Raw genomic sequence first — 55,062 nt, forward strand, 5'->3', positions numbered from 1 at the left:
CAGCTCGTAGGGCATGGTCGGCTTGTCATTGCCGAGCCCATCGACCGCCTGCTGCAGTTCGCCGCGCGCACTGCCGGCATAGTCCGACAACGCCTTGGCCAGGCCCGGGTAGCGGGCGATATCGGCCGGATAGCTGATCCCGACCACGGCCTGCGGCGAGTTCTCGATCACGTCGCGCAACTCCACCGGTGCCGCTTCGGTGGCCGGTGCTTCGACGTTGTCCGGCAACGTCGCGGTGGCGCCGTCGGTACCCGCCGCTGCGGGTGTATCCGCATCGCGCTTGCAACCGGCCAGCACTACCAGGCCCACGGCCAACGCCAACGCGCTGGCGCGCAGCGCGCGACGATTTACTGCGATGTTCATTGCAATCCCCTTGTTGAATCCCAGCATGTTGATCCTTCGTCCCTGAAGCAGGACCGGCTGCGGTTCAGCCCGCCAGCAGGTCGTCGTACTCGGTATGTCGTTGCATGAAGGCCTCGGCGTAGGCACACGCCGGGACCACTTTGAGTTTCTGTTCGCGCGCGTAGCGCAGCGCGACCTTGGTCAGCTCCCCGGCAATGCCGCGGCCCCCGATCGGCTCGGGCACTTCGGTATGGGTGATGACCATGCGCGTGCGTCGCTTCAGGGGCTCGATCCGGTAATCCAGCAGCGCCAGATACCCTTGAACCCGGGCCTGGAAGCGCTGGTTGGCCAGATCGTGCTCCACCTCATATGCCAATCCCGGCGGCGTGACCGAAGCCATGAGCGGTGTCTCCTGCGGCGACTGACGCGATAGTGCTTAGCGTAGCGCCATGATCGCGTGAAGCCTGAACAGGGGCAAGCACCGACGTATTGCGTCACTTCCGGCCCTAAAGGTCAGCCGGTTCAAGCCGATATCGGTTACGGACAGGGCGTGAAAGCTGGCACGAGTTTTGCGACACCTGGCTGCCCTATCCGTGCTCCAAGGAGGTCCTCATGGACATCGCACCCACCTCCCCCGCTCCTGGCGATGCCGACAGCTCGTTGCTGGAAGGCCTGTTCCAGCTGGCCGTGAACGGCCAGACCCAAGGCTGGGAATTCGACCAGATCGACAATGAAGTCTATGCCCGCCTGCTGAGCACGTACGGCGTGGACGGCAAAAGGGCGGCCTGAGCCGCCCTGCATGCGTCACGACCAACGGTCGTGACCTACCGTCGGCTGCCGGCGACCCCGGTCGCGATAGGTAACGACCGTTGGCCGCCGGGGCCGCGCCCCCGGCTCAACCCAAGGGGCGGAAGCTCGGGTTGCCCAGCTCGCGCAGGAAGTGGTTGAAGATGCCCGGGCGCATCGCCAGCATGAAGATCACCCCGAACGCGGCACCGGCCAGGTGCGCGCTGTGGTTGATGCGGTCCCCGCCGCGCCGGTCCATCCAGATGCTGTAGCCCACGTAGAACACCGCGTAGAGAATCGCCGGTGCCGGGATGAAGAACACGAAGATCACGCTCCACGGGCTGAGCAGGATGAAGGCGAACAGCACCGCCGACACCGCGCCCGAGGCCCCCAGGCTCAGATAGTTCGGGTTCTTCTGGTTCTTCAGGTAGCTGGGCAGGATCGAGACCACCAGCGCGCCGAGATAGAACGCTGGATAGGTCAGGTAGCTGCCGGTCAGGTTGAGCATCACCGCTTCAATCTGGCCACCGAAGAAGAACAGCGTGATCATGTTGAAGGCCAGATGGGCCAGGTCCGCATGGATGAATCCATACGTGACCAGCCGGTCGTACTGGCGATGGCGGTCCACTGCCGGCGGCCACAGGATCAGGCGGTCGCCGAGTTTGCGGTTCTTGAAGGCCATCCACGACACGATGACGGTGATGGCGATCAGCAGCAGGTTGACGGGGGTCATGTCAGGGCTCAGGCGGTACGGTAGTTGTCGACCATACGATAGCGCCTGGCATACCAACCGAAGGCCAACGCCGCCAGGAACGCGAAGCCGGCGAAGAAGAACATCAGGAATGCCGCCTCGCTCAGCCCGGTACTGGCGATCTTGTGGGTCACCGTTTCATTGCGCACGGCCGCGTTGGACAGCAGCACCCACAGGTTGCCGATGGTGGTGGTGAGGTTCCAGAAGCTCATCACCACGCCCTTCATGGCCTGCGGGGCCTGGCTGTAGGCGAACTCCAGGCCGGTTGCCGAGACCAGCACTTCACCGAAGGTGAGCAGCGCGTACGGCAGCATCTGCCAGAAGATGGACATGACGTTGCCGCCGTCCATCATCACCTGGATGCCACCGACCACAATCCAGGCCAGGCCGCTGAAGGCGATACCGGCGGTCATCCGGCGCAGCGCGGTGGGCTCGAAGCCGAAACGACGCAACGCCGGGTACAGCACCAGGTTGTTGAACGGAATCAGGATCATCACCAGCAGCGGGTTCAGCGCCTGCATCTGCGAGGCGGTGAACCACGACGGCATGGCCATCTGCTGGCCCTGCAGCACCCAGGTCGAGGCCTTCTGGTCGAACAGCGAGAAGAACGGGGTGGTCAGGGCGAAGATCACCAGCACGCGCAGCACCGAACGCACACCCTCCACGGCCTCGGCCGGGTGCGACGCGCGCGCGCGGTCAAGCTGGATCCAGGTGCCGCCACCGACACCGGCCAACACCAGCACCAGCGCGATGCACAGGCAGATCACGATACCCAGGCTGCCCACCAGGCCCATCGAGGCCACGGCCAGCACCGCGCCCAGAATGGCCAGGGTACGGCCCGGACGGCCCTTGCCCGGCACCTGCGCCGACAGCGCGGTACGCACCACGTTGCCGAACGAATGCGGGTCTTTCGGCGGCAGCGGCACCAGCACGTAGCGCTTGCGGCCCATCCAGAACACGAAGGTGGCCACGAACATCAGGATGCCCGGGATGCCGAACGCCCACTGCGGGCCGAGGTTTTTCAGCGCCAGCGGGATCAGCAGCGAGGCGAACAGCGAACCGAAGTTGATGATCCAGTAGAACGCGTCGAACACGACCTTGGCCAGATGCTTGTTGCTCTGGTCGAACTGGTCACCCATGAACGAGGCCACCAGCGGCTTGATGCCACCGGCGCCCAGCGCGATCAGGCCCAGGCCGACGAAGAAGCCCTGGCGGCTGTCCTCGAACACCGCCAGGCAGGCATGCCCGGCGCAGTAGATCAGGCTGAACCACAGGATGGTGTGGTACTTGCCGAAGAATTTGTCGGCCAGCCAGCCACCGAGCAGCGGGAAGAAATACACGCCGATCATGAAGCTGTGCATGATGTCCTTGGCCTCGCCCGCACGGCCTTCGGCGGTGATCTCCTGCAGCAGCAGCGAGGTGATCAGGAACTGCACCAGGATGTTGCGCATCCCGTAGAAACTGAACCGTTCGCAGGCCTCATTGCCAATGATGTACGGAATCTGGCGCGGCATTTTTCCTTTGCCGGCGCTGGCGGCTGCGATGGTGCTCATCCTATGGGGCTGTCCTGCGAATACGAAAGGCGCAAGATTACCGGAAGCCCCTACCCCAGCGCACGCTGCACAGCTGCGTGACAGCGGGCCGTCGGCATGGCAGGCACCTTTCTGGAACGCTCTGGCGCGCGCGGGAAGTCACGAAGCGTCGACGGACAAAGCGTAAACTTATCGTTATGTGCCCCCCCTCGACTGCTGTCATGCGACGTTGGCCAGGCTGGCTGTTCCTGCTGTTGCTGGCCGCACCGCCGGTGCTGGCGCATGCCCACCAGGCCGAGGACAGCACCCGGCTGCTCAAGATCGCCACGCTTGAGCTGCCGACCCAGGACGAAGACCAGTGGCAGCAGCGCCGCGACCAGGTCCTGCAGATGCTCGACGCCCTGCAGCCGGACGTGATCGCGGTGCAGCGCGTACTGCAGACCCAGGGCCGCAACCCGGCCTGCTGGCTGGCCTCGCGATTGCGCTACAGCTGCGATTTCGTCACTGCCGACCCGCCCAGCCAGCCGGTGCGCCACGGCAGCGCGATGCTGACCCGGCTGCCGGTCACCGAGGACGGGGTCACCCTGCTGCACCCGCCCAGCCAGTACAGCGCCGCCGGGATGCTGCGGGTCAAGCTGCAGGAAGAGCTGGTCAACATCTATGTGGCGCGGCTGCGCCCGGACCCGGACGAGCCGCTGGTGCGCCAGCACCAGACCAGCGACCTGATGACCTGGATCGGCGCCACCGCCGAGGGCCTGCCCTCGCTGATCGCCGGCGACTTCTCCGCCGAGACCGCCGAACTGGTGCGCAGCTCGCCCGGCTTCCAGCCGGCGCGCAAGAACCCCGGCGAACGCGTCGACCCGCCTTCGGCTGCCGGCGCAGCCCGTGGTCATGGGCTGGACGTGCTGTTCCAGGTCAAGCATTTCGGCGGCATCCGCCAGCAGGCGCTGAAGCTGCCGGCCAATGAAGGCGGCGACGGCAGTGGCCTGCGCTTGGGGGTGATGGCCACCCTGCGCCTGCAGTCCCCGGCGCCCGCGCGCGCGCCATAGCCACCCACAACGAAAAACGGCCAGGCATCGCTGCCTGGCCGTTTCGTCATTCCCGAAGGGGAACGATCAGGCAATCGCGGCCTGGTAACGACGCTCGACTTCGTTCCAGTCGACCACGTTGAAGAACGCGCCGATGTATTCCGGGCGACGGTTCTGGTACTTCAGGTAGTACGCGTGTTCCCACACGTCCAGCGCCAGGATCGGGGTGTTGCCGTCCATCAGCGGGCTGTCCTGGTTGGCACTGCTCTCCACCACGATCTTCTTGTCCGGGGTGACGCTCAGCCACGCCCAGCCGCTGCCGAAACGGGTCAGCGCGGCCTTGGTGAAGGCTTCCTTGAACTTTTCCAGGCCGCCGAGCTGGGCGTCGATCGCCTGCGCGACGTCGCCGACCGGAGCACCGCCACCGTTGGGCGACATCACGGTCCAGAACAGCGAATGGTTGGCGTGGCCGCCGCCGTTGTTGCGCACCGGGCCCTGCAGGTTTTCCGGCAGCGACTTGGTCTTCTTCACCAGTTCCTCAACCGGCAGGTCGGCGTATTCGGTGCCTTCCAGTGCTGCGTTGACGTTGTTGATGTAAGTCTGGTGATGCTTGGTGTGGTGGATTTCCATCGTGGCCGCGTCGATATGCGGCTCGAGCGCGTCGTAGGCGTAGGACAGCTTGGGGAGGGAATAGGCCATGTGGTTCTCCTGGTAGCTCAAGTCACCCGGCGAAGACCGGGCGTTGCGCTGTCGATGATGGGGATGGCCGGGCAGCATACCAAGGGCTGCGTAAAGGAATCTTCGTTGCACGGCATACGCCGCGCGCAGGGCCTGTTACGAAACGGTGACGGAACCGCGCGGTGCCACCGGGCTGTTCGGCTGCGCCTCATCGCCCGGTACGCCGATCGCAGTAGAGTAGTGCCACTTCTTCCAGGCCCTGTCCGCCCATGCGCAAGCCCTTGCTGTTGTTGGTCGCCATCGTGTTGCTGGTCGGCGGCCTGGCCGCGATCAAACTGTCCCAGCGCCCGCCGCCGCCGCAGTTCGCGCCGTCGCTGAGCCAGGCCGATGCACCGCCGGCCACGGCGGGAGCAGACACGCCGTCCCCCAGCCGCACGACCGTGCGCGATGCCCTGCCCGCCTTCCTGCCGGCCGAGGCGCGCCAGACCATTGCCCTGATCCAGCGTGGCGGACCGTTCCCGCACCGCCAGGACGGCAGTGTCTTCAGCAACCGCGAGCAGCGGCTGCCGCAGCGCGCGCGTGGTTACTACCACGAGTACACGGTGGACACCCCGGGCGCCGGCAACCGCGGCGCGCGCCGCATCGTCACCGGTGGCAACCCGCCGACCGGCTGGTTCTATACCGATGACCACTATGAAACCTTCCGCAGTTTCGATGTCCCACCGGCCGGGAGCCCGCCATGACCCATGATGGATTCGAGTTGGGCCTGCATGACATCAACAATGCCGGCGTGTATGCGATCGGCAATGACGATGTCGGCCCGCTGTCGGCGGCGATGCGTGATGCCGGCCTGCGCATCGTGCAGATCGACCTGGACGGCTGCAGCAACAAGCGCACCTTGTTGATGCGACTGGCCGCACGGCTGGATTTCCCGACCGGCTTTGGCGGCAACTGGGACGCGCTGTCGGACAACCTGCGCGACCTGCAGTGGTTGCCGGCCAACGGCTATGCGCTGTTCTTCAGCGATGCCGACGCGCTGCGCGCCGAGGCTGCCGCTGATTTCGACACCCTGCTGGATGTGCTCGACGAGGCCAGCGGCTACTGGAGCGACAGCAACGTGCCGTTCTGGGCGTTCGTGGCCGTGCGCGACGGCGCCGTGGAGCCATCGAACGATTGACGGGGTAGTGCCACGCCATGCGTGGCAACACCGCCCCCTCAGCGGCTGCCGTTGTCTTCCTGCAGCTCTTTCTTGAACGGGATATCCGGCGGCGGTCGCGCCACCGCCGGCTGATCATTCATGTTCGGGTCGGTGAGGCCGCAGCCGCCGCCGAACTGCAGCATCGAGACCACGCAGGAAATCTTGCTGCTGGTGCCCGGGATCGGGATCTCCACCGCCTTGATGCCCTTGCGGACCCACTCGGCCAGCAACGATTCGTTGGGCGCCCAGTACTTGTCGAACGAGGTGGGGGTGTAGTCGTACGGCGGGCGCTTGAGCCAGGTACCCGACTGCGCAATGCGATCCTTGGTCCAGCCATCCTTGTCGCCGCCCGGTGCGCCGCGCTCGCTCTTGCCCGTTCCTGTCAGGTCGGGCACACGGACACCGCCCTGCGCATTGAACAGACTGTCGCCATGACGCCCGGTACTGCTCACCGCGCGGCCGTCGAGATCGCGATCCTGCGGATGGTTGGCCGCACCCCAGTCATCACCACGCCTGGCGGTGGCCCAGTTGCCGGGATCCGGCGCCGGCCGCGCGGCGCTGGGCGCACTGTTGGCAGACGTGGGCGCGGTGCTGCTGCGCGTGGCCGCGCTCGCGGAGGCGGCCGGCGCAGCTGCAGTGGTGGCCGGCGCCGGCGTTGCAGTCGACGCGGTCTCTGCCGGGCGCGGCGCGGCATTGGGAACGGCCCGCTCGCGCACCGCCAGTTCCTGCGAGCGGCGGGGTACCGCGACGTCGCGCTGCGGCACGCGGGCCACGGCGACCGGCGCCGAGGGTGATGGCTGCACCTGCCGCTCGCGCACCTGCAGTTCGCGCTGCGGCACGCTGATCTCCACGCGCGGCCCCGTCACAGTGACCGTCGGCGCAGGCGCCTGGACCACGGTAACTTCGCGCTCGCGCACGCTCACTTCGGGTTGTCGCACCTGTGGTTCGGCGGGGCGCAGCGTCGGCAGCGCGGCGCGCGGCGCGGGCGCCTGCACCGTGCTGACCTCGCGTTCGCGCACCGGCACGTCCTGCACCTCACGCGGTACCACGCGCACTTCGGTGCGCGGCACGCTGGTCGGCGGCACCACGAAATCGGTGGTGGCCTGGGCTACGGCCGTGGCCTGCAGCGGCTGCTCCACGGCCGGGGTGGCAGGGGCCGGTGGCGTCGGCACCGGCTCGCTCGGCAGCGGCGGCGCGGGTGTGGGCTGCGTCACGGCACTGGCCGCACTGCTGGCGGCGTCGGTGGCGGTGGCCGCCGCTTCCGACGGCGTCGGCGCTGCAGCCGCAGGGGGCGCATCGGGCGCACCGCCGCCGTCATCCTGCGGGGTACCACGGCCGACGAATTCAACCTGCACGCGGCTGCCTTCGCCGCCCTCCTCCGGCACCACCGGCGGACGGATCAAGGCGACCCACAACAGCAGCAGCGCGAAGACGACATGCAGGACCAGGCTGATCGCCGCCGAACTCCAGCGCATCCAGCGCTGGTCGCGCGGGGCCGGGTCCCAGCCTTGCCAGAGCAGGCGGCGCACCGCCTGCACGAACCCCAGCGCCGGCAGGCGGCCGCCGGACACCGGCAGTGGCCGCTGGATCAGCTCGGCCACCACCTCACTGGAACGGAAGGGTCGCGGCAGGGGTGACAGCTTGCGCAGCCACAGGCCCCAGCCATACGGCAGGCCGGTGGTTTTTTCGAGGATGAGCTTTTCCGGCTGGCGTGCCAGCAGCCAATCGAGGATGTCGTCAGCCCGGCGCAGTGGCACGCAGCGCGATCAGGCGGCCGTGCCGCGCGGGATATACGGCGCGTTGCCACTGTCGTGGTCGGTCGCGTCGCGTACCGCGGTAATGCCGGGGACCCGCCCCATCAGGGTCTTCTCGATGCCCTGCTTGAGCGTGACATCGGCCATGCCGCAGCCCTGGCAGCCGCCGCCGAAGCGCAGCAGCACCACGCCATCGGCGGACACTTCCTGCACCGCGACCTTGCCGCCATGCGAGGCCAGTTGCGGATTGACTTCGTTTTCCACCACCCAGCGCACGCGTTCCACCAGCGAAGTGCCTTCGGCCGGCGCATCGCCCTTGATCTTCGGTGCCTTGATGGTCAGCTGCTGGCTGCCGGTGGCGTTGCTGACGAAATCGATCTCGGCCCCATCCAGCCAGCCGACGCTGTCGGTGGCCACGTACAGGGTGAAGCCATCGCAGTCGACCGCCCACTCGTCGCCGAGCAGGTCGGCCGGTTCGGCGAACTCCAGCCGGGCGTCGGCGCGCGGGGTGCCGGGGTCGACGGCGCTCAGGCGCACGCCCATCCCGGGCACGGCCTCGCGCTCGATCAACTTGCGGAAATAGGTCTGGGCAGTGTCGGAGATCTGGATCATCGGGCTATTCTAGCGGCTTACTTGTTATGCGCTCATTCGGTTTATACACCGGCCGGCGCATTGTTCAGACATATCTGTATGTGGAGGATTGCATGGCCGACCTGATTCCCCTGGCAATGGCGCATTGCGTACCGCGCAAGGGCAGCGACCACAAGCTGGGCCCGGCCCGCGTGGCCGAACTGCTGGCCCAGGTGCCCGGCTGGGAGTTGGCCGAGAACGGCCAGGCGCTGACCCGCACCTTCCGGTTCGACAACTACCACGGCACCATGGCGTTCGTGAACGCGCTGGCCTGGGTGGCCCACCGCGAAGACCACCACCCCGACCTGGGCGTTCACTACGACCGTGCCGTGGTGCGTTTCTCCACCCACGACGTGGGTGGCCTGAGCGAAAACGACTTCATCTGTGCAGCCAAGGCTGCGGCCCTGACGGAGTGAACCCATGAAACTGCAGTCCCTCGTCCTGTCCAGCATCGCGGTGGCCGCCCTGGCCGGGTGCAACCAGCCGTCCACGCCGGCCGCGCCGGTGGCCGCACCGACCGAGGTGGCCGCGGTGAAGACGCCGCCACCGGAGTACCCGATCGAACTGGCCTGCCAGGGCATCGGTGGCACCAGCACCTTCAAGGTGGTGATCGCCGCCGACGGCAAGCCTGGCGAAGTGGCCGTGGTCACCAGCAGCGGCAATGCCCAGCTCGACGAGCAGGCCAAGAAGGCGGTGGAAGGTTGGCAGTTCAAGGCCGCCACCCGCGCCGGCCAGGCGGTCTCGACCACGATCCAGGTGCCGGTCAGCTTCAACCCGCCGCAACCCAAGCCCGACCAGTGCTTTGCGGTGGAAGAACGGCTGCGTCGCGGCGGCTGATCCCCCATCCACAGTGAGGCCAGCCAGCGCCAACCTCTCCTTATCGCGCCCCGGCAGCATCACGCGGGGCGCGCTGCACATCTACAGGGACGCGTTGACGCATGCTTGAAATCTCCACTGAAAATGTCTGGATCGCACTTGCGGTGACCCTCGCGGCCGGCCTGGCCACCGGGCTGGGCAGCCTGATGGTGCTGTTCTCGCGCCGCCCCAACCCGCGCCTGCTCGCCTTCGGGCTGGCCTTCGCCGGCGGTGCGATGGTGTTCGTGTCGCTGACCGAGATCCTCAACAAGGCGATTGATTCGTTCACCCTCGCCTACGATGCCCGCCTGGGCTTCGCCTACGGCACCGCCGCGTTCCTGGCCGGGGTGCTGTTGATCGTGCTGATCGACCACCTGGTGCCCAACCCGCACGAGAGCCTGGACAAGCAGGACCCGTTGTTCCGCGACAACAACAAGGCCTACATCAAACGGGTGGGCCTGCTGACGGCCATCGCGATCACCGCGCACAACTTCCCGGAAGGCCTGGCCACGTTCTTTGCGATGCTGGAAAGCCCGTCGGTGGGCATGCCGCTGGCCTTCGCCATCGCCATCCACAACATTCCCGAAGGCATCGCGATCGCGGTGCCGGTGTACTTCGCCACCCAGAGCAAGGCCTATGCTTTCGGTGCGAGCCTGCTGTCCGGGTTGGCCGAGCCGGTGGGCGCGGCCATCGGCTATTTCGCGCTGTCGGGGATGCTCAACCACGCCACCTTCGGCTGGGTGTTCGGGATCATCTCCGGGGTGATGGTGTTCCTGGCCCTGGACGAGCTGCTGCCCGCGGCAAAACGCTACGCCAAGGGCCACGAAACCGTGTACGGCCTGGTGGCCGGCATGGGCAGCCTGGCGATCAGCCTCGTCCTGTTCAAATGGTGAACCCAGAGCAATAGCCCGGTAGTGCCGGCCGCTGGCCGGCTCCTCCATGTATAGATCGACACGGTGCAGAGCCGGCCAGCGGCCGGCACTACCGATGCAGGCATGTGCGGTGGTTGCCCGTGCCCAGCCGGGCGACCGGCGGGTTATTTCAACCGGTTCAAGACCTCGGCCAGCTCGTCGGCCAGCGGTGCATTGAGCAGGTACGGGGTCTTGCCGGCGTCCAGCGCGAACTCCAGCGAGGCGGCGTGCAGGAACAGGCGTTTGAGCCCGATCTGCTCGCGAAGCCGCTTGTTGACGTCCGGATCGCCGTACTTGTCGTCACCGGCGACCGGGTGACCCAGGTGCTGGGCGTGCACGCGGATCTGGTGGGTGCGCCCGGTTTCGATGCGTACCTCGCAGTACGAATGCCCGCCCTTGCGCTCCAATACCTTGAAGTGGCTGATCGACTCCTTGCCGATCGGATTGACCTGAACATGGCGCTCCCCGCCCTGGCGCAGGCCCACGTGCAGCGGGGCATCCACGGTCATGGTGCCGTCGGGCATGCGCCCGACCAGCAGGGTCAGGTAGTGCTTGCGGATGCCCGACCCATGGTCTTCACGCAGCAGTGCCTGCAGTTCGCTCAGCGCCGAGCGCTTCTTGGCCACGATCAGCAGGCCGGAGGTGTCGCGGTCCAGCCGGTGCACCAGTTCCAGGGTCTTGCCCGGGCGCAGCGCGCGCAGGGTTTCAATCGCACCGAAGCTGATCCCGCTGCCGCCATGACTGGCCACACCGGACGGCTTGTTCAGCGCCAGCAGCCGATCGTCTTCGAACACGATGGCATCTTCCAGCCGCTTCATGAACGCGGCGGGTGGGCCGGCCTTGTCGCCTTCTTCGGCGACCCGGACCGGCGGCACCCGGACTTCATCGCCCGGCTCGAGCTTGCGCTCGGCCTTGGCGCGGCCGCCATTGACCCGGACCTGGCCGCTGCGCACCAGCTTGTAGATCAGGCTGCGCGGTGCACCCTTGAGCTGACCGAGCAGGAAGTTGTCCAGGCGTTGCCCGGCGCGATCGGCCGGGACAGTGATCATACGTACGCTGGTCATGGCTTCAGCGGCTTTGGGGGTGGGTTCGGTGTCGGTCATTGGCCTTTTATTCTGTTACACTCGGCGGGCGAGATAAGGGATTGATTTCGTTGGAAGTTGTTCTGGGCCAGAAGCCCGACTTCCCGCGATTCCGGCACAGTGCGCAGCCACCGCCCCCGGGGCGGCCATGTTAGCGGCTCACCGGCGGTCCCGGCCATCGCCGGATGCCTGACAAGCATCTGCGCTGAAAAAATGTCCCTGTGGCGCTCCAGCCTGCTGACAGCTGCCTCCGGCCCAGAACCACCCAAACCAAAACAAATGAAGCGCTCCCGCGGCCTGCCGTGGTGTTGTAGCGCTGGAAACCCAAGCCGCCCTCCCCGCGCATGCGCGATGGGCGTCGAAGCGTGACCAGAAGCGAAACCCCATGGCGTTCCGCGCGGTAGCAGCGCGCGAGGAACGCAAAATGAAGCGAATGCTGATCAATGCCACGCAGGCTGAAGAGCTGCGGGTAGCCATCGTGGATGGCCAGACGCTGTACGACATCGACATCGAACAGCCGTCCAAGGAACAGAAGAAGTCGAACATCTACAAGGGCCGCATCACGCGCCTTGAACCTTCGCTGGAAGCGGCCTTCGTCGAGTACGGTGGCGAGCGCCATGGCTTCCTGCCGCTGAAGGAAATCTCCCGCGATTACTTCGCCGCTGGCGTCGACCACAACAAGGCCGGCATCCGCGAGCTGCTGCGTGAGGGCCAGGAAGTGGTGGTCCAGGTCGACAAGGAAGAGCGTGGCAACAAGGGCGCCGCCCTGACCACGTTCATCTCCCTGGCCGGCCGCTACATGGTGCTGATGCCGAACTCGCCCACCGCCGGTGGCGTGTCGCGCCGGATCGAGGGTGAAGACCGCGCCGCGCTGAAGGAAGCGCTGGACAAGCTGGACATCCCCGACGACATGGGCGTGATCATCCGCACCGCCGGCGTCGGCCGCGATGCCGAAGAGCTGCAGTGGGATCTGGACTACCTGCTGCAGGTCTGGAAGGCCATCGCCGAAGCGGCGCTGACCAAGCCGGCCTCGTTCCTGATCTACCAGGAATCGCGCCTGATCGTGCGCGCCCTGCGCGACTACCTGCGCGCCGATGTCGGTGAGATCCTGGTCGATACCGAAGAACTGTATGAAACCGCCCGCGAGTTCATGCAGCAGGTCATGCCGCAGACCCTGCGCAAGCTCAAGCATTACAAGGACGATATCCCGCTGTTCAACCGCTTCCAGATCGAATCGCAGATCGAAGGCGCGTATGAACGCAATGTGCGTCTGCCGTCGGGTGGCTCGATCGTGGTCGACCAGACCGAAGCGCTGACCGCCATCGACGTCAACTCCTCGCGCGCCACCAAGGGCAGCGACATCGAGGACACCGCGTTCCAGACCAACCTGGAAGCGGCCGAAGAAGTGGCCCGCCAGCTGCGCCTGCGCGACCTGGGCGGCCTGGTGGTCATCGACTTCATCGACATGGCCTCCAACAAGCACCAGCGCGAAGTCGAAAACCGCCTGCAGAACGCGCTCAAGTACGACCGTGCGCGCGTGCAGCTGGGCCGCATCTCGCGCTTCGGCCTGATGGAAATGAGCCGCCAGCGCCTGCGTCCGAGCCTGGGTGAGTCCAGCCAGATCGTCTGCCCGCGTTGCGATGGCCACGGCCGCATGCGCAGCGTTGAGTCGATGTCGCTGTCGATCATCCGCGTGGCCGAAGAGCATGCGATGAAGGAGAACACCGGGCAGGTGCTGGTCCAGGCCCCGGTCGAGATCGCCAACTACCTGCTCAACGAGAAGCGTGGTGCCCTGCGCGAAATCGAACTGCGTCATGACGCGCCGATCGTGATCGTCGCCGATGAGCAGCTGCACACCCCGCACTACGAAGTGACCCGCCTGCGTGAAAACGAGCTGGGCGAAGAGAGCGGCAAGCCGAGCTACCAGCGCGGCACCCCGCGCAAGCTGCCGGTGCACGCCCTGACCAAGGCCCAGCTGAACATCCCGGTCGCCCCGGTGGTGACCCAGGTCAAGCACAGCCAGCCGGCCCCGGTGCGTGACGCCCCGGAACCGGAAGCCGCACCGGCCCCGGTTGCCCCCGTCGCCGTTGCTGCCCCGGCCGCTACCGGCGTGGTGGGTTGGCTCAAGCGCATCTTCGGTGGTGAACCGGCTCCGGCCGCCGCACCGCAGGCGGGCAACCGCCCGGCCCAGGATGGCAACCGCAACAACCGCAACAAGGACCGCAACGGCAAGGACCGCAACGGTCGCCGCGATGAGCGTGGCGAGCGCGGTGGCAATGGCGGCGCGCAGGCGCAGGGCCAGAACCGTGGCAAGGACCGTGGTGAGCGCGGCGAGCGCGGTGGCAAGAACGAGCGTCGCGATGAGCGCCGCCAGGACGTTGCCGCCGCCCCGGGCAACGGCAATGCCGCCCAGGTCCAGGCACCGGGCCAGACCCAGCCGAAGCAGCGCAACGAGCAGCAGCCGGCGAAGCCGCGCAATGAACAGCAGCAGCAGCCGAAGCTGAAGCAGAAGCAGAACCCGCCGCGCCAGCAGAACGAAGCGGACAAGGCCGTTGCCGGTGACAAGCCGGCACGCCAGCCGCAGGCCGATGCACCGAAGCCGGCCAACACCGCCGCACCGGTCGCTGCCGATGCCGCCGTGATCGCCGCCGCGGCGCTGACCGTGACCGATGCGGGCACCACCGCGCCGGTCCAGGCACAGACCACGCCTGCGCCGAGCACCGACACCGAAGACGGTCAGCTGATCGTCGGCGAAGCCGGTGAACAGAACGATGCCGGCAATGCCGACGACGCCAATGGCGAAGGCGCCTCGCGCCGCCGTCGTGGCCGTCGTGGTGGCCGTCGTCGTCGTCGTGGCAATGGCGAGCAGGCCGCAGGCAGCGATGGCCTGAACGGTGATGACGCCGGCCTGGACGATGACGGTGATGACCAGGACGGCGATCAGGCCGACCAGGACGCCACCCAGAGCGCCCATGCCGAGCGCCAGGCCGCCAACAGCGGCCAGCCGCAGCCGGAGTTCGAGTTCGACGATGAAGCCGGTGCTGCGCCTGCCGCCGCCCCGGTCCCGGCCGCCGTCCAGGCCCCGCGCCCGGCCCCGGTAGCCGCCGTGGCCGCCGCTGCCCCGGCCGCCGTGGTCAGCAGCCCGGTGGTGACCGCCGGTCACAGCGAACCGGCCCCGGTGGTCGAGGCTGAGACGCGGACGCCGTCGTACACCGATCGCGTGCCGTTCGTGGAATCGCCGATGCCGGTGGAAGCGGCCAAGCCGGCCGCGGTTGCCGAGGCGCCGAAGCCGGTGACGGTGGAGCGCCCGGTGCAGCCGGTCAGCGCACCGCTGGAAACCGCGCCCGTAGCCCCGGTGGCTGAAGTGCGCCCGGCGGTGGTCGACGTGGCCCCGGTGGCCGTTGTGGCGGCACCCGTGGCACCTGCCGCGCCGGCCCCGGTCGTGGCGGAAGCCGCGCCGGTCATCGCCGCGCCGGTCGCTGCGCCTGTGGTTGCTGCGCCGGTCGCCGACGTGCCCAAGCCGGTCGCGGCAATTGTCGAAGCACCGATGCCGGTGGAAGCACCGAAGCCGCAGGCGCCGGTCGAGGCCGCTGTCGCCCCGGCGGCCGTGGTTGAAGCCGCGCCGGTGGTGGAAGCCAAGGCCCCGGTCGAAGCCCCGGTGCAGACCAGCATGCTGGATGCCGCCGTGGCCGCCCCGGTCGCTGCCGCCCCGGTCGCTGCTGCGCCGGTGGCCAAGCCCGAGCCGGTAGAGCCCGCGCCGGTCGTGCATAACGGCCAGCTGTTCGGCAGCGCTGCCAGCGAGGTCCCGGCCAGCACGGATGCCGCTGCACAGGCGGCACACGCCGAAGCCCGCGAGGACATCCCCACCGATGTCGCGCAGGTCGAAGACGCGCCGAAGCAGGATGAGGAAAAGAACGACAAGGCCTGATTCCGGCCGAGTCGTGGCAACACCCAGACAGCGGCCTTCGGGCCGCTGTCTGCGTTTGGGTCCCGCGCCAGGCTGTGCCATGCTCGCGGCATGACAACCTCCCGCTTCTGGCCATGTACTGCGTTGCTGGTGTGCGGGCTGTCCGCCTGCAGTCGCAGCCCGCCGTCCCTGCCGCCACTGCCCCTGAGCAAGGCCGCGATCGCGGTGCGGGATGCGCCGCCGGAGCGGCATTTCCGCGGCACGCTGGCCGGCCAGCAGATCGAGTTGATCGCACACGACTGCAAGGTATTCCGGGTCGAGCACGGCGCGCCACAGGTCATCACCCTGCACCAACTGGTGGCGCCGGAGCCCTACCCGTTTTTCACCGTCTGCGACCGGCAGTCATTGCGCTACGAAGACGGTGCCGTGGTGGCCGTGTTGGGGCGCATGGCGTTCGGCGCCGGGGGCTGCTGTGCCAGCGGCGGTACCTGGCGATCCGAAGATGGGCAGACCTGGAAAGAGCAGTAGCGAACGCGACGGACCGTGCGTTCGGCCGCGCCTAGGGCGCGGCGGTGCTGTCGGCGCCGTCGGGCGCGAACTGCAGGCGCGTCCACACGCCGTAGTGGTCCGACGCCCAGCGGCCTTCCGCGTAGGGTTGGTCGAACAGCAGCTTCGCTTCACGTGCCAGCAGGCGGTCCTGCTGGAAGAAGATGTGGTCGATGCGCGAAGGCGCCTCGTAGTAGTGCCGGTTGAGCGTGCTGACCTGGGCCAGTTCGTTGTTGACGTGCACGCTGCCGAAGCTGTCGCCGTAGCGCTGGCGCAGCGCGCTGAGGTCGCCGGCATCGACCAGCGCATTGAAATCCCCGGCGATCACCACCGGTGCATCGGCGGCGGTGGCGGCGATGAAGGCGAGCAGATCGGCAACCTGTTCGGCGCGGATGCGGCTGCCGCTGTCGTCGGAGCGTTCGTTGAGATGGGTGGCGTAGACATTCACCGGCCGGCCATCGACATCGATGCGCAGGTGGGCCACGGTGCGGTAATCACCCAGCGGGGCCAGCAGGTGTTCGTTGCGGGCCAGTACCGGGCGCCGGGTCAGCAGTGCGTTGCCGTAGCGCTTGAAGCGCCCGGGCGGATCGGTGGAGACGAACTGGTAGTCATAGCCGAGTTTGCGCGCCAGCCACGCGGCCTGGTTGCGGACGTGCGGCTTCTGGATCACTTCCTGCAACGCGATCGCATCCGGGCGCAGCGCCTGCAGTTCGCGCAGGATCACCTTGCGTCGTGCGGGCCAGTCCTCACGGTCGTGGTGCAGGTTGAAGGTCACCATGCTCATGCCCGGCGCGGTGGCCACCTCGGCGGTTGCCGTGACCGCACGCGGTGGCGTTGCGGGTGCGGCCAGTGCCGCCGCGCTGGCCAGCAGGCTCGCGCCGATCACGCCCAGCACTGCGGCACGCCGCAACCACGCCCCACGCGATGCCCTCGCCATCACGGCGCCTTGCGCTCGGCGCGACGCACCGCGGCGGGAACTTCGATCTCGACCTTGGCCGGGACCTGAGTGATGCGCAGCTCACCGTTCAACCACTGCGCCGGCTCACCGTTGATGGTGGTATCGCCCGGCTCGCCGCTGTACGGCCACGGCAGGATCACGCCGCCGTTGGGCGGCACCAGCCCGGCCGACAGCTCCAGGGTCAGCTGTTTGTCGCTGCGGCTGAGCGCGTAGTTGAGCAGGCCATTGGGGGTGCGCAGGCCCTTGATCGCCACGCCCTTGCCTTCCAGCCACCGCGACGGTACGCCGGCCGCGAGCACCAGGCTGTCGTCGACATCACGGCTGTAGGCGAACATGTCCAGCGCCGAGCGCACGAAGTCCGATGCCACCCACGCATGCGGCAGGTCACCGACGAAGAACGGTTTGCGCGGGGTGTGCGAGACCACTTCGGCCCACTGGTTCCAGGCCTGCGGTGCACGGTCCTTGAAGAAGAACTCGGTGGCCTGCCAGGCGCGGTCGCGCCAGCCCAGGCGCACGAACGCGGCCACGTTGCGCCACTCGTACGGGGTGTAGTCCTTCCACTCGCGCTTGCCGTCGCGACGCTGCTCGAACTGCGTCCAGTAGCGCTCGAAGGTGTTGTTCAACTGCGGCTGCGGCAGGCGGCCCTGTTCGCCGGCCGGGGCCAGGGCGATGGTGGTGGAGGTGGCATCGAAATCGCCCAGCTCGGCCGCGCCGGGCAGGTAGTCGATCTTGTGCTGCGCCATCGCCGATTGCAGCGAGGCCTGCAGGTCGTCACGGAACTGGTCGCGCGATTCGCTGATGTGCATCGCCTCGGCCTTGCCCAGGGTGCTGGCGATGATCGCCGCATCCTTGTAACCGCGCAGCGCCCAGAAGTTGTCCCAGTACGAGTGCATCGGCTTGGCCGAATAGCCTTCGTGACTGATCGACACCGGCATCATGCCGTAGAAGGCCGGATTGCGAGCGCGGTTCTCTTCGGTGCGCTCGCTCAGGCGCAGCTGCTCCATGTAGCTGTAGGCGCCCTGCACGTGCGGCCACATCAGTTCCAGGAAGGTGCTGTCGCCGGTGTAGCGCCAGTACTCGGCGATATTGAAGATCAGCTCGCCATGGCTGTCGTTCTCCGGCACCGGGTCGCTGCCGCGTGCATCCACGCAGCACGGCACTTTGCCGTTGTCGAACTGATAGGGCGCGTACCAGGTGACGTACTCGCGCACCGCATCGCTGCGGCCCATCCGCAGCAGGCCTTCGGAAATCATCGCGCCATCGCGGATCCAGCTGCGCGAGTACGAGCGCGTGCCCGGCTGCAGGCTCGGCCCAATCCGCGAAATCAGCATGTGCGCCAGCGCGGTGCGCAGCGTGTCGGCGAGCGGCTTGCCGGCCGCGGGAACCTGCAGGCTGACCTGGTCCAGCTTGGTGCGCCACATCGAGGCGACCTGCTGTTGCGCCTTGGCCGCATCGAAGTCCTTGGGCGTGGTCCAGTTGCCGGTCTGCGGCAGCACGATGGCGATCTCGCGGCTCTGCCCGGGTTCGAGCTTCCAGCGGTACAGCAGCGCCCCGCTGGCCAGCCCGGTGGCGTCCTTGACCTCGGTGGCGGACGGCAGCGTGCCGCTGGCCAGATGCATCACCTCCAGCTTGCTGTCGAAGGCCGATGCAAAGGCGGCGTCGGGTGCCTGCAGCGGGTACAGCCGCGGCTTGCCGTTGACATCCACATGAGTGGGATCGACGGCGAGGTTGTCGATCCGGCTGAAGCCGCCGACAGTGTTGAGGAACTGGGTCGGCGGGTTGACCTGCCACGGGCGCACGGCCAGCGCCAGGGTGTATTCGTGGGCCACCTTGTCCGGGTTGCGCAGGGTATAGCGACCGATCAACTGGGCATTGTCCGGGGTGCCCTGGACGAAACCGGTGACCTGCAGCGCGGCTTTGGGATGGGCCCAGTCGACACTGGCGATGGGCAGGTAATCATCCTGCAGCGATTGGCTGGCCGTGACGTCGGCCCAGCTCAGCACCTTCTTGTCGACCACCACGAACGGCTCGACGCTGAAGCTGGACTTGGCCACTTCCAGCGCGCCATCTTCACCGATCAACGCCTGCTCGCGGCCACCGTCCAGACCCAGCAGGGTCCAGTACGGCTGCTCGCCACTGAAGCCGCGCGGCACCGAGCCACGCGGCAGATCGGCCCCCACCGACTGGATGAAATCATTCGGGGTGTCGGCAAAATCCAGCGGTTTGAGGGTGATGTCACGGATGCCGTAGCGCCAGCTCGGGCCCGCCTTCAGATCAAAGCGCAGGTAGCGCGCCTCGGTATCCGGCAGCGCCAGCCAATCGCGGCCACCGCCGCCGGCGGTGACTTCGCGCAGGGTCTTCCAGCTGCGGCCGTCGGCGGAGGATCGCACCACGTAGCGCGTCGCCTCCAGGCCCGGCACCCACTGGATCACCGCGCCGCCGAACTCACGCACTTTGTACAGGTCCAGGCTGATGGTCTGCTCGGCGACGCCACCGCTGATCCACACCGTGTCCGGCTTGCCATCCACGATGCGGTTCTGCAGCGCGGTGGCGGTGTCGGCGATCACCGCAGGATTCAACGCCGAGGTGTCCTGCGGCGGCAGCGCCTGCAGGGTGAGCCGGTCGAAGCAGACCGTGCCCTTGCCACCGACCTTGCTGTACAGCGTGAACTCGATCGCCTTGCTCTGGGTCAGGGTCTTGTCCGCCCCCGGGCCCCAGGCCTTGTCGATCTGGCGCTTGCGGTACTGCACGCTGCTCCAGTTCTTCGGGAAGCTGTAGCCGGGCCGGTTGACCCACCACACGTTGTCGCCGCTGGCGTCGATCAACTTGAACTGCAGGTCGTTGGCAGGCGAGTCGCCGCGCAGCTGGAAACCGAACTGGTAGTTGTCCGGGTAATCGATGGACAACTCGCGGCGCAGCCCAACGTAGCCGGACACCTCATGGAAGTCGTAGTCCACGCACAGCGCGCGCCCGCCGCCGTTGCCGGCGACGCTGCGCAGCGAGCCGCTGACCTGGTCGGACACGACCAGCTTCCAGGGGCTCATGTCATCGAAGCTGTCCAGCACCTTGGGGGCCGGCAACGGCGCCGGCGGTGCAGCCGAGGCTGCCAGTGACCAGACCAGACCCAGACCCACCGCGACGACGGCATGCTTCACCCTTTGACACTCCCCAGCAACAGACCTTGGATGTAGTAACGCTGCAATGCCAGGAACAGCAGCAGCACCGGAACCACCGTGACCACCGCGCCGGCCATCATCATTTCGACATCCATGATGTGTTCACGCGACAACGTGGCCAGGGCAACCGGCAAAGTGTAGTGCTCCTGGTCGGTCAACACGATCAACGGCCACATGAAATCGTTCCAGGCGCCCATGAAGGTGAAGATCGACAGGGTCACCAGCACCGGCTTGAGCATCGGCAGCACGATCTGGAAGAAGATCCGCAGCTCCCCTGCCCCGTCGATGCGCGCCGCTTCGAGCAGCTCATCGGGAATCGAGCGTGCGTACTGGCGCACCAGGAAGATGCCGAACACCGAGGCCAGCGCCGGCACGATCACGCCACCGAAACTGTTGACCAGGCCCAGCTGCTTCATCAGCAGGAACAACGGCAGCATCGCCACCTGCGCCGGGATCACCAACGCGGCCAGCAGCAGCTGGAAGATCCGCTCGCGGCCGGCGAAGCGCAGCTTGGCGAAGGCGTAGCCGGCCATGGTGTTGAGCAGCAGCGAACCCAGCGTGATCGCCAACGACACGCCCAGGCTGTTGACGAAGTTGTTGCCCATGCCGGTACGCGCGAACAACTCGTGGTAGTTCGCGGTGGTCAGCGAGGACGGCAGCAGCGGCGGCGGGAAATGCGCCGCCTCGCCGGTTGGCATGAACGACACCGACAGCATCCACAGCAACGGCGCCAGGCTGACCGCGGCCAGCACCAGCAACCCACCATTGACCCACCATGCATGCCAGCGCGACTGGCCGATTTCACGACTCATACCAACTGCCTCTTGCGGCCGAAACGCAGCATCACGCTGGTGACGGCCAGGATGATCAGGAACAGCAGGAACGCCACCGCGGAGGCACGTCCCAGGTTCCACCACTTGAAGCCTTCCTCGAACATGAAGTACAGCACGCTGACGGTGCTCTGCAGTGGGTCGCCACGGGTCATCACGTAGGGTTCGGCGAACAGCTGGAAGTAACCGGACACGGTGATCACCCCGACCACCAGCAGCACCGGGCCGAGCATCGGCAGGGTGATGTGCAGGAACTGCTTCCAGCGCGAGGCGCCATCGATGCGCGCGGCCTCGTAGAGGTCATGCGGAATCGCCTGCAGGCCGGCCAGGAAGATCACCATGTTGTAGCCGAAGTTCTTCCACACCGCGAACAGCATGATGGTTGGCATGGCCCAGTTCGGGTCGCCCAGCCAGTCGATCGGGTTGATGCCGATATGGCCCAGGCCGTAGTTCACCAGGCCATAGCTGGTGTGGAACAGGTAGCGCCAGATCACCGCCACCGCCACCAGCGTGGTCACCACCGGGGCGAACAAGGCGGTGCGGAACAGCGCCTTGAAGCGCGCGGCCGGGGCGTTGAGCAGCATCGCCGCGCCCAGCGACACGCCGATCGACAACGGCACGCCCACCACCACGAAATAGGTGGTGTTCCACAACGACTTCCAGAACATCGGGGTCTGCAGCAGGTCGATGTAGTTGCCCAGCCCGACGAAGCGCAGGTTGGCACCGTCGGCCAGCGCGTACAGGTCGAAGTCGGTGATGCTCAGCGCCAGCGCCGAGAACACCGGCAGGCCGAAGAACACGCCGATCACCAGGATGGCCGGGCCGGCGAAGATCCAGCCGGCGAGCGAACGCTGCTTCATGGTGCCGCTCCCGTGGCCACGGCACTGGAATGCAGATCGTTTTCGGCAGCCTTCTGCCCGCCCTGCTGTTCGTGCATCCAACGACGCTTGGCGAGGACCTTGTCCACGCGTTTGTCCAGTTCCTTCACTGCCACATCCTGATCAAGGCCACCGCGCACCACCTGTTCGGTGATGATCCGCATTTCCTGCACGATCCGCTCCCACTCCAGCACCTTCGGGGTCGGCTTGACCCGCTCGAGCTGGTCACGGAACGGCTGTGCCAGCGGGTCGTTGGCCAGCGAGGGGTATTCCCAGGTGCTGCGCCGTGGCGGCAGGTCGCCGATGATGGAATGGAAGCGCTCCTGGATCGCCGGACGCGACAGGAACTCGATCAGCTTCCACGAGGCTTCCTTCTGCTGCGAGGAGCGGAAGATCACCAGGCTGGTGCCACCGGCGATGCCTGCACCCGGGCCGTCCGGACCCGGCAGTGCGGCGGTGCCCCACTGCCCTTCCAGTTCCTTGGGCTGCAGCTTCTTGAACTCACGGATGTTCCAGGGGCCGGACAGGTAGAACACGTTGAAGCCACGGAAGAACTCGTCCCAGACATTGGAGATCTGGGTCTCGGACATGCGCGGCGCCCAGCCCTGGGCGAACATGTTTTCGTAGAAACCCAGCGTACGACGGAAGCCCGGGCTGCTGAAATTGCCGCGGGTGTTGTCGTCGCGCAGCAGCGGATCGGGCTGCTGCAGCGCGAAGGACAACTGCTGCTCGAACTCGTTGATCGGCATCAGCACCGCGTAGCGCTTGGGCCCCTGCATCTTTTTGATCGCGGCCATCATCGTGTTCCACTCGTCCCAGGTGCGCGGCGGGTGGTCGAAGCCGGCCTTGGCCAGCAGGTCCTTGCGGTAATACAGCAGGCGCGTGTCCACGTACCACGGCACCCCGACCAGCTCGTCGTGGATCAGGTTGGTATCCCAGATGCCCTGGAAGTAGTCGGCCGGGTCCACCACCTTGGACTGCGCCACGTAGGGCTGCAGCGGGGTGAGCGTGTTGAGCTCGGCGAACTCCGGGATCCAGGTGTTGCCAAGCTGGCACACGTCCGGCAGGCCATCGGCGGCGAACGCGGTCAGCAGCTTTTCATGCGCCGCCGTCCACGGGATGTTCTGCACATCAACCTGGATGCCGGGGTTCTCAGCCTCGAACTCGCGGATCAGCCCGCTCACCACTTCGGCCTCACGGCCCATCGCCCAGAACCGCACGGTGACCCCTTCGGGCTCCTTTTGGCAGGCACTCAACAACACACTGCCCAGGAGCAGCAGCAACAAACTCAACCCCAGCTTCGGGCGCGACATCGATGGCACTGCTTACTTCCCCTGCGGCTGGTTGCGGTTGGAGTTGGAACTGTTCTTCTGTTCCTGGGCGGCGGCGGCGCGCGATTCGGCAATGCCGACCGAGCGCGCTGAAGCGGCCTTTTCATCTTTCTGCAGCTCCATCGGCTGCTGCTCGCCTTCCGGGGTCAGCCAGCCGCCGCTGAAACCGGCGCGCTCCAGGCCCTTGCGGATATGCGGGTTCTTCTTCATCACGTCCCAGACGAAATCGTTCCGGTAGTTGGCGATCATGGTCAGGATCGGGCCCTGGTCGATGCCGATGTAGTCACTGGCCACCCAGCCGCGATCGGGCACCAGCCGACCGGTCTTGATCGGGATGTCGTAGTTGAAACTGGGGTTGAAGGAATCCAGGAAGCCGTAGCTGGAATAGATGTAGTCGCCGTAGCGCTTGTGCATCTCCAGCGTGGCCGGAATCACTTCTTCCGGGGCGAACACCACCGAGGCGATCGCCGCGGTCGGGGCGATGGTGCCGTCGTCGAAGTTCTCGCGCAGGCCGGCGCCGCGCGAAGAGTAATGGCGGAACTGGCGCTGCTCGCCGCGGTATTCCTGCGTGGTGTTCTGCGGGCCATCGCTGGCGGTCAGGCCCCACACGTTCTCACCGTAGTCCTTCCAGTTCATCGGGTTGGCGATGGCGTACTCGCGCTGGGACAACGCCGCCGAACGGCTGTTGAGGAAGTACGTGCTGCCCCGCTCGCGCATGTAGGCATCCTGGATGTCGCGGAAATCGACCCAGACATGCGTGTACTGGTGGCCGAACAGCGGGCCGAACGACAGGTATTCCTGGCCCTGGTACACGCCCCAGTCGTTGTCATACGTGCGCGTCCATACCGTCCACGCATCCGGGCTGACCGGATGGGTCGGCGAACCGAGCGCAAGGATGTAGACCATCATTGCCTCGTTGTAGCCCATCCAGTCGTGGTCGATGAAGCCGCTTTCCGGGAACCAGCCCATCGAGATCAGCGGCGCACGCTGCTGCAGCCACGGCCAGTCCACGCGCTTGTACAGCGTCTCGGCGATGTCGCGGATTTCCTTCTCGCGGGCATCGTCACCGGTGTAGTACGACTGCGCGAACAGCACGCCCATCATCAGCAGCGCGGTGTCCACGCTGGACAGTTCCACCCAGCTGTCATAGCGGCGGCCCTGCTGCATGTCCAGGAAGTGGTAGTAGAAACCCTTGTAGCCGCCCTTGCCGGTGCGCTGCGGGCCCATCGGCAGGTCGCGGAAGAACTTCAGCGTCAGCAGGGTGCGGTCCACCGCCTGGGTGCGGCTGACCCAGCCGTTCTCCACGCCGATCGGATAGGCGGTCAGCGCGTAGCCCACCGCAGCGATGCTGGCGAACGGGCGCGAGGGGTAGCGGTCCGGGCTGAGCCCGTTGACCTCGTTGGTGGTGTCCCAGAAGAACTGGAAGGTGCGGCGTTCGATATCGTCGAACAGCGGCGGCAGCTCCGGCTTCATCGGGCGCGGCGGCACGTCGGCCTCGACCAGGATCACTGGCGGCTTGGGTTTTTCCGGCGTGTCCTGCGCCTGCTTCTGGCAGCCGGCCATCGCCACGGACAGCAATGCCAGCGAAACCACCCGACGTGCATTCATCGACCACCACCCTTTACGCATGTTCGTGCTGGAGAGCATAGCCTCAACCAAGCTGAAATCGTTTACAGATCCCGGGCCAAAAAAATCCGCCCGGGCGGATATCGCTGTACCGCACACGCGCTTGCCCACTGCGGGAGGGCAAGCGCCTGTGCAGTCCGCCGGTCGGCCTGGGCCGGCCGGCGGTGCTGCCCCGGCATCGCCCGTGAGGACGATGCCGGGTGTTGGATCAGAAGCGGAAGCCGACTTCGGCCTTCACCTGGCGCGGCGTACCGACGATGTCGCCGGTCTCGTTGTAGCTGGCCAGCAACTTGCCGTTGGACTTGGTGTAGTTGTAGTTGGAGAAGTTGTCGAAGTTGAAGATGTTGATGATGTCGATACGAGCGTACAGCTCGGTCTCGCCCGGCATCTTGAACGTCTTGGTGGCCTGCAGGTCAACCGAACGGTAGCCGAAGATCTTGCCACCGAGCAGGAACTTGCCGTTGCCGTTGGGCACTGCGGCACCCGGGGTCGGCAGGTCGAAGCCGGTCGACTGGGTGACCGGGTACCAGTCGTTCACTGCGGTCGGGGTGGCCAGGGTGACCTTGCCGCCGAAGGTGATGCCCCAGAAGCCCGCGTACGAACCGGTGACCACCAGGCGGTGGCGCGGCGCGCCGTTGGAGCGGATGGTCGGGTACTCGCCGATCAGGCCGCGGTCGAATGCGTACTTCTCATTGATGTCGCGGTTGTGGCGTGCGGTGGTCCAGGTGTAAGCGATCGAGGAGCCCCAGCCGCTTTCCTGGGTGAACGGCTTCTGCGCCGACAGCAGCACCTGGGTAGCGCGGGTCTTGATGCCCTGCTGACCGATGATCAGGCTGCCGAAGCCCGGCACGTTGCAGCTCCAGGCCTGGCTCAGGCCCGGGTCGGTGCCGCCGCACAGGCGCGGGTCATCGAAGAACTGGCCGGTCGGGTAGCGGTTGCCCAGGGTAAAGGCGAAGCCGTCGTAGCTCAGCGTACGGGCGATGGTGGCATCGGTCAGCCAGTCGCCGACCTGGTTGCTCATGCCCAGGCTGAACTGGTCCGAATACGGCACCTTCAGGTTGTTGTTCAGCAGATCCACTTCCAGACCAGCATTGCTGGTGGCGCCCACCAGGCTCTGCAGGTTGCCGATGCCGTTGAGCAGGTTCGGGTTCCAGTCATAGCAGGCGGCCTGGCCATTGAGGCAGCTGCCGGTGGCCGGGTTGCGGAAATAGATGGTCGGCTGCGGCAGGGCCAGCTTGGTGGTTTCCAGCTGCAGGTTGTCGAACAGGTCGCGATCGTAGGAACGACCGGCGCCACCGTGGATCACGTGCTGCTCGTCGGCATTGATGTCATACGAGAAGCCCAGGCGCGGCTGCCAGGCATCCTTGAATGCCTTGCGGTTGTGGCCGTTGCTGATGTAATTGCTGATGTCCAGCCCGCCCAGCGCCAGCGAATCGGCGTAGGTCTGGCCAGCCGCAGCGCGCGGGTCCTGCGAGTAGATCGCGTCGACCACGGCCTGCGGGGTCACGAAGTCCAGGTAGGCCGGGGTCTTTTCGTAGTCCCAGCGCAGGCCGATGTTCAGCTGCAGGTGGTCGTTGACCTGCCAGTCGTCCTGGATGAACAGGCCGATCTGCTTGGATTTCGAACGCACTTCGCCGGACACGCCCGACACACCGGTTACCGGCTTGACGAACTGCGCCTTGTACGGGATGTCGGACGGGAAGTCCGCATCGCCCAGCGAGTAGGTGAACTGCGGATTGATCTGCGCCGCATCGGAAGCGTACAGGTCGATCTGCTTGTACTTGGCGCCCATCTTGATGGTGTGGTCGCCCATCCACTGGATGCCATCCAGGGTCAGGTTGTCTTCAATCGCCCAGCCCTTCTGGCCCTTCACCTGCGAATCCAGTGCCGAGGCGCCACCGATCTTCACCAGGGTGCGGTCTTCGGTGCCGTCCGGTGCGGTGTAGGTGAAGCCATTGCCCAGGGTCAGCGGGGTCGGGTTGTTGAACGAATCCTCATGGGTGAGCATCAGTTCGTTGTAGTAACGCTCACCGCTGTGGTTCCAGCGCAGCGCGTAACGACGGTCGGTGTTGACCACTTCACGGCCGGCTTCCGGCGCGGTCTGGCCACTGAACTGCTGCTGGGTCTCGTCGCGGTCCTGGAAGCTCAGCTCGATGCGATCGTTGTCGGTCGGCTCGAAGTCGATCTTGGCGAAGATCAGGTCCTGCTCGAACGGCTGGCTGGCCGGGCCGAGGCCGGCAGCGGCGTCGCCCGGCAGCAGGCCGACGCGGTTGGTGACCGAGCCTTCCGGCGCGATGGTGACCGGCAGGTCGAAGCGCTTGGCTTCGTAGGTCACGAAGAAGTGGGCCTTGTCCTGGATGATCGGGCCACCCAAAGCAAACCCGTATTCCTTCTCGGCCGATGCTTCTTTGGTCTGGCCATACTGACGCTCCGCCGGGGTCTTGGCGCGCATGTCTTCGTTGGTGTAACGGTAGAAGGTTTCACCCTTGAACTCGTTGGTACCGGACTTGGTGGCCGCGGTCACGGCCGCGCTCGACACCTGGCCGTACTCTGCCTTGTAGTTGCCGCTGATGACCTTGTATTCGCCGATGGCCAACTGCGGGAACGGGTTGCCGGCGCTGCCGGACTGGCCGGCCACGCCGCCGCCCTTGACGTAGCTCTTCTGGCCCACGCCGTCGATGTAGACGTTGGTGCCATCGGCATTGGTGGCACCGCCGCGCAGGGAGGTGTTGCCCTTGGCATCACGGGTGAAGATCATGCCCGGCACCGCGTCGGCGAACTCCAGGAAGTTGCGCGACACCTGCGGGGTGGTCTGGATCTGCTGCAGGCTCACCGTCTTGCCCACTTCGGACGTACGTACTTCCTGCAGCAGGGTCGGGGCCACCACGTTGACGGTGTCAAGGTTGGTGGCGTTGGCGGTGCTGCCGTTGGCCGGCGCGCCGCTGAAGTTCAGCGTCGCGGTCGAAGCCACGGTCACGGTCACCTTCTGGGTCTGGCCGTTGGCCACCACGTCATAGGTGCCCGGGTCCAGGCCCATCAGCGAGTAGCTGCCGTCGGCACGGGTGGTTGCGCGGCGCACGGTGCCGCTGGCCAGGTTGGTGGCGGTCACTTCGGTGCCGGCATCGGCCTGGGCAACCTGGCCGCGCAGCGAAGAGGTGGCCGACTGCGCCATCAGGCTCGGCGCCGCGCCCAGCATCAGGCAGGTGACCAGGGCACTGGCCAGCAGGCTGCGCGCCGGTGCACGGTTGCGGTGATTGGAATACGTCATGTAGATCTCCGGGTGGTGGTGGCCGTCATTGCGGCCCCTGACTTTTTTTTTGACTGCGTGGAATGAAGGCGTCACGACCAACGGCCGTGACCTACAGAGTGGTACTGGGCTTGCTTGAATCACGCACGATCAGGCGCGGCACAAGCGTCTGCTTGTCACCGGCCACTTCCGTGTTGTTGCCGTCCATCAACTGCAACAGACGCGTCATCGCCTTATCGCCGAGCTCGGCGATGCTTACCTGCATCGTGGTCAACGATGGGTGGACGAAACGCGCCAGCGGAATGTCATCGAAGCCCGCCAGGGCGACATCGGCCGGGACCCGCACGCCTGCCTGCGCGAACGCATACAGACACCCCAACGCCATCATGTCGTTGGCGGCGAATACAGCATCGGGCAGCGTGCCAGCTGCCAGTAGCTCCTGACCGGCGCGGTGGCCGGAAGCTTCGTCAAAGTCACCGGGCAACTCGATACCCACCGCGGCATCGCCGAAGGCGGCCAGCGCATCGCGGAAACCGCGCAGGCGCTCACGGGCGTCGAAGTTGAGATCCGGACCGGAAATAAAGGCGATGCGGCGGTGGCCGACCTCCAGCAGATGGCCGGTCATGGCCATCGCACCGGCGTGGTCGTCGATGCTCAACACCGGGTGGTCCTGCTCGGGCAGGTAGGTGTTGATCAGCACCGTGGGCAGCGCCTGCGGCAGGTTGTCGGTGAGGAACCCCGGGCTTTCCGCGTACGGGGACAGCACCAGCAGCCCATCCACCCGGCCGCGCATGGCGCGCAGGGCCGCGCCCTGCTGCTCCTGGTCGCCGTGATAGCTGGACACCAGCAGGTGCTGGCGCCGCTCGCGGGCGACCCCGTCGATGCCACGCATCAGCTCGGAGAAGAATTCGCCATACAGGTCGGGCAACACCACGCCAATGGTATTGGTGCGCCGGCTGCTCAGGCTGCGCGCGGCGGCGTGGGGGGTGTAGCGCAGACGCGCCGCCACCTCCAGCACCAGCTTGCGCACGGGCTCGGCAACATTTTCATGGCCATTGAGCGCGCGTGACACCGTGGCTACGGAGACACGGGCCTCGCGGGCGACATCTTTGATAGTGATCGCTGCCTTGTTCACCTCGCCGCCCTCCACGGCTTAGAGATCTGGGCTTGGCGCGGAATGTAAGCGTTTTCAAACCCGGATGTAAACACTACGTTAGGCCTATTGTCGTACTGCGGTAACGGAAGCATGCCTGCACAGGTCACCCCGGGACTTGCCGGGACAAGGCAGGACAAGGGTTTCAGCCGTTCTGGGACGGCGTTTCGGCGCGGATGGACAAGGCGTGGATATCGGTGTCCATCATGCTGCCCAGGGCGGCATATACCGCCCGATGGCGCGCCAACGGGCCCAGGCCCTCGAACGCGGCGCTGACCACATGCACGTTGAAATGGCCACGGCCATCGCGCGCGCCGGCATGCCCGGCATGGCGGTGGCTGTCGTCCTCCACCTCCAGCCGCACCGGGTCCAGCGCCTGCTGCAGGGCCGCGCGGATGCGCTCGACCCGGCTCATGGCAGCACCTTGCGGAACGGGCGCACCTGGACCCGGGTGTACACCCCGGCCTCTACATAAGGATCGGCCGCGGCCCAGGCCTGGGCGTCTTCCAGACTGTCGAACGCGGCAATCACCACGCTGCCACTGAACCCGGCCGGGCCGGGATCTTCACTGTCGATGGCCGGGCACGGCCCGGCGAGCAGCAGCCGACCGGCGTCCTGCAGGGCCACCAACCGGGCCAGGTGGGCCGGTCGCGCCGCCCCACGGGCCGCCAGCACGTCGGTGCCGTCATAGCCTTCAATCACATACCACACAGGCAACTCCCAAGGCTCAGCTAAACAAACGGGACGATTCTAGCCCGGCTCGCTGGACACTGCGGGCCTGAACCCGTACTCTTGTCCCCATTGCACGTGGCTGGACGCAGCAGCCCCGTCGGCTTTCGGCTTCACCGCCAACCGACGACCGACCCGCTGCCCCACACCAGTACACGTAGACGACCTCCCCGTAGTTCTGTCGCTGCCCATCGCGGCGCGCCTTGCTGTTTGAAGTGTGGAATCGCGCCGACACAGGCGTGTCATGGCTTGCCATCTTGCCGCCCGGAATATTCCGGACGCAGGCACGGTGCGGCGACCGGTCCGTTGCAATACTGACGTCAACTTGATGACTTCCGAACTCGCGCTCGACGCGAACCCGCCAACCCGACCGCCCGCCCCACAGCAGCAGGAAATGCCGCTGGCCGTGGTGCATGGACAACCGGTCCTGCAGATTCCGCAGGACCTGTACATCCCGCCGGACGCGCTGGAAGTCATCCTGGATGCCTTCGAAGGTCCGCTGGACCTGCTGCTGTACCTGATCCGCCGGCAGAACCTGGACATCCTGGACATCCCGGTGGCCGAGATCACCCGCCAGTATGTCGAGTACATCAACGTCATGCAGGAGCTGCGCTTCGAACTGGCGGCCGAGTACCTGGTGATGGCGGCGATCCTGGCCGAAGTGAAGTCGCGGATGCTGTTGCCGCGCCCCCCGAGCGTGGAAGGCGAGGAAGCCGACCCGCGCGCGGAGCTGGTGCGCCGGCTGCAGGAGTACGAACGTTTCAAGCAGGCCGCCGAAGATATCGACAGCCTGCCCCGCCAGGACCGCGACACCGCCGTGGTCCATGCCTTCGTCCCCGATCGCGCAGCCGTGAAGCTGCCGCCGCCGGTGGATCTGAAGGAAATGCTGATGGCACTGCACGACGTGCTCAAGCGCGCCGAGCTGTTCACCGGCCACGCGATCAAACGCGAGGCCCTGAGCGTGCGCCAGCGCATGGGCGATGTGCTGGGTCGTCTGGAAGACGGCCGGTTCTACCGGTTTGAAACGCTGTTCACGGCTGAAGAAGGCAAGCTGGGGGTGCTGGTCACCTTCCTGGCCCTGCTCGAACTGGCCAAGGAACAGCTGCTGGACATCGTCCAGGAAGCACCGCTGGCGCCCATTTACGTCAAGTCCCTGGCCGCCGGCAACACCAACGAACCGCTGCAGTTCAACAGCGAGTTCGATGATGCCGACGCCGCCAACGAATCCGACTGAGCCCCCGACCCGCGTATGGATCAACCGCTGATCAACCGTATTGTCGAAGGCGCCTTGCTGGCGTCGAGCCAGCCGCTGACGCTGGCACAGCTGCAGGGCCTGTTCCCGGAAGAGGAACCGGCGCCGCCGGGCAGCGTTGAACGCGCGCTGGAGCTGCTGCGCGACGCCTGCCAGGCCCGCGGTGTGGAGCTGGTCGAGGTCGCCTCGGGCTTCCGCTACCAGGTCACCGGCGAGGTGCACAGCTACATCACCCGGCTGTGGACCGAACGCAAGACCCGCTATACCCGTGCCACCCTGGAGACCCTGGCGCTGATCGCCTATCGCCAGCCGATCACCCGCGGCGAGATCGAACAGGTGCGCGGCGTGGCGGTCAGCAGCAACATCATCCAGGCACTGGAAGAGCGCGAGTGGATCCGCGTGATCGGCCACCGCGACGTGCCCGGCAAGCCGGCGCTGTTCGGTACCACCAAGGGCTTCCTGGATTATTTCGGGCTCAAGCGCCTGGACGAACTGCCGCCGCTGTCCGAGCTGCGCGACCTGGGCGAACTGGAGCCGCAGCTGCCGCTGGATACCGATGGCCAGCTGGCCGGCCGCCTGGCCGCCGGCGCCGCCGCACCGGATGCCGAGCTGGACACTGGCGCAGCCAATGACGACACCCCGGACGAGGACGCAGACGCGGCCCCGTCCACCCCCGAATCCGAAGCGCCGTCGCCGCCCCGCGACGACGACGCCGGCACAACCGCCCTTGCAGGCGAACCCGATTCCGCGCCGGGAGAGCGCGCGGCGACCCAGAACGAAACCGAAGACAACGCCGTCGCGAAGACGACCGTGGCTGTTGACGAAGCCGATCCCGAACCAGAGGCCGACGAAACCGTCGCCGGCCGGAGCCAAGTAAATGAGTGACACCCCCCGCAAGCCGTCTTTGAACAAGCTTTCGCTCAAGCGCGAATCCGCCACCGAACAGCCCAAGCTGGAAGAGCGCCTGCACAAGGTGCTGGCCCAGGCCGGGCTCGGGTCGCGTCGCGCGCTGGAACAGCGCATCGCCGATGGCCTGGTCAAGGTCAACGGTGAAGTCGCGCAGACCGGCCAGTCGATCAAGAGCGGCGACAAGGTCGAGCTGGACGGCCGTGGCTTCGTCGCCACCGCGCTGACCGAGACCTCGCGCGTGCTGGCCTACAACAAGCCGGAAGGCGAAGTGACCACCCGCGAAGATCCCGAAGGTCGCCCGACCGTATTCGAAGCGCTGCCGGCCCTGAAGGGCGCGCGCTGGATCGCGATCGGCCGCCTGGACATCAACACCACCGGTCTGCTGCTGGCAACCACCGACGGTGAGCTGGCCAACGCGATGATGCACCCCTCCTACGAAGTCGAGCGCGAGTACGTCGTGCGCGTGCGTGCGCCGGAAGGCGAAGAGAAGGTGCCGGACAACATCGTGGACCGCCTCGCCCGTGGCGTGGCGCTGGAAGACGGCCCGGCCAAGTTCGACGAGATCGAACGCATTGGCGGCACGGACTCGCACGACTGGTTCCGCGTGGTCGTCAAGGAAGGTCGCAACCGCGAAGTGCGTCGCCTGTGGGAATCGCAGGGCTGCCAGGTCAGCCGCCTCAAGCGCACCCGCTACGGCAAGGTCAGCCTGCCGCGCGAACTGCTGCGTGGCCAGTCGGTGGAACTGCCGGCCAAGCAGGTTGAAGCACTGCGTGCCGAACTGAAGCTGGAAGAAGGCGCGCCGTCGGCGCTGACCCTGCAGCCGGTGATCGGCCAGCGTCGCGCCGCCAAGACCACCGTGCGCGTGTCGCGCGAAGGTGGCCGCGGCAACGCCTACGTCAACGGCCACAACCAGGCCGATGAAGGCCGCGAACTGCGTCGTTTCGACAACGTGCGCGAAGAGCGCGGCCGTGGTCGCGGTGGCAAGCCGGGCGGCTTCAAGGGCGGCCTGACGGTCAGCGGCGAAGCCGCGGCCAAGCAGTCGCAGCGCCCGTTCAAGGCGCGCCCGGACAAGGGCAACCGCGCCCTGCCGGAAGGCAACCCGGCCGCGTTCCGCAGCTGGTACGTGCCGGACGGCGTGAGCACCGGCCCGAGCAACCACCGCAATGCCGGCCCGGGCGCAGCCCGTGGTCCGGGTGCGCGCGGCCCGGGTGCCGGCGCCGGTGCAGGCGGCCAGGGCCGTCCGTACGGCAAGCCGAAGGGTCCGGGCGGCGCAGGCGGCCCCGGTCGCGGCGGGTTCGGTGGCGAAGGTCGCGGTGAAGGCCGTGGCGGTTACGGCGGCGGCGGTGGCGGCTACGGCGGCGACAATCGTGGCGGCGAAAGCCGTGGCGGTTACGGCGGCCAGGGTCGTCCGGCCGGTGCCGGTGCCGGTGGCAACCGCGGTGGCCAGGGCGGCCAGGGTCAATCCCGCCACCCCTACGGCCACCCGGGCAATGCCCCGAGCTTCCCGTCCGACCACGCCAATCCGGGCGCCAGCCCGTACGGCAGCGCGCGTCCGGCCGGCAATCGCGGCCCGGGTGGTCCCGGTGGTCCGGGCGGCAACCGTGGCTTCGGTGGCCCCGGCGGCAACCGCGGCCCGGGTGGTCCGGGCGGTAACCGTGGTCCGGGCGGCGCCAATGCGCGCGGTCCGGGTGGCCCGGGCGGCGGCAACCGTGGCCCGGGTGGTCCCGGTGCACGCGGTCCTGGCGGCCCGGGCGGTCGCCCCGGCGGCAGCCGCGGCCCGGGCGGCGGTGGCCACCGTGGCGGCGGCCCGCGCGGCGGCTGATCACTGATACGCTGAGATCAAAAACCCCGGCTTCGGCCGGGGTTTTTTGTTGTCCATCACCGGTAGAGCCACCCCACGGGTGGCTGCCGTAGATTCAACGACGCTCGATGGTGAACTTGCCCAACCCCACGCCCAGGTCCCAGCCCTTGCCGGTACCGGCCAGCGCCAGCGAGATATCGCCCTTGGTCATCACCTGCGCATTGCTGGATTTATCCGCGCCCGCGTGGGCTTCCACCGACGCATAGGAACCGATCAGGTCGTTCACCGAGTACGCCCCAGAGAACTTGCCCTTGCCGTCCACGATCTTGGACTTGCCCACGGTCAGCCCGCCGCCCTTGACGGTGATCTTGACCGGGATACGTGCGCCGTTGTCGCAGGTGATCGTGCCCGATCCGGAGGCGGTCTTGTACAGCACCGACCAGCCGGCCAGGTCGTAGCGCAGTTCGCAGTCGATGTTGCCGGCGGCCTGTGCGGCCGGAACCGCGGCGATACCGGCCAGGGCGATCAATGCCAGGGAGAACTTCTTCATGCAATCCGCTCGTACGCAGTGGGTGACGAGGCGAATCTAGCAGTGCGTGCGTGTGGCCCGGATGATGCACATCGCGCGCAGCCGGCATCCGTTCAGCCGGCCACTCGCTGTCCCCGGCAACCGGTATCCCCGGCGATGGGCGTCGCCGGTGCCAAGTGCAGCCGGCCAGCGGCCGGCGCTACCGTTTCAGCCTTGTTCCTGCAGGCTGAAATTGTCCGCATCGAGCATCGCCGGGAAGCGCGCGCGGTGCGCGGCCAGTGCCGCCGCCGAGATCGTGGTGGTGACCACCTGCTCCACCTCGCGCACTTCCACCTGCGGCTGGCCAAGGAAATCGATCACCGCGCTGTCGCCGGCATAGTGCAGCCCGTTGCCATCCACGCCGATACGGTTCACCGCCGCCACGAAGCACAGGTTCTCGATCGCACGCGCGCGCAGCAGCGTCTTCCATGCATAGGCACGCGCGGACGGCCAGTTGGCGACGAAGATCTGCAGGTCGAAATCCAGCTGCTCCGGGCGCTCGACGTTGTAACGGTTGCGGCAGAACACCGGGAAGCGCAGGTCGTAGCAGACCTGCGGATTGATCCGCCAGCCCTTCCACTCCACGCACAGGCGCGCGTTACCGGCGGCATAGCGCTCGTGCTCGCCGCCGTAACGGAACAGATGGCGCTTGTCGTAGTAATGCAGCTCACCGTCCGGGGTGGCCCACAGCAGGCGGTTGTAGACGCCCTGCCCCACCCGCAGCTGCACGCTGCCGGTGACCACCGCGCCCAGCGCAACCGCCTGCGCGCGGATCCAGGCCACGGTCGGGCCGTCCATGTCTTCGGCCTTGTCGATGGCCTCATTGGAGAACCCACTGGTGAAGGTCTCCGGCAGGATCACCAGGTCGGTCTGCCCGGCCAGCGGTGCCAGCAGGGCGCCGTAATGCTCGCGGTTGCCCACCGGATCGTGCCAGCGGGTGTCGCCCTGCACGAGGGAGATACGCAGGTCCTGCGGTGCGCTCGACGCCGGCATCAGAGCACCTGCAACCGTGCGATCGCCGCATCCATCGTGGCGTCGTTCTTGGCAAAGCACAGCCGCACCAGGCGCTGGCCTGCCGGCGCGGTTTCATAGAACGGCGACAGCGGGATCGCAGCGACGCCCTTTTCGATGGTCAGCCACTTCACGAATTCATGGTCGGGCAGATCGCTGATCGCCGAATAGTCCACCAGCTGGAAGTAGCCACCGGGTACCGGCAAGGGCTTCAGCCGCGTGGTCAGCAGCTGCTCGCGGAAGCGGTCGCGCTTGGCCTGGTAGAACGCACCCAGTTCCAGGTGGTGTGCCGGTTCGTCACGGATCATCGCGGCGAAACCGTACTGGGCCGGGCCGAAACTGGTGAAGGTGTTGTACTGGTGGACCTTGCGGAACTCGGCACTCATCGCCGGCGGCGCGATGGCATAGCCGATCTTCCAGCCGGTGCAGTGGTAGGTCTTGCCGAAGCTGGAGATCACGAACGCGCGTTCGCGCAGCTCCGGGTAGCGCAGCGCCGATTCGTGGCGACGGCCGTCGTAGATGATGTGTTCGTAGACCTCGTCGGAGATCAGGTAGATGCCGGTACCGCGCAGCACGTCGGCCAGCGCCTGCATGTCATCGGCGGTGAGCATGGCCCCGGACGGGTTGTGCGGCGTGTTGACCATCAGCAGGCGGGTGCGCGGGGTGATCGCGGCACGCACGCGGTCCCAGTCGACCGCGAAGGTCTGCGGGTCCAGCGGCACGTGCACGGCGCGCGCACCGGCCAGGTCGATGGCCGGCTCGTAGCAGTCGTAAGCCGGGTCCAGCACGATCACTTCCTCGCCCGGGCGCACCACCGCGTGGATGGCGTTGAAGATCGCCTCGGTGGCACCGCTGGTGACGGTGATTTCGCTATCCGGATCAACCGCCGCGCCATACAGGTCCAGCGACTTCTGCGCGATGGCCTGGCGTAGCGGCGCCACGCCGGTCATCGGCGGGTACTGGTTGAGCCCGGCCTGCATGGCCTTGATGGTCTCATCGAGCAGCCGCTGCGGTGCGGAGAAGTCCGGGAAACCCTGGCCCAGGTTCACGGCGCCATGCTCGGCCGCCAGCTGGGACATCACGGTGAAAATGGTGGTGCCCACCTTGGGCAGCTTGGTTTGCGGTTGCATCGGCAGAGGAAGGAAGAAATGGGGAAAGGTCAGTGTACGCAAAACCCCCGAACCCATGACGGTAGGTGCCGGCCGCCCCCCTGTCCCCATTACACTGTCCGCCCATTCCGGCGTGAAACCTCAGCCCCTTGAACGCACCTCCGTTGCTGGCCGCGCAAGGCCTTGGCTTCAGTCGCAACGACGAACCCGTGTTCGGCCCGCTCGACTTCCACATCGACGCCGGTGAAGCGCTGCTGGTGCAGGGCGACAACGGCGCCGGCAAGACCACCCTGCTGCGGGTGCTGGCCGGGCTGCTGCGCGCCGATGCCGGCCAGATCCAGATCGACGGGCGCCCGGCCGGGCACAAGGAACGTTCGCAGTTCGTGGCCTACCTCAGCCACCTGCCCGGGCTGAAGGCCGACCTGGACACGCTGGAGAACCTGCAGTTCCTCTGCGGCCTGCACGGCCGCCGTGCGCGGCAGATGCCCGGCAACGCCTTGGCCATCGTCGGCCTGGCCGGTTACGAGGACACGTTGGTGCGGCAATTGTCGGCCGGGCAGAAGCGGCGCCTGGCGCTGGCCCGGATCTGGCTGTCGCCGGCACCGCTGTGGCTGCTCGACGAACCCTACGCCAACCTCGACCTGGACGGCATCAACCTGGTGAACCGCATGATTTCCGCGCACCTGCGCAGCGGCGGCGCCGCCCTGGTCACCACCCATGGCGCCTACGCCGCCCCGCCCGTGCGCACCCGCCTGCTCAGCCTGGGCGCGGCGGCATGATCGCCCCCGGCACCGAACCGGGCCTGTGGCAGACCGCGCGCGCGCTGGTCACCCGCGACCTGCGCCTGCTCTGGCGCCGCCGCGGCGATGCCCTGCAGCCGTTGCTGTTCGCCCTGCTGGTGGTGGTGCTGTTCGCGCTGGCGCTGGGTCGCGAGCCGCAGCTGATGGCGCAGGTGGCCTCGGCGGTGCTGTGGCTGGCCGTGCTGCTGGCCGGCCAGCTGGCGCTGGATTCGATGTTCCGCAGCGATGCCGAGGACGGTTCGCTGGAACAATGGCTGCTGGCCCCGGTGCCCTTGGCCTGGCTGGTGCTGGTGCGGGTGCTGCTGCATTGGGTCACCACCGCGCTGCCGCTGATCGTGATGGCGCCGCTGCTGGCCGAAATGCTGCATCTGCCACATGACCAACTGCCGATCCTGCTGGCATCGTTGCTGCTCGGAACACCGGTGTTGAGCCTGATCGGTGGGGTGGTCGCTGCGCTGACCGTGGGCATCCGGCGCTCTGGTATTCTCGTGGCGTTGCTGGCGTTGCCGCTGTATGTGCCGGTGCTGGTGTTCGGCGCAGGCAGTGTCGGCGCCGCCGCACGCGGGCAGGATCCGGTCGGCGCGCTGCTGATGCTGGGCGCCGGGCTGGTGGTGGCGCTGGTACTGGCACCGCTGGCCACCGCCGCGGCGATCCGGATTTCGTTGCACTGACCTACCTGTTGTCGCACCACCCGCTGTCGAGCTGTATGTTCACGAGCAACTCCACGTCTGCTGGATCTTCGCCCTTCGTTGGATAGCCATCGCTGCATGCACACTATCGTTCGCTGGTTCCACCAACTCGGTTCCCCCCCGGTCTTCGACCGCTTCGCCACGCGCTGGTCGAAGGTGTTCTACGTGGCCGCGCTGCCGGTGCTGCTGATCGGCCTCTGGCAGGGGCTGTGGGTGGTGCCGCCCGAACAGACCCAGAACGATGCCTTCCGCATCATCTACATCCACGTGCCCAGTGCCTGGATGAGCCTGTTCGTGTTCGCGCTGATGGCCGCCTACGCGGCCGTGGCGCTGATCTGGCGGATCAAGATCTGCGAGATCCTGGCGATGGCCTGCGCGCCGATGGGCGCCGGTTTCACCCTGATCACCCTGCTCACCGGCAGCATCTGGGGCAAAGGCACCTGGGGCACCTGGTGGGACTGGGACCCGCGCATGACCAGCGAATTGATCCTGCTGTTCCTGTACCTGGGCGTGATCGGCCTGTACCACGCCATCGAGGACCGCCGCAGCGCCGCGCGCGCCGCCGGCCTGCTGGCCATCATCGGGGTCGCGCTGCTGCCGGTGATCCGCTATTCGGTGGACTGGTGGGGGGGCCTGCACCAGCGCCAGTCGATCAATGTGTTCGGCGACAACGCCGTGCGCCCGGAACTGATCGCGCCGCTGTGGTGGATGGTGATTGCCACCAAGCTGTGGTTCGTCGGCTCGCTTTTGGCCAAGGCGCGTGCGGACAATCTCAGCCGCGAAGCCGGCAAGGCCTGGCTCGCCGAGCGCCTGGGTACCCCGGACGCACTGGAGGAGACCCCGCGATGACCCACCTGCCCTTCATCATCGCCGCCTACGCGGTGTTCGTGCTGGTGCTCTGCAGCGATGCCCTGGGCTCCTGGCTGCGGCTGCGCATGGCCCGCCGCCAGGCGTTGCGCCGGCAGCGCCGCCTGCAGGCGCGTGACGCCGCGCAGACCCCCGCGCCGCTGGCCCCGGAGCTGAGCCGATGACCCCGGTGCAGCGCCGCCGCATGGTCTGGGTGCTGCTGGTGCTGCTGGCCTCGGGCCTGGCCACCACGCTGGTGGCGTTCGCCCTGCAGCGCAATATCGCCTACCTCTACACACCGTCCGAAGTACTGCGCGGCGACGTCGATGCGCAGTCGCGCTTCCGGCTCGGCGGCATGGTGGTGAAAGGTTCGTTCCAGCGTCCTTCCGGCTCGCTGGAGGCGCACTTCGTGGTCACCGACGGCGATGCCACCTTGCCGGTGAGCACCTCGCGGATCCTGCCGGACATGTTCGCCGAAGGCGGCGCAGTGGTTGCCAGCGGCCGCCTGCAGGACGGTCGTTTCATGGCCGATGAAGTGCTGGCCAAGCACGACGAGAATTACATTCCCAAGGAAGTGGCCGACAAGATGGGCCAGGCACATACCAAACACGACGTCCCCGTGCCCGCGCCGGAGGTACGCTGAGTGCTGCCCGAACTGGGGCAGATCCTGCTGGTCTGCGCACTGCTGATGGCCCTGCTGCAGACCGTGCTGCCCCTGTGGGGCGCACAGCACCAGCGCGACAGCTGGATGGCCGTGGCGCGCCCGGCCGCGTTCGCGCAACTGGCGCTGCTGCTCGGCGCATTCGCGGTGCTCACCGCCGCCTTCGTCACCCAGGATTTTTCGGTGCGCTACGTCGCCGAAAACTCCAACTCACTGCTGCCGATGGCCTACCGCTATTCCGCGGTGTGGGGCGCGCACGAAGGCTCGCTGCTGTTGTGGGCGCTGGTGCTGGCACTGTGGAGCGGCGCGGTGGCGCTGTGGTCCAAGCGCCTGCCCATCGAAGTGCGTGCACGCGTGCTCGGTGTGCTGGGCATCATCAGCATCGGCTTCCTGGCCTTCCTGATCTTCACCTCCAATCCGTTTGCCCGGCTGCTGCCGGCACCGCTGGAAGGGCGCGATCTCAACCCGCTGCTGCAGGACCCGGGGCTGATCATCCATCCGCCGATGCTGTACCTGGGCTACGTCGGCTTCGCGGTGCCGTTCGCCTTCGCCATTGCCGCGTTGCTGGAAGGCCGCGTTGATGCGCGCTGGCTGCGCTGGACGCGGCCGTGGACCAACGTGGCGTGGGGCTTTCTGACCCTGGGCATCGCGCTGGGCAGCTGGTGGGCGTACTACGAGCTGGGCTGGGGCGGCTGGTGGTTCTGGGACCCGGTGGAGAACGCCAGCTTCCTGCCGTGGCTGGCCGGTGCGGCACTGATCCATTCGCAGGCTGTCACTGAAAAGCGCGGCAGCTTCGCCAGCTGGACGCTGCTGCTGGCCATCGCCGCATTCGCGCTGTCGCTGCTGGGCACCTTCCTAGTGCGCTCGGGCGTGCTCACCAGCGTGCATTCGTTCGCCGCCGATCCCTCGCGCGGCACCTTCATCCTGGTGTTCCTGGCACTGGTGGTGGGCGGTGCGCTGCTGCTGTACGCGCTGCGTGCCGGTGCGCTGGGCAACGAGGATCCGCGCCGCGGCTTCATGCCGACCTCGCGCGAAACCCTGCTGCTGGCCAACAACCTGCTGCTGGCCGCAGCCTGCGGCATGGTGCTGCTGGGCACCTTGTACCCGCTGCTGGCCGATGCGCTGGGCCTGGGCAAGGTCTCGGTGGGGCCGCCGTATTTCGGCACGCTGTTCCTGCTGCTGATGGCGCCGCTGGTGGCGTTGCTGCCGTTCGGCCCGCTGGTGAACTGGCAGCGCGACCAGGCCTCGCGCGCCTTGGCGATGCTGGCACCGTGGGCGGTGCTGGCGCTGGCGCTCGGTGCCATCGCCTACTTCATGGCACCACAGGGCGCCTGGAAAACCGCCGCCGGCGTTACCGCGGCAAGCTGGGTGGCGTTCGGCACCGCGCGCTTTGTCTGGACCCGTCTGCGCGGCAATGGCCGTTTCAACGCCGAGATGGTAGGCATGCTGCTCGCCCACGGCGGTGTGGCGGTATTCCTGGCCGGCGCGCTGCTGGTGGAAGCGCTGAACGTGCAGCATGAGCTAGCGCTCAGCCCCGGGCAGTCGCTGCAGGCCGGTGGCTATGAGCTGCGCTTTGAAGGCGTGGACCACCAGCAGGGCCCCAACTACGTGGCCGACCGTGGCCATGTGCGGGTGCTGCGCGATGGCCGCGAGATCGCCCTGCTGCACCCGGAAAAACGCGAATACGCCAGCGGCGGCCAGAGCATGACCGAAGCCGGCATCCACGCGCAGGTGCGCGGCGATGTCTACGTGGCGCTCGGCGAGCCGCTGGGCAACAATGCCTGGGCCGTGCGCGTGCACATCAAACCGTTCGTCCGCTGGATCTGGCTGGGCGCGCTGCTGATGGCACTGGGTGGCTTTGTCACCGCCGCCGACCGCCGTTTCCGTCGTCCCTAGTCTTCGCCGTCCCAGGAGTACCCCGTGTCCGATCCACGTCCCGCCTCCCGTCCGCTCCCGCCCGTGGCCATCGTCATCGGCGTGCTGTTTTTCTTCGGGCTGCTGGGGCTGATGGTGTACGGGGTGATGAAATCCGGCGCGCCGGATCGCGATGTACTGCCTTCGGCACTGATCGGCAAACCGGCCCCCGCCTTCACCCTGCCGGTGCTGCACGACCCGACCATCAAAGTGAGCAGCACCGAACTGCGCGGCGCGCCCTACGTGCTCAACGTGTGGGGCAGCTGGTGTGCGGCGTGCCGCGAGGAACACCCCATCCTCACCCGCTTCGCCGAGACCAAGCGCGTGCGCGTGATCGGCTACAACTGGAAGGACGAACCGGCCGACGCGCTGCGCTGGCTGGAACAGCTGGGCAACCCGTTCGTGCTGGTGCTCAGCGACATCGAAGGCCGCACCGCGATCGACTGGGGCGTCACCGCCGCGCCGGAAACCTTCCTGGTCGACGCCAGCGGCGTGGTGCGCTGGAAGTACAGCGGCGCGCTCAGCCAGCGCGTGATCGATACCCAGCTGATTCCCGAACTGGAAAAGGTGGAACGCGCCAATGCCGATGCCCACAACTCGCTGCCGGCCGCGCCGTAAGCTGCGCGTCGTGCTGCACGCCGGGCTGCTCGCTGCGGCCCTGGCGCTGCCGCTTGCCGCCCCGGCGCAAGCCGTGTCCGACCCGACCCCGCTGCAGTACCGCAGCGCCAGCGAGGAAGCCCGCTTCCATGCGCTGGCCGCCGAGCTGCGCTGCGTGCAATGCCAGAACCAGTCGCTGGCCGATTCCAATGCGCAGATCGCCCACGACCTGCGCCGCGAAGTGCTCGCACTGATGCAGCAGGGCCGCAGCGACGTACAGATCAAGCAGTTCCTGGTTGAACGCTACGGCCCGTTCGTGCTGTACCGGCCACCGATGGACGCGCGCAACAGCGTGCTCTGGTTCGGCCCATTGGCGGCGCTGCTGGCCGGTGCGGGCCTGCTGGTCTGGGTGGTGCGCCGGCGCAGCCGCCAGGTACAACCGCTGCAGCCGGGCGAGGACGGCTGGTGAGCGCCTGGCTGCAGATGATCGCCGCGGTGAGCGCTGCCGCACTCGGGCTGGTGGTGCTGTGGCCGTTGCGCGCTCACGGCCGCCGTGCCTTCATCGGTGCCACGCTCGCACTCGGCGTGGCCGGTGCGGCGCTGTATGGCCTGGTGGGTACACCGCAGGCTGCCGAGCAGGCGCCGGTCGCGGCCGGGCCCGCAACCCTGCAAGAGGGCGTGGTCGAACTGGAGCAGGCCCTCGCCCGTGATCCGCAGCGTGCCGATGGCTGGGCCCTGCTCGGCCGCTCGCAACAGGCCCTGGGCAAGCTGGACGCGGCCAACGCGGCCTATGCCCGTGCGATCGCGCTGGCCCCGGATGATCCCGGCGTGCTGGTTGAAGCCGCGCAAGCGCGGGCCCAGGCGGCGCCATCCAAACACTTCGACGACACCGCGCTGCAGTGGCTGCGCCATGCCGACCAGCTGGCCCCGGACAACCAGCGTGCCGGTTGGCTGATCGGCATCGCGCTGCGCCAACGCGGTGAAGACGCACAGGCCGCCGCCACCTGGGAAGCCTTGCTGCCGCGCATGGACCCCGGCGCGGCCAGCGCGCTGCGCGAGCAGATCGCCATCGCACGCAGCGCCGCCGGCTTGCCCGCCAGCACTGCGCAGGCAGCGGCATCGCCCACCACGCCGGCACCGGCAAGCCCACGCGCGCTGTCCATCCAGGTCACGCTCGACCCGGACTTCGCCGCCCGCGTGCGGCTGCGCGGCGACAGCAGTGTCTTCGTGATCGCGCGCGTCCCCGGCGGCCCACCGATGCCGGTGGCAGTGGAAAAGCACCCGCTCAGCGCCCTGCCCCTGCAGGTCACCCTGGACGATGCCGACAGCCCGATGCCCACCCAGCCACTCTCTGCACTGGATGAAGTGGAAGTGTTCGCACGGCTGTCCGCTTCCGGCCAGGCCAACCGCCAGGACGGCGACCTGGACTCGGCACCGGTGCGCGTGCGCCTGCCGCATACCGGCACCGTGCAGCTGGTGCTGGGCTCGCCGTGACCGGACCCGGCTAAAATGCGCGCATGACCGAATTCATTCCCCCCGGCACCCGCTACCACGCCCTGCCCTCGCCGTTCGCCTTCAAGCGCGGTGGCGAACTGCGCGGCGCCCATGTGGCCTATGAAACCTGGGGCACGCTGGATGCCGATGGCGGCAACGCCGTGCTGATCGTCACCGGGCTGTCGCCGGACGCGCATGCCGCGGCCAACACCGACAACCCCAGCGCCGGCTGGTGGGACGGCATGCTCGGCCCGGGCAAGCCGATCGACACCGACCGCTGGTTCGTGATCTGCGTGAACTCGCTGGGCAGCTGCAAGGGCTCCACCGGCCCGGCCAGCATCGACCCGGACAGCGGCGACCTCTACCGGCTGCAGTTCCCGGAGCTGTCCATCGAAGATGGCGCGCGCGCAGCGGTCGACGTGGTGCGTGCGCTGGGCGTCACCGAGCTGGCCTGCGTGATCGGCAACTCGATGGGCGGCATGACCGCGCTGGCCGTGCTGTTGCTGCACCCGGGCATCGCGCGCAGCCACATCAACATTTCCGGCAGTGCGCAGGCGCTGCCGTTCTCGATTGCGATTCGCTCGTTGCAGCGCGAAGCGATCCGGCTGGATCCGCGCTGGAACGGCGGCGACTACAGCGAAGCGAGCTACCCCGAATCGGGCATGCGCATGGCGCGCAAGCTCGGCGTGATCACCTACCGTTCCGCGCTGGAATGGGACGGCCGCTTCGGCCGCGTGCGGTTGGATTCGGACCAGGCCGACGATGACCCTTTCGGCCTGGAATTCCAGGTGGAAAGCTACCTGGAAGGCCACGCACGGCGCTTTGTGCGCTTCTTCGACCCGAACTGCTATCTGTACCTGAGCCGCTCGATGGACTGGTTCGACCTGGCCGAATACGCCGACGGCGATGTCATGGCCGGGCTGGCGAAGATCCAGGTGGCCAAGGCGCTGGCGATCGGCGCCAACACCGACATCCTGTTCCCGGTGCAGCAGCAACAGCAGATTGCCGACGGCCTGCGTGCCGGCGGTGCGGATGCACAGTTCATCGGGCTGGACTCACCGCAGGGGCATGACGCCTTCCTGGTTGATTTCGCACGTTTCGGCCCAGCGGTAAGCGACTTCCTCGCCGCGTTGTGAAGCACACGCGGCGCTACCTCGCGCTGGCCGCGGCCGGCGCATGGGTTGCCATGACGGCCACCGGCCTGCTGCCACCTTGGCTGGCCGCGTGGTACGCACTCACCAGCGCGATCGCGTTCGCCCTGTACGGGCATGACAAGCGCGCCGCCCGCCTCGGCCACTGGCGCACGCCCGAGCGCACCTTGCAGCTACTGGCCTTCGCCGGCGGCTGGCCGGGCGCCCTGCTGGGGCAATCGGTGTTCCGCCACAAGCATCGCAAGACGGCGTTCCAATGGGTGTTCGCGCTGTGCGCGATCGCCAACATTGCCACCCTGGCCGTATTCCTAAGAGACTTTCCCCGGTAGAGCCACGCCATGCGTGGCTGGCGCAATGATCGGGCGCCCGCTTGCGACGGCGCCCGACCAAACGGTGACATTCAATCCCCGCCGAACGGGCTGGAGCGCCATCCGTGCTGCTGCCGCGCCCACGCCTCCAGATTCCTGTCTTCGACAGCCGTCGGATGGCGCTCGTGCGCCACGTACTCCCGCATCAACCGCCCCAGCACCTGGTCCGTGGCACGGTGCTCGCGTGCCGCCGCTTCCTCAAAGCAGGTGCGCAAGGCGGCGTCCACTTCGACCTGCATCAACACGCCCCCGTTCATGACGCCTCCCCATCAGCACAAGCCGATGCAATCGCCGCTTCCCGCGCAAGCCGCTGCAGCTTCCTGGGAACCTTCACCGGAACCGGCACTGGCCGCTCGATCACCGTCAAAGTGATGCGCCCGTACTCCGTTTCGATCTTGAGGCGTGAGCCCACATCAAAGCCCAGCGTGTCCAGCCAGCGGCCGCGCAGGCGTACGTAGGGAATCACCTCTTCGCTGCCGTACTCCTCGCGGATCGGATACAGCTGTGCACCCACTTTGCAGGTGGGAGCTGGGCGGGCGTAACGTTTGCGTTTGGGGGGCTCGAAGAACGGTGTGTCAGCCCATGGCGTTCGCATGATGCACCTCCTGGAAGAATCGCCCTCGCCGGGATGGCGAGGGTGTCGGGAGGCTAGAACCGTACGAATGCCGGTGAGCGTATTTCCGCGAGGGTGTTGTATTTCGCCCCCTCCCGACGCAGGAAGTTCTACTGTCGCATTCGTGGAGGTTCTAGACTCCGGAACACACCATGCGCGATGGTGCAGAAGAGGGGAAATCGCTTGTTTCTGTTGATCTGCGCAGGTTGGTTTACTGGGCCTACGTTGTTGTCGCAACTGCCTCGTCGACGGGACCACGTCCTCCCCAGACACCCCTCGCTACACCTGTGGCTGATCATAGTGGTCGGAATCAGATGCTACCGATGCGCGGCACGTGGTACCCGCGATGCCCAATCCACGGTGCCAAGAATGTCCTCCGGTGTTGCGGCCTTTCCATCGACGAGCACAAGCTTCAGGTCTCGCAGGCGTCCTGGATCGCCGAGGGGGTTGCTGCCGAAGAAGGCGATATCGGCTTCCATGCCTTCCGCGATACGCCCGGTGCGATTGCCGATACCCAGCGCATCGGCGGCGTCCGATGTCGCGAGCCGGAGCACGCCCCAGGCACTGATACCGGCACGCATGTGCAGTTCCAGTTCGCGACTGTACGCAGGGCCTCCACCATTGCCATCGGTTCCCACCAGAAGGGGCACGCCTGCGACATGCAGCCTGCGCGCAAGCTCAAGCACCTTGGGCATCACTGCCCGCGCTCGCCGATGGTCCTCGTCGCTCATGCGCGGGAGAAAGGACAACAACGCCTCGAGGTTGGCCGGATGAAAGTAGGCCCGATCCCCGGGCGGAAGCACGGTGTCCAGGCGATCACTGTTATAGGTCAGCTCGTTGACACCCAACGTGGTGCTGACGACCACCTGCCGCTGGGCCAGTTCTGCGAGCATCTCTTGAATGAGCGGACCATCGAACTCGGCCAGTTCAAACCAACGGAAAAGATACCGGGCATCGGCGCCACGCTCCGCCAGGTAAAGGGCCCGTTGCTCCGGTTCAAGCATGTCGGCACTGGTGGGCAGGGTATGTTCCAGCCCATCCATGCCGAGCCGTGCCGCCTGCGTCCAGCTGATGGCATCCAGGTGCGCGATCGCCTTGAGGCCATTCCGGTGCGCTGCCTGGATACCCTGTTCGAGCTCATCGGCGTCCAGTCCGCTGTAGAGCTTGAAGTAGCGCATGCCCATGCCAGCCTGCCGTTGGGCTTCGGCATTCCATTCCGCCGCCGAGCGCGGGTAGGCGAATGCGGCACCGCCAAAGGGCGGCGGCTGGATGACAGCACCCGCATGGAGTGCTTCGGGGCCAAGCCAGGCGCCACTGCTGATCTGCGCATCGTAACGGGCGTTCGCCGCCGGATCGCCCCCGGGGTTACGGACCGTCGTGATGCCAAACGCGAGCGCGACGGCCGCGTTGTGCCGGGTGATCGCATCGACACTGGGGATGCTGATGAGGGGAGCGCCATCGACCACCTCGACGCTGTGCGGGCCCGAAGTGATGTGGGCATGCCCATCGATGAGGCCTGGCAGCGCGTAGCGGCCGGCCATGTCCACGGAACGTTCCGGCGGCCGGCCCTTCCACTCCCCGGCCCCAACCGCCGCTATCTTGCCTTCGTCCACCAGAAGGTAGGCGTCATCCACCACATGTTCGGCATGGGGATCGAGTAGCGAGAAACCGTGATAGAGCACCCCCACCGGGGCCTCGCTGGTGGTGGCAACCGAATTGCAGCCCACCAACCACGCGCAGGCCAGGAGAGCGATCAATGCCTGTCTGATATCACGCTGCATCGCCGCGCCTCCGCGGCAGGAGCTTGCCCAACAGCTTCCGGCGCAGCTGGATGACAGTAATGCCCAGGAGCGCAGCCGCTGTCCAGAACAGTACTTCGGTTACCACAAGGGCCACGCTCAGCAGGAAGATCCGCGCCGCAGTCCCAGCGCCGATCTCCAACGAGATCACAAACGTGGCCCATGCCGCCAGGCAGATTGCACCGCCCACAGCAAGTATTCCCTTCTTCCCCTTCGAGCGGCCGAGTACCGCGGCCAGGTGGCCAATCTGCTTTCTCATGGTCGTCTTCCTGAGTGTGGGTTTCGCTGGCGCATGCTCACGATGAACAGGCCAGTTCTTTGGGTAGTACCCTTCGGGGGCACGCTTCTTACCGCTCAGTCAACGAAGAACTGCGTGTAAGAAATCGCCGCCTTGAAACGACTGTGGGCATGTACCCAGTGGAGACACCGCTCTGATGCACCCGTTGTGGTCCGACGTCCAACGCCACCTGCCACGCGTATGGCGGGCGATTCGCGCCTACGAGCGCGACCCCGGTGCGCAGGAGGACCTGGTGCAGGAAGTGCTGCTCGCCGTGTGGCAAGGCCTGCCACGACTGCGCGACCCGGCCCGGCTTCCGGCCTACATGCTTCGCATCGCCCACAACCTCGGCGCCAGCCACGTGCGCCAAGCCGTGCGCACCCCGGACCGTTCACCGCTGGACCAGGAGGCGATGGAATCCATTGCCGATGCCTCCGCCGACCCTGGCGAAGCCGACACGCACTGGCTGCTCGATACCCTGCGCTTGATTCCGCTGCCCCAACGCCAGGTACTCCTGCTGCAGCTGGAGGGCTTCGATTACAGGGAGATCGCCGAGATGCTTGGCATCAGTACGGACAACGTTGGCGTACGGGCGCACCGGGCCCGCAAAGCACTACAGGAGATCCACGATGGACATCAATGACGACGCCCTCCGCGCGCTATGGCAACGTCAACAACCCCCGTCAGGCCTTGCCGATGCGATGGCCCGGAGGATCCAGCGGCACCGCCGCGTCGAGGCGCTGCGCCGCGCCATCGAAGTCGCACTGACCGTCGCTGGCATCGCCCTGCTCACCTGGCCCGTGGCCGGCGGCGGGTTGTCCCCAGACCAATGGCTGCTGATCCCGTTCTTCTCGGTATTCCTCGTCGCCAGCTGGACCCTTCTGCTGCGACAGCAGGCCGACCAGCGCGTGGCCGCCCACGAGCCGGTGTCGGTCTACGCCTCCATCCGGAAGCTGCAACTGCGCAACAGACTGCGGCACCTGAAGCTGGCCAGCGTGTCAGCGCTCGCGTTGGGCGGCTACGCCCTGGTCAGCGTGATCGCCTGCTATCTGGTCGGCACGGCCGAATGGCAGCATGCCGCGCTTCGCCTCGCCGCGTGGTCCATCGCCTGGATGGCCGGGACCGGGTGGCGGGTCAAGAGACAACGCGCGGTGATACAGCAGGAATACCGTCGCATCGCACGGCTGGGGGCAAACGACTAACCCGGTGTAGGCAGTGATGGTCAAGGAGGCACTTGGCGCGGGGCACATGACCGTCGTAGCTGACCGGGGCTGCTGCTGATCGCCTTGGCACCTCTGCGCCGGGGGTTGTGTGGGGTCAACAGCTTGAGCAGTCTATTGGCGCATGTCCGCTTTCGGCCAATAGCGGACACGCTATGAGGCTGGCACCCGTCTGCGACAATCTGGGCGAATCAGTCCGGGCAAAACTTGGGCAGACAGAAGAAGCACCAAGTGCACGTCCAAAGCCTCCCGACGCTCGTCAATGGTCAAACTTCGTCCTCCGACAGCATGATGCTCACGATTTTCCCTGGGCGCCTCACGCCATCATGTGTTGCGTTTCCCCCACCCCAGCTGCCAGTGCGCCCGTAATACAGCAGAGGCCGCCTGTCAGATCTCGCGTACAGCCCCCGAATGCATTTACCTCCAACTGCTAATCATAGAACGCGGAAGCAGTGTTCTCAAACAGCCTTGCGCTTACTTGGGTCGAGCGACTATTGGGGACTACAGGCGTAAACCCCTCGAATCTCCGCATTGAAAAAGATACCCACGGACGGCGCCTCCATTAGTCGCTCGTACATGAAGGCGGGTACATTGTAGTACTCATAAACTGCACCGCTCTTTGTAAACTCCACTTCAAGGGTCTCGGAATCAGCACTGTAGCCAATTGAAGTTATGCTGGACGAACTGACGACTTGGCGTTCCATTGACTAATCTCCCTCCCAATGTGGATTCTGTGACCGCCAAGATGCGGCCATCACCGAATAGTCTTCAGCACCCCTGTCTCGCCCCCAACTCTGTGCGACCTTTGGATCCTCGCTGGACGGTCGCTTCCCCTCGGCAGGCAAGGTAATGCGGCAACGCACCGGTAGTTTTGCGGCTTCGCCAGTGATCACAGCTTCGCCGGTGCGGAGCACTGGGAGACTATCTACGATGCCGCTCAAGCTATCCGGGAGCGCGGATTGAACTTTGCTCCTATCTGAGGAGTTCGTTAGCCTAAGCGAGAAGAAGGTTCCGCATTGGGAGAGGATTGTGTCGTCGATCTCCGCGGGCCGCTGGCTGACGATCATCGCACCAATGCCGAACTTGCGCCCTTCCTTGACAATGCGTTGCACTGCGCTGCGTGCGATGCCGGAGTCGTCTTTACCCAGATAGCGATGCGCCTCTTCCATGACGACCAGCAATGGGCGCTGACGCCCACCCTCTGCGCGTTCTCGCCCCCAGAACAACGCCTCATATGTGATGTTGAGGATTCCGCCGATTAGACGCATCAAGATGGCACTCGGAACACCTGAAAGGTCTAGAACCGTAATTGGTCGATCATGACCTAGCCAAGTCTCAAGGAGCTCGGGAAGATCACTTTGAGGCTTGCCCGTTAAGTCGGGTTCCCAGGGCCCCGGGTGAAGCATAAAGTCGAGTTGCTTATCTAGTAGTCGCGACCGAAGCTGATCAAGTTGGCGCCGAATTGAAAGCACATTGGTCTTATTGGCAAACGGAGCCGCACCACCTAGGCTTGGGAGTGGGTACTCGGGTGGCTTTAGGGTCTGGGCGTCGCCAGGCTTGGTCTGCGCGGACGTCTTCTGAGTGTTCTCGTTCCATGTCTTAATCTCTGGGTCAACTAAATCCAGCCAAAGAGACTTTAAGCTGTACGGCAGCGGACTATCAGACGTGAGAGATTCTATCTCGACCCCTGGATAGTCATTTGATTTGGCAGTCGTTGACTTCATTGCCAGTATTCTGTCGTTGATTGCCGTTAGTGCTTTTTCCTCTGTTTTCCCCAAAAGGTAACTTAGTAGGTCACCTAGATCCAACGCCCAGTACGGAACATAGAGAGGTGACTCTTCATTCTGGGGATTAACGCGAAAAACCTTGGCTACCTCTCCGAGCGCAGCTCCGTATTCGCCGTGGATGTCTATCAAAAGGACGCGGGCACTGGGGAAATCTGGCCCGTCTCCCTGCCCGACCGACAATGAGCGCAACAAGCTCGTCACTGTGGTCGACTTCCCTGCGCCGGTTGAGCCCAGAACAGCTGAATGGCGGGTTACAAGTTTATCAAGATCCACTCTTACGGGGATGCTCTCTGCGCCAGAGAGTCGACCGATTGTGACTTGCCCGGATTCGGCAGTTCCATATATTCGAGCTAGATCCTCCTCCACAACAAGGTGGACTTGGTCATTAATCGCAGGATACTGGCTCACACCGCGTTCAAATGTTGTCTCGACGACCTCGCCAACCAACTGAACTTTCATCCAGCGATCGCCTCTGGCGCCAGTGTCGATTAGCGTTTCGGGAGTGGCGGTTGCGCCAACATCTGAGATGATCCCATAGAGGTCGTGATAGCCTTGCGGGATTCTTACGAAGCTCCCCACTTGACCCACTCGGTAGCTCCTGCCTCCAATTATCGCTATCCCTGATGCGACGCCCTCGTACATCCGGACACTGATGCTTGCACCTGCAACTGCGCCAACGTGACCTAGAAGAGTTGGGGCCATGGTCGTCATCCGTCTTTGCCGGAGGTCGGGAGAATTTGCGCAGGAGTCTCGGCAGCAAATGCTTGGGTTGACTTTGACGCGGCCAAGAATCGTGATAGCGATTCGATCGCGCCCAGTGTGAATTCAGGAGCGGCGTTAGTCGTAGGCGGCTTCCAGTACGAGGCGCGAATCGGGCCCCAGTCTTTGCTGGGAAGTTCCCCGGGCACTCGCCATGGCCCCCCAATTCCGTTTATTACCGCAGCATCCCGGGCATACAAGCTGAAGTTTGGCAGCCGCATGGCGAGTTCCTGGGCACACACTTCATCGTCTAGCAATTTGTATTGGAACGCGAACACGCTTGCGGACGGATTAGCTGCAAGCCCTTCATCAATCCGGGCGGAAATATGGGCGTCTGCGAAGGAGAAGCCTGCGGCAATAAGTAGCGTGTCGGGTGTTGCTAGGAATGCGCGCAATCGATCCAATAGGGCTGCATAGGGCGCCTTCTGGGTCTGTTCGTATTTGAGATGCTCCGGGAAGACTAGGTGCTTTGAGCTGCTTTTTCCGGTTCTGACCACTTCCCCCTTTGCGTTGGAATCCCAGCCCAATGACCCGTGCAGCTTCCAGAGCCTTGTCCAACGCGCAGGTAGGTCGTTACTTGAGACAGTGACTGGATCAAAGAAGGGATCCCTGCCGCCGGTGAAACCGTCGAAATACGGCGCGCGAACTCGCTCCAGCGCTTCTTCCATCAATAGATCGTAGTTCGTGGTGAAGATCTCCACTGGATGGTCGCGAGATGCACCTACTATCCATGTGACGATCTCCGAGTACGCCGAGCCATTGCTAGGCAGGTTCGCATCTACAATGCCTGCAATTTCTGCGCAGATTTTCTCCCCAAGCGTCGTATAGCCGGGTCCGTCCAAGCCATGGATCTTCGCCGACCCAATGACCTTTGCTAGTGACCGAATGCGCGAGAGAAGCGACTCAATATCCTCTTTGGGTGCCAACTCCTTCTTCAACTCCCCAAATTGCTTTCCGTATTCCTCATCAAGCGCATCTAGCACCTGGGAAGTTAGGCCAACAACTGCGGGGATCAAGGGGTAGGTTCCGTCTTCCTTCCTCATTCCGGCTGATGCGCCCGCGCCGAGAAGAAAGCCAATTCTCTTGCGCCCACCGGAGATGATTGTCCGGAGGGAAGTCATGTACTGATCGGGGTTGTGGATGGTCTCACTTGCCACGGCTCTGCCCTTAGTTAGAATGCCGAGCTTCTTGTTCGGCGGGACGCGCTACGTTGCTTCCATCAGTGTCTCTTATTCGTTCTTGCAGTAACAGTTGCTCCTCTACCACTCCCCGAAGCGGTGCAAATGTCAGGACGCTCCCGCCCAGCTCGATCCCCTGACCGTCTGGCTCGCCGTCGAGAGGCAGCTATTTGCCCCTAAGAGACGGTTGGTGCTTCCGATCGCGTTCCTATGCGGCAAATTCGCTGGTAACGTCTGCGCCGGGGAAAAATGCCTTTCGGGGAGTGTGACCAAGGTCTCGACTGTTGAGTATCGGATTAATCTGACCAACTGCCAGGAAAGTCCCGACATCGATCCATTGTCTCCTCCTCATCGATAGCCTACCTCTGAGGAGGTCTGTGGTGTGCCTGATACTGGGACAAGGATGGTCGAATGGGGCTGAATCGCCCAGGATGCATTAGACAGACACCCCCTCTCTGCGTGTCCACTATCGGCCAACAGCGGACACGCTTTGAGGCTGGCGCCCGTCTGCGTAAATCTGAGCGATTCAGTGGGGTGCTGGATCAGTCGCAGAGCGTCGTAAAAGATGTCATTTCTGCGTACGAACCGTGGAAGTTCGTCTGAAACAACTGCCGCGCCTCCTCATCCAGACGCTGCAATTCCATTGGACTAACGATCTTCGCCCCGAACTGCACCGCATCGTAGCCGTATGTCTGCGACAGCGCGTTGTCCGCACTGCCGAGCTGAATGAGCCTTGAGATTTGATACGCCATCCGGCTGTCAGTTGGAAGCAACGATTCCACGGAATGGTTCGAGGAAAGAGCCGCGGCGGTCGCGCGCACTACTGGCCAACTTCCGTTTGATATCCCACTGTCAATGAGCCGCCTGCTGTTCTCGACGTACAAGCGTGCGACGCGCTGATACTCTGGCGAACCAGCCGACGGCATCGGCCAAGTTCTCACCACGAAGCAGGACGCAGCAATCTCATCACCCACCAAAGCGTTCTCGAGAGCAGTTAGGTAGAGCTGCTCGTACGCGATATCGAGAGAGACATTCTTCTCCCAATCGGCGCACTCCTGTCGCCGATCTTCCAACATGGCCAATCTATCGAGATACCTGGCTCTCGTGTCCGGATCAAGCTGCATGATCTTTTCAGGACGCGACTGAAGCGAGTCCGGATCAACCTTCGAATTCTCAACAAAGGTCTCGAATTGCCTTCTCGCCTGACACTGCCGAAGGTACTTGTAAGCTTCCGAATGTGAAGAGCGGGATGCGATAGGAATGCCATCAAGTGGCAGCGCTTGACCATCGACCGCAGACATCAGTTGCTTGAAGTCAGATGAGCTTGCGGCGCCGTCGCTTGCCCGTGACTCAGAGGCAGTGCCATTACTTCGCTTCCCTTCCCCGCTGCCGCCGACGTCAGGAACAGCGCTGGCGGTTATGCCTCCCGCTACTAGACCTAAAGACAGACCGAACAACGCAATCATCTTCTTCTTGGATAGCACGCTCCCTCCAAAATGTGAGCTCCGTCTCTTTTTTGTCGACGCGCGTCTACAGGCCAGACCGACGGTGTAGAGGGTACTAAGTGCCGAACGTCTCATGTGCTAAGAAACAAAGCAGTTAGACCGCCAGATGCCGATTGAGTAGACGCAACTAGGCACGAAAACTGGAAAATCAGCGCAGGAGGAACTGCTCGTCCTTCGCAGCGTTCTGAAGCATCTCCATCAGCGTGTCCATACCGTCTCCAGAGAGACGTATCGCGGCACTCCAACCTATGGGAATTTCCGGAACGGGAGCATCTCCCATCCGGAGCGATATCTCATCGATGACTACCTGGACCGACGCAACCTGGCCCATGTCCACGCGGTGCACCAAGGGATGCTTCACAGTGACATTGTGTTTGAAAACCTGGGTGATGCGCATCCCCACAGGAATCACCTTCTCAGCGACGTTTGTGACGAGAAAGCGCTGTTCCTTGAAGTCGCGAAGCTGGAGAAAACAGTTACTCACTGTCATTCAATTTCCCCAACTGGTGATGAGATTCGATGTTTTCACCCGCCTACCGGAGCCGCATCATCAAGTCTGATCAGACTACTGGCGGTCTATTGCCCTGCTCATCAATGACGACCTCGCCGTCCTCCTTGACGAAGGGAGCCGCAACTGACGGAAGGATGGTCAAGACGACTTCTGACGGGCGGGCAAGCCTCACGCCCAGGTCGGTTTCCACGAACGGCCTGTTGATCAGGATGGGGTGCGCCAGCATGGCATCAAGCCGCTGATCATCGGTCAGCGCTGGATCGTCCAGACCGAGCTCAGCGTAGGGTGTGCCCTTCTGGCGAATCGCTTCGCTCA

At 65.8% G+C, this 55,062-nt stretch carries 56 protein-coding genes (2 of these 56 running past the window's edge); 25 read left to right on the forward strand and 31 right to left on the reverse strand.

Annotated elements, in window-relative coordinates; genetic code table 11:
- Together AC3IPM_RS12235 and AC3IPM_RS12240 are read right to left on the reverse strand one after the other, a co-directional pair.
- Positions 1-363, reverse strand: the 5' portion of a protein-coding gene (locus AC3IPM_RS12235; RefSeq protein WP_489300136.1) for a DUF3298 and DUF4163 domain-containing protein. 501 nt of this gene lie to the left of the window's left edge; only the first 363 of its 864 coding nucleotides appear in the window; its start codon is at positions 361-363; its stop codon lies beyond the left edge, outside the window.
- A 64-nt stretch (positions 364-427) separates the two neighbouring features.
- A complete protein-coding gene (locus tag AC3IPM_RS12240) occupies positions 428-742 on the reverse strand; it encodes a GNAT family N-acetyltransferase (protein ID WP_489300137.1) in 315 nt (104 codons plus the stop codon).
- Positions 743-954: 212 nt separating this feature from the next.
- Here AC3IPM_RS12240 and AC3IPM_RS12245 point away from each other — a divergent pair, with 212 nt between their 5' ends.
- Positions 955-1,131, forward strand: coding sequence for a hypothetical protein (locus AC3IPM_RS12245; protein WP_489300138.1), 177 nt, complete (start codon positions 955-957; stop codon positions 1,129-1,131).
- Between the two features lie 106 nt (positions 1,132-1,237).
- On the opposite strand, the gene AC3IPM_RS12250 is transcribed toward AC3IPM_RS12245, so the two are convergent.
- Positions 1,238-1,861: a rhomboid family intramembrane serine protease gene (locus AC3IPM_RS12250; protein WP_489300140.1), complete on the reverse strand. Its 624-nt coding sequence runs from the start codon at positions 1,859-1,861 to the stop codon at positions 1,238-1,240.
- An 8-nt stretch (positions 1,862-1,869) separates the two neighbouring features.
- Positions 1,870-3,432 carry a POT-type proton-dependent oligopeptide transporter gene (locus tag AC3IPM_RS12255; RefSeq protein ID WP_489300141.1) on the reverse strand — a complete coding sequence of 521 codons (1,563 nt, stop codon included), beginning with the start codon at positions 3,430-3,432 and terminating at the stop codon, positions 1,870-1,872.
- Between the two features lie 200 nt (positions 3,433-3,632).
- Here AC3IPM_RS12255 and AC3IPM_RS12260 point away from each other — a divergent pair, with 200 nt between their 5' ends.
- Positions 3,633-4,460, forward strand: a complete 828-nt coding sequence (locus AC3IPM_RS12260; protein ID WP_489300143.1) for an endonuclease/exonuclease/phosphatase family protein — start codon at positions 3,633-3,635, stop codon at positions 4,458-4,460.
- 66 nt (positions 4,461-4,526) lie between these two features.
- On the opposite strand, the gene AC3IPM_RS12265 is transcribed toward AC3IPM_RS12260, so the two are convergent.
- Complete coding sequence (locus tag AC3IPM_RS12265) at positions 4,527-5,138, reverse strand: superoxide dismutase (protein ID WP_489300145.1); 612 nt, start codon at positions 5,136-5,138, stop codon at positions 4,527-4,529.
- A 248-nt stretch (positions 5,139-5,386) separates the two neighbouring features.
- Between AC3IPM_RS12265 and AC3IPM_RS12270 the strand changes: the two genes are divergently transcribed.
- A complete protein-coding gene (locus AC3IPM_RS12270) occupies positions 5,387-5,860 on the forward strand; it encodes a guanyl-specific ribonuclease (protein ID WP_489300146.1) in 474 nt (157 codons plus the stop codon).
- Positions 5,857-6,294 carry a barstar family protein gene (locus tag AC3IPM_RS12275; protein WP_489300147.1) on the forward strand — a complete coding sequence of 146 codons (438 nt, stop codon included), beginning with the start codon at positions 5,857-5,859 and terminating at the stop codon, positions 6,292-6,294. Before AC3IPM_RS12270 ends, AC3IPM_RS12275 begins: the two co-directional genes overlap by 4 nt.
- A 38-nt stretch (positions 6,295-6,332) precedes the next feature.
- Here AC3IPM_RS12275 and AC3IPM_RS12280 read toward each other — a convergent pair whose 3' ends face one another.
- Complete coding sequence (locus AC3IPM_RS12280; protein ID WP_489300148.1) at positions 6,333-8,072, reverse strand: hypothetical protein; 1,740 nt, start codon at positions 8,070-8,072, stop codon at positions 6,333-6,335.
- Between the two features lie 9 nt (positions 8,073-8,081).
- The gene (locus AC3IPM_RS12285) at positions 8,082-8,681 is read right to left on the reverse strand and encodes an NfuA family Fe-S biogenesis protein (RefSeq protein ID WP_489300149.1); all 600 of its coding nucleotides are present in this window, start codon (positions 8,679-8,681) and stop codon (positions 8,082-8,084) included.
- 92 nt (positions 8,682-8,773) lie between these two features.
- Between AC3IPM_RS12285 and AC3IPM_RS12290 the strand changes: the two genes are divergently transcribed.
- The 3 genes from AC3IPM_RS12290 (at position 8,774) to zupT (ending at position 10,447) form a co-directional block, all read left to right on the forward strand.
- Positions 8,774-9,115 (forward strand): 4a-hydroxytetrahydrobiopterin dehydratase, encoded by a 342-nt coding sequence (locus AC3IPM_RS12290; protein ID WP_489300150.1) that lies wholly within the window; start codon positions 8,774-8,776, stop codon positions 9,113-9,115.
- Positions 9,116-9,119: 4 nt separating this feature from the next.
- Complete coding sequence (locus tag AC3IPM_RS12295) at positions 9,120-9,536, forward strand: energy transducer TonB (RefSeq protein ID WP_489300151.1); 417 nt, start codon at positions 9,120-9,122, stop codon at positions 9,534-9,536.
- Positions 9,537-9,637: 101 nt separating this feature from the next.
- Positions 9,638-10,447 (forward strand): zinc transporter ZupT, encoded by an 810-nt coding sequence (zupT, locus tag AC3IPM_RS12300; protein WP_489300152.1) that lies wholly within the window; start codon positions 9,638-9,640, stop codon positions 10,445-10,447.
- Positions 10,448-10,590: 143 nt separating this feature from the next.
- Here zupT and AC3IPM_RS12305 read toward each other — a convergent pair whose 3' ends face one another.
- Positions 10,591-11,568: an RluA family pseudouridine synthase gene (locus tag AC3IPM_RS12305; RefSeq protein ID WP_489300153.1), complete on the reverse strand. Its 978-nt coding sequence runs from the start codon at positions 11,566-11,568 to the stop codon at positions 10,591-10,593.
- Positions 11,569-11,971: 403 nt separating this feature from the next.
- On the opposite strand from AC3IPM_RS12305, the gene AC3IPM_RS12310 reads away from it, so the two are divergent.
- Positions 11,972-15,475: an Rne/Rng family ribonuclease gene (locus tag AC3IPM_RS12310; RefSeq protein ID WP_489300154.1), complete on the forward strand. Its 3,504-nt coding sequence runs from the start codon at positions 11,972-11,974 to the stop codon at positions 15,473-15,475.
- Positions 15,476-15,565: 90 nt separating this feature from the next.
- Positions 15,566-15,982, forward strand: coding sequence for a hypothetical protein (locus AC3IPM_RS12315; protein WP_489300155.1), 417 nt, complete (start codon positions 15,566-15,568; stop codon positions 15,980-15,982).
- A gap of 31 nt (positions 15,983-16,013) precedes the next feature.
- On the opposite strand, the gene AC3IPM_RS12320 is transcribed toward AC3IPM_RS12315, so the two are convergent.
- The 10 genes from AC3IPM_RS12320 to AC3IPM_RS12365 form a co-directional block, all read right to left on the reverse strand.
- The gene (locus AC3IPM_RS12320) at positions 16,014-16,937 is read right to left on the reverse strand and encodes an endonuclease/exonuclease/phosphatase family protein (RefSeq protein ID WP_489300157.1); all 924 of its coding nucleotides are present in this window, start codon (positions 16,935-16,937) and stop codon (positions 16,014-16,016) included.
- The gene (locus tag AC3IPM_RS12325) at positions 16,937-20,068 is read right to left on the reverse strand and encodes a discoidin domain-containing protein (protein WP_489304124.1); all 3,132 of its coding nucleotides are present in this window, start codon (positions 20,066-20,068) and stop codon (positions 16,937-16,939) included. Before AC3IPM_RS12325 ends, AC3IPM_RS12320 begins: the two co-directional genes overlap by 1 nt.
- A gap of 41 nt (positions 20,069-20,109) precedes the next feature.
- Positions 20,110-20,946: a carbohydrate ABC transporter permease gene (locus AC3IPM_RS12330; protein ID WP_489300159.1), complete on the reverse strand. Its 837-nt coding sequence runs from the start codon at positions 20,944-20,946 to the stop codon at positions 20,110-20,112.
- Positions 20,943-21,824: a carbohydrate ABC transporter permease gene (locus tag AC3IPM_RS12335; protein ID WP_489300160.1), complete on the reverse strand. Its 882-nt coding sequence runs from the start codon at positions 21,822-21,824 to the stop codon at positions 20,943-20,945. The genes AC3IPM_RS12330 and AC3IPM_RS12335 overlap by 4 nt, the downstream gene beginning before the upstream one ends.
- Positions 21,821-23,134 (reverse strand): sugar ABC transporter substrate-binding protein, encoded by a 1,314-nt coding sequence (locus AC3IPM_RS12340; RefSeq protein WP_489304126.1) that lies wholly within the window; start codon positions 23,132-23,134, stop codon positions 21,821-21,823. Before AC3IPM_RS12340 ends, AC3IPM_RS12335 begins: the two co-directional genes overlap by 4 nt.
- A gap of 33 nt (positions 23,135-23,167) precedes the next feature.
- Positions 23,168-24,781 carry a glucoamylase family protein gene (locus AC3IPM_RS12345; protein WP_489300161.1) on the reverse strand — a complete coding sequence of 538 codons (1,614 nt, stop codon included), beginning with the start codon at positions 24,779-24,781 and terminating at the stop codon, positions 23,168-23,170.
- A 226-nt stretch (positions 24,782-25,007) separates the two neighbouring features.
- A complete protein-coding gene (locus AC3IPM_RS12350) occupies positions 25,008-28,067 on the reverse strand; it encodes a TonB-dependent receptor (RefSeq protein ID WP_489300162.1) in 3,060 nt (1,019 codons plus the stop codon).
- Positions 28,068-28,158: 91 nt separating this feature from the next.
- Positions 28,159-29,196: a LacI family DNA-binding transcriptional regulator gene (locus tag AC3IPM_RS12355; protein ID WP_489300164.1), complete on the reverse strand. Its 1,038-nt coding sequence runs from the start codon at positions 29,194-29,196 to the stop codon at positions 28,159-28,161.
- Between the two features lie 148 nt (positions 29,197-29,344).
- Positions 29,345-29,614 (reverse strand): BolA family protein, encoded by a 270-nt coding sequence (locus AC3IPM_RS12360; protein WP_489300166.1) that lies wholly within the window; start codon positions 29,612-29,614, stop codon positions 29,345-29,347.
- The gene (locus AC3IPM_RS12365; protein ID WP_489300167.1) at positions 29,611-29,910 is read right to left on the reverse strand and encodes a YciI family protein; all 300 of its coding nucleotides are present in this window, start codon (positions 29,908-29,910) and stop codon (positions 29,611-29,613) included. The genes AC3IPM_RS12360 and AC3IPM_RS12365 overlap by 4 nt, the downstream gene beginning before the upstream one ends.
- Positions 29,911-30,256: 346 nt before the next feature.
- Between AC3IPM_RS12365 and AC3IPM_RS12370 the strand changes: the two genes are divergently transcribed.
- The 3 genes from AC3IPM_RS12370 to AC3IPM_RS12380 are packed head-to-tail and all read left to right on the forward strand — an operon-like array spanning position 30,257 to position 33,911.
- A complete protein-coding gene (locus AC3IPM_RS12370) occupies positions 30,257-31,162 on the forward strand; it encodes a segregation and condensation protein A (protein ID WP_489300168.1) in 906 nt (301 codons plus the stop codon).
- A gap of 15 nt (positions 31,163-31,177) precedes the next feature.
- On the forward strand, positions 31,178-32,065 hold the full coding sequence (gene scpB / locus AC3IPM_RS12375) for an SMC-Scp complex subunit ScpB (RefSeq protein ID WP_489300169.1): 888 nt from the start codon (positions 31,178-31,180) through the stop codon (positions 32,063-32,065).
- Positions 32,058-33,911, forward strand: coding sequence for a pseudouridine synthase (locus tag AC3IPM_RS12380; protein ID WP_489300170.1), 1,854 nt, complete (start codon positions 32,058-32,060; stop codon positions 33,909-33,911). Before scpB ends, AC3IPM_RS12380 begins: the two co-directional genes overlap by 8 nt.
- A 94-nt stretch (positions 33,912-34,005) precedes the next feature.
- Here AC3IPM_RS12380 and AC3IPM_RS12385 read toward each other — a convergent pair whose 3' ends face one another.
- The 3 genes from AC3IPM_RS12385 to AC3IPM_RS12395 all read right to left on the reverse strand — a co-directional run bounded on the left by AC3IPM_RS12385 (position 34,006) and on the right by AC3IPM_RS12395 (position 36,599).
- The gene (locus AC3IPM_RS12385; RefSeq protein ID WP_489300172.1) at positions 34,006-34,440 is read right to left on the reverse strand and encodes a hypothetical protein; all 435 of its coding nucleotides are present in this window, start codon (positions 34,438-34,440) and stop codon (positions 34,006-34,008) included.
- Positions 34,441-34,626: 186 nt separating this feature from the next.
- Positions 34,627-35,451 (reverse strand): amidohydrolase, encoded by an 825-nt coding sequence (locus AC3IPM_RS12390; RefSeq protein WP_489300174.1) that lies wholly within the window; start codon positions 35,449-35,451, stop codon positions 34,627-34,629.
- Entirely contained in the window at positions 35,451-36,599 is a 1,149-nt protein-coding gene (locus AC3IPM_RS12395) for a pyridoxal phosphate-dependent aminotransferase (protein ID WP_489300175.1), read from the reverse strand. The genes AC3IPM_RS12390 and AC3IPM_RS12395 overlap by 1 nt, the downstream gene beginning before the upstream one ends.
- 128 nt (positions 36,600-36,727) lie before the next feature.
- Between AC3IPM_RS12395 and ccmA the strand changes: the two genes are divergently transcribed.
- From ccmA to AC3IPM_RS12450, 11 genes are all read left to right on the forward strand, one after another.
- Entirely contained in the window at positions 36,728-37,357 is a 630-nt protein-coding gene (gene ccmA, locus AC3IPM_RS12400; protein WP_489300177.1) for a heme ABC exporter ATP-binding protein CcmA, read from the forward strand.
- Entirely contained in the window at positions 37,354-38,049 is a 696-nt protein-coding gene (gene ccmB, locus AC3IPM_RS12405) for a heme exporter protein CcmB (RefSeq protein ID WP_489300179.1), read from the forward strand. Before ccmA ends, ccmB begins: the two co-directional genes overlap by 4 nt.
- 96 nt (positions 38,050-38,145) lie before the next feature.
- Complete coding sequence (gene ccmC / locus AC3IPM_RS12410) at positions 38,146-38,916, forward strand: heme ABC transporter permease CcmC (protein ID WP_489300180.1); 771 nt, start codon at positions 38,146-38,148, stop codon at positions 38,914-38,916.
- The gene (locus AC3IPM_RS12415; protein WP_489300181.1) at positions 38,913-39,098 is read left to right on the forward strand and encodes a heme exporter protein CcmD; all 186 of its coding nucleotides are present in this window, start codon (positions 38,913-38,915) and stop codon (positions 39,096-39,098) included. Before ccmC ends, AC3IPM_RS12415 begins: the two co-directional genes overlap by 4 nt.
- Positions 39,095-39,556, forward strand: coding sequence for a cytochrome c maturation protein CcmE (gene ccmE, locus AC3IPM_RS12420; RefSeq protein WP_489300182.1), 462 nt, complete (start codon positions 39,095-39,097; stop codon positions 39,554-39,556). Before AC3IPM_RS12415 ends, ccmE begins: the two co-directional genes overlap by 4 nt.
- The gene (locus tag AC3IPM_RS12425) at positions 39,557-41,470 is read left to right on the forward strand and encodes a heme lyase CcmF/NrfE family subunit (RefSeq protein ID WP_489300183.1); all 1,914 of its coding nucleotides are present in this window, start codon (positions 39,557-39,559) and stop codon (positions 41,468-41,470) included.
- A 63-nt stretch (positions 41,471-41,533) separates the two neighbouring features.
- Positions 41,534-42,106 carry a DsbE family thiol:disulfide interchange protein gene (locus AC3IPM_RS12430; protein ID WP_489304128.1) on the forward strand — a complete coding sequence of 191 codons (573 nt, stop codon included), beginning with the start codon at positions 41,534-41,536 and terminating at the stop codon, positions 42,104-42,106.
- Complete coding sequence (locus AC3IPM_RS12435; RefSeq protein WP_489300185.1) at positions 42,075-42,554, forward strand: cytochrome c-type biogenesis protein; 480 nt, start codon at positions 42,075-42,077, stop codon at positions 42,552-42,554. Before AC3IPM_RS12430 ends, AC3IPM_RS12435 begins: the two co-directional genes overlap by 32 nt.
- Positions 42,548-43,579 carry a tetratricopeptide repeat protein gene (locus tag AC3IPM_RS12440; RefSeq protein ID WP_489304130.1) on the forward strand — a complete coding sequence of 344 codons (1,032 nt, stop codon included), beginning with the start codon at positions 42,548-42,550 and terminating at the stop codon, positions 43,577-43,579. Before AC3IPM_RS12435 ends, AC3IPM_RS12440 begins: the two co-directional genes overlap by 7 nt.
- 23 nt (positions 43,580-43,602) lie before the next feature.
- Complete coding sequence (metX, locus tag AC3IPM_RS12445) at positions 43,603-44,715, forward strand: homoserine O-acetyltransferase MetX (protein WP_489300186.1); 1,113 nt, start codon at positions 43,603-43,605, stop codon at positions 44,713-44,715.
- A gap of 50 nt (positions 44,716-44,765) precedes the next feature.
- Positions 44,766-45,059, forward strand: coding sequence for a DUF1294 domain-containing protein (locus AC3IPM_RS12450; RefSeq protein WP_489300187.1), 294 nt, complete (start codon positions 44,766-44,768; stop codon positions 45,057-45,059).
- 71 nt (positions 45,060-45,130) lie between these two features.
- On the opposite strand, the gene AC3IPM_RS12455 is transcribed toward AC3IPM_RS12450, so the two are convergent.
- The 4 genes from AC3IPM_RS12455 to AC3IPM_RS12470 all read right to left on the reverse strand — a co-directional run bounded on the left by AC3IPM_RS12455 (position 45,131) and on the right by AC3IPM_RS12470 (position 47,769).
- Positions 45,131-45,355, reverse strand: coding sequence for a hypothetical protein (locus tag AC3IPM_RS12455; RefSeq protein WP_489304243.1), 225 nt, complete (start codon positions 45,353-45,355; stop codon positions 45,131-45,133).
- Positions 45,352-45,693 (reverse strand): SymE family type I addiction module toxin, encoded by a 342-nt coding sequence (locus AC3IPM_RS12460; RefSeq protein ID WP_489300188.1) that lies wholly within the window; start codon positions 45,691-45,693, stop codon positions 45,352-45,354. The genes AC3IPM_RS12455 and AC3IPM_RS12460 overlap by 4 nt, the downstream gene beginning before the upstream one ends.
- A gap of 335 nt (positions 45,694-46,028) precedes the next feature.
- A complete protein-coding gene (locus tag AC3IPM_RS12465) occupies positions 46,029-47,492 on the reverse strand; it encodes an amidohydrolase family protein (RefSeq protein ID WP_489300189.1) in 1,464 nt (487 codons plus the stop codon).
- Positions 47,482-47,769, reverse strand: coding sequence for a hypothetical protein (locus AC3IPM_RS12470; protein WP_489300190.1), 288 nt, complete (start codon positions 47,767-47,769; stop codon positions 47,482-47,484). The genes AC3IPM_RS12465 and AC3IPM_RS12470 overlap by 11 nt, the downstream gene beginning before the upstream one ends.
- Before the next feature lie 175 nt (positions 47,770-47,944).
- Here AC3IPM_RS12470 and AC3IPM_RS12475 point away from each other — a divergent pair, with 175 nt between their 5' ends.
- Complete coding sequence (locus tag AC3IPM_RS12475) at positions 47,945-48,430, forward strand: RNA polymerase sigma factor (protein WP_489300192.1); 486 nt, start codon at positions 47,945-47,947, stop codon at positions 48,428-48,430.
- The gene (locus AC3IPM_RS12480) at positions 48,417-48,989 is read left to right on the forward strand and encodes a hypothetical protein (protein ID WP_489300193.1); all 573 of its coding nucleotides are present in this window, start codon (positions 48,417-48,419) and stop codon (positions 48,987-48,989) included. The genes AC3IPM_RS12475 and AC3IPM_RS12480 overlap by 14 nt, the downstream gene beginning before the upstream one ends.
- A gap of 509 nt (positions 48,990-49,498) precedes the next feature.
- On the opposite strand, the gene AC3IPM_RS12485 is transcribed toward AC3IPM_RS12480, so the two are convergent.
- The 6 genes from AC3IPM_RS12485 to arsC all read right to left on the reverse strand — a co-directional run.
- Positions 49,499-49,711: a KTSC domain-containing protein gene (locus AC3IPM_RS12485; RefSeq protein ID WP_489300194.1), complete on the reverse strand. Its 213-nt coding sequence runs from the start codon at positions 49,709-49,711 to the stop codon at positions 49,499-49,501.
- Positions 49,712-49,714: 3 nt separating this feature from the next.
- Positions 49,715-51,253, reverse strand: a complete 1,539-nt coding sequence (locus tag AC3IPM_RS12490) for an ATP-binding protein (RefSeq protein ID WP_489300196.1) — start codon at positions 51,251-51,253, stop codon at positions 49,715-49,717.
- A 248-nt stretch (positions 51,254-51,501) separates the two neighbouring features.
- The gene (locus AC3IPM_RS12495) at positions 51,502-52,674 is read right to left on the reverse strand and encodes an SIR2 family NAD-dependent protein deacylase (RefSeq protein ID WP_489300197.1); all 1,173 of its coding nucleotides are present in this window, start codon (positions 52,672-52,674) and stop codon (positions 51,502-51,504) included.
- A gap of 599 nt (positions 52,675-53,273) precedes the next feature.
- Positions 53,274-54,215: a hypothetical protein gene (locus AC3IPM_RS12500; RefSeq protein ID WP_489300198.1), complete on the reverse strand. Its 942-nt coding sequence runs from the start codon at positions 54,213-54,215 to the stop codon at positions 53,274-53,276.
- Positions 54,216-54,384: 169 nt separating this feature from the next.
- A complete protein-coding gene (locus tag AC3IPM_RS12505; protein WP_489300199.1) occupies positions 54,385-54,726 on the reverse strand; it encodes a hypothetical protein in 342 nt (113 codons plus the stop codon).
- 70 nt (positions 54,727-54,796) lie between these two features.
- A protein-coding gene (arsC, locus tag AC3IPM_RS12510) for an arsenate reductase (glutaredoxin) (RefSeq protein WP_489300200.1) crosses the window boundary here: on the reverse strand, positions 54,797-55,062 show its 3' portion. 160 nt of this gene lie beyond the right edge of the window; 266 of the gene's 426 nt are visible here — the last part of the coding sequence; its start codon lies off the right edge, out of view; the stop codon is at positions 54,797-54,799.

The organism is Stenotrophomonas sp. GL_111 (assembly GCF_057835245.1).

What these genes read in the sequence shown, in the direction of transcription:
- AC3IPM_RS12455 (WP_489304243.1), bottom strand. Translation starts at nt 45,355, where the DNA reads ATGAACGGGGGCGTGTTGATGCAGGTCGAAGTGGACGCCGCCTTGCGC.
- metX (WP_489300186.1), top strand. Translation starts at nt 43,603, where the DNA reads ATGACCGAATTCATTCCCCCCGGCACCCGCTACCACGCCCTGCCCTCG.
- AC3IPM_RS12460 (WP_489300188.1), bottom strand. Translation starts at nt 45,693, where the DNA reads ATGCGAACGCCATGGGCTGACACACCGTTCTTCGAGCCCCCCAAACGC.
- AC3IPM_RS12395 (WP_489300175.1), bottom strand. Translation starts at nt 36,599, where the DNA reads ATGCAACCGCAAACCAAGCTGCCCAAGGTGGGCACCACCATTTTCACC.
- AC3IPM_RS12270 (WP_489300146.1), top strand. Translation starts at nt 5,387, where the DNA reads ATGCGCAAGCCCTTGCTGTTGTTGGTCGCCATCGTGTTGCTGGTCGGC.
- AC3IPM_RS12310 (WP_489300154.1), top strand. Translation starts at nt 11,972, where the DNA reads ATGAAGCGAATGCTGATCAATGCCACGCAGGCTGAAGAGCTGCGGGTA.
- AC3IPM_RS12435 (WP_489300185.1), top strand. Translation starts at nt 42,075, where the DNA reads ATGCCCACAACTCGCTGCCGGCCGCGCCGTAAGCTGCGCGTCGTGCTG.
- AC3IPM_RS12315 (WP_489300155.1), top strand. Translation starts at nt 15,566, where the DNA reads ATGACAACCTCCCGCTTCTGGCCATGTACTGCGTTGCTGGTGTGCGGG.
- zupT (WP_489300152.1), top strand. Translation starts at nt 9,638, where the DNA reads ATGCTTGAAATCTCCACTGAAAATGTCTGGATCGCACTTGCGGTGACC.
- AC3IPM_RS12265 (WP_489300145.1), bottom strand. Translation starts at nt 5,138, where the DNA reads ATGGCCTATTCCCTCCCCAAGCTGTCCTACGCCTACGACGCGCTCGAG.
- AC3IPM_RS12335 (WP_489300160.1), bottom strand. Translation starts at nt 21,824, where the DNA reads ATGAAGCAGCGTTCGCTCGCCGGCTGGATCTTCGCCGGCCCGGCCATC.
- AC3IPM_RS12295 (WP_489300151.1), top strand. Translation starts at nt 9,120, where the DNA reads ATGAAACTGCAGTCCCTCGTCCTGTCCAGCATCGCGGTGGCCGCCCTG.
- AC3IPM_RS12320 (WP_489300157.1), bottom strand. Translation starts at nt 16,937, where the DNA reads ATGGCGAGGGCATCGCGTGGGGCGTGGTTGCGGCGTGCCGCAGTGCTG.
- scpB (WP_489300169.1), top strand. Translation starts at nt 31,178, where the DNA reads ATGGATCAACCGCTGATCAACCGTATTGTCGAAGGCGCCTTGCTGGCG.
- AC3IPM_RS12475 (WP_489300192.1), top strand. Translation starts at nt 47,945, where the DNA reads ATGCACCCGTTGTGGTCCGACGTCCAACGCCACCTGCCACGCGTATGG.
- AC3IPM_RS12255 (WP_489300141.1), bottom strand. Translation starts at nt 3,432, where the DNA reads ATGAGCACCATCGCAGCCGCCAGCGCCGGCAAAGGAAAAATGCCGCGC.
- AC3IPM_RS12275 (WP_489300147.1), top strand. Translation starts at nt 5,857, where the DNA reads ATGACCCATGATGGATTCGAGTTGGGCCTGCATGACATCAACAATGCC.
- AC3IPM_RS12350 (WP_489300162.1), bottom strand. Translation starts at nt 28,067, where the DNA reads ATGACGTATTCCAATCACCGCAACCGTGCACCGGCGCGCAGCCTGCTG.
- ccmC (WP_489300180.1), top strand. Translation starts at nt 38,146, where the DNA reads ATGCACACTATCGTTCGCTGGTTCCACCAACTCGGTTCCCCCCCGGTC.
- AC3IPM_RS12330 (WP_489300159.1), bottom strand. Translation starts at nt 20,946, where the DNA reads ATGAGTCGTGAAATCGGCCAGTCGCGCTGGCATGCATGGTGGGTCAAT.
- AC3IPM_RS12385 (WP_489300172.1), bottom strand. Translation starts at nt 34,440, where the DNA reads ATGAAGAAGTTCTCCCTGGCATTGATCGCCCTGGCCGGTATCGCCGCG.
- AC3IPM_RS12390 (WP_489300174.1), bottom strand. Translation starts at nt 35,451, where the DNA reads ATGCCGGCGTCGAGCGCACCGCAGGACCTGCGTATCTCCCTCGTGCAG.
- AC3IPM_RS12490 (WP_489300196.1), bottom strand. Translation starts at nt 51,253, where the DNA reads ATGAAAGTTCAGTTGGTTGGCGAGGTCGTCGAGACAACATTTGAACGC.
- AC3IPM_RS12250 (WP_489300140.1), bottom strand. Translation starts at nt 1,861, where the DNA reads ATGACCCCCGTCAACCTGCTGCTGATCGCCATCACCGTCATCGTGTCG.
- AC3IPM_RS12380 (WP_489300170.1), top strand. Translation starts at nt 32,058, where the DNA reads ATGAGTGACACCCCCCGCAAGCCGTCTTTGAACAAGCTTTCGCTCAAG.
- AC3IPM_RS12415 (WP_489300181.1), top strand. Translation starts at nt 38,913, where the DNA reads ATGACCCACCTGCCCTTCATCATCGCCGCCTACGCGGTGTTCGTGCTG.
- AC3IPM_RS12470 (WP_489300190.1), bottom strand. Translation starts at nt 47,769, where the DNA reads ATGAGAAAGCAGATTGGCCACCTGGCCGCGGTACTCGGCCGCTCGAAG.
- AC3IPM_RS12285 (WP_489300149.1), bottom strand. Translation starts at nt 8,681, where the DNA reads ATGATCCAGATCTCCGACACTGCCCAGACCTATTTCCGCAAGTTGATC.
- AC3IPM_RS12305 (WP_489300153.1), bottom strand. Translation starts at nt 11,568, where the DNA reads ATGACCGACACCGAACCCACCCCCAAAGCCGCTGAAGCCATGACCAGC.
- AC3IPM_RS12495 (WP_489300197.1), bottom strand. Translation starts at nt 52,674, where the DNA reads ATGACTTCCCTCCGGACAATCATCTCCGGTGGGCGCAAGAGAATTGGC.
- AC3IPM_RS12465 (WP_489300189.1), bottom strand. Translation starts at nt 47,492, where the DNA reads ATGCAGCGTGATATCAGACAGGCATTGATCGCTCTCCTGGCCTGCGCG.
- AC3IPM_RS12360 (WP_489300166.1), bottom strand. Translation starts at nt 29,614, where the DNA reads ATGAGCCGGGTCGAGCGCATCCGCGCGGCCCTGCAGCAGGCGCTGGAC.
- AC3IPM_RS12480 (WP_489300193.1), top strand. Translation starts at nt 48,417, where the DNA reads ATGGACATCAATGACGACGCCCTCCGCGCGCTATGGCAACGTCAACAA.
- AC3IPM_RS12505 (WP_489300199.1), bottom strand. Translation starts at nt 54,726, where the DNA reads ATGACAGTGAGTAACTGTTTTCTCCAGCTTCGCGACTTCAAGGAACAG.
- AC3IPM_RS12290 (WP_489300150.1), top strand. Translation starts at nt 8,774, where the DNA reads ATGGCCGACCTGATTCCCCTGGCAATGGCGCATTGCGTACCGCGCAAG.
- AC3IPM_RS12345 (WP_489300161.1), bottom strand. Translation starts at nt 24,781, where the DNA reads ATGAATGCACGTCGGGTGGTTTCGCTGGCATTGCTGTCCGTGGCGATG.
- AC3IPM_RS12485 (WP_489300194.1), bottom strand. Translation starts at nt 49,711, where the DNA reads ATGGAACGCCAAGTCGTCAGTTCGTCCAGCATAACTTCAATTGGCTAC.
- ccmE (WP_489300182.1), top strand. Translation starts at nt 39,095, where the DNA reads ATGACCCCGGTGCAGCGCCGCCGCATGGTCTGGGTGCTGCTGGTGCTG.
- AC3IPM_RS12370 (WP_489300168.1), top strand. Translation starts at nt 30,257, where the DNA reads ATGACTTCCGAACTCGCGCTCGACGCGAACCCGCCAACCCGACCGCCC.
- ccmB (WP_489300179.1), top strand. Translation starts at nt 37,354, where the DNA reads ATGATCGCCCCCGGCACCGAACCGGGCCTGTGGCAGACCGCGCGCGCG.
- AC3IPM_RS12260 (WP_489300143.1), top strand. Translation starts at nt 3,633, where the DNA reads ATGCGACGTTGGCCAGGCTGGCTGTTCCTGCTGTTGCTGGCCGCACCG.
- AC3IPM_RS12240 (WP_489300137.1), bottom strand. Translation starts at nt 742, where the DNA reads ATGGCTTCGGTCACGCCGCCGGGATTGGCATATGAGGTGGAGCACGAT.
- AC3IPM_RS12245 (WP_489300138.1), top strand. Translation starts at nt 955, where the DNA reads ATGGACATCGCACCCACCTCCCCCGCTCCTGGCGATGCCGACAGCTCG.
- AC3IPM_RS12450 (WP_489300187.1), top strand. Translation starts at nt 44,766, where the DNA reads ATGACGGCCACCGGCCTGCTGCCACCTTGGCTGGCCGCGTGGTACGCA.